The sequence below is a fragment of the Moritella sp. F3 genome, assembly GCF_015082335.1.
In the GTDB taxonomy this organism is placed as follows: Bacteria; Pseudomonadota; Gammaproteobacteria; order Enterobacterales; family Moritellaceae; genus Moritella.
This window is the reverse complement of the sequence record NZ_BLRL01000012.1, coordinates 57,672-115,342: the sequence shown is the minus strand read 5'-3', so window position 1 is coordinate 115,342 and position 57,671 is coordinate 57,672. Positions and strand designations below refer to the sequence as shown.

The 57,671-nt window shown below is 38.1% G+C and carries 48 protein-coding genes and 1 pseudogene (2 of these 49 cut by a window edge); 39 read left to right on the top strand and 10 right to left on the bottom strand.

Annotated elements, in window-relative coordinates:
* A protein-coding gene (locus JFU56_RS17575) for a GGDEF domain-containing protein (protein WP_198438571.1) crosses the window boundary here: on the bottom strand, window positions 1-168 show its 5' end (the start). It extends 864 nt beyond the left edge of the window; the window shows 168 of its 1,032 coding nt (coding positions 1-168); the start codon lies at window positions 166-168; the stop codon falls past the left edge of the window.
* 122 nt (window positions 169-290) lie between these two features.
* Between JFU56_RS17575 and JFU56_RS17570 the strand changes: the two genes are divergently transcribed.
* From JFU56_RS17570 to JFU56_RS17525, 10 genes are all read left to right on the top strand, one after another.
* On the top strand, window positions 291-1,058 hold the full coding sequence (locus tag JFU56_RS17570; protein WP_198438570.1) for a TatD family hydrolase: 768 nt from the start codon (window positions 291-293) through the stop codon (window positions 1,056-1,058).
* A 216-nt stretch (window positions 1,059-1,274) separates the two neighbouring features.
* Complete coding sequence (locus tag JFU56_RS17565) at window positions 1,275-2,498, top strand: NupC/NupG family nucleoside CNT transporter (protein WP_198438569.1); 1,224 nt, start codon at window positions 1,275-1,277, stop codon at window positions 2,496-2,498.
* A gap of 797 nt (window positions 2,499-3,295) precedes the next feature.
* A complete protein-coding gene (locus JFU56_RS17560) occupies window positions 3,296-4,519 on the top strand; it encodes a NupC/NupG family nucleoside CNT transporter (protein WP_198438568.1) in 1,224 nt (407 codons plus the stop codon).
* Window positions 4,520-5,208: 689 nt separating this feature from the next.
* Window positions 5,209-5,982 carry a deoxyribose-phosphate aldolase gene (deoC, locus tag JFU56_RS17555; RefSeq protein ID WP_198438567.1) on the top strand — a complete coding sequence of 258 codons (774 nt, stop codon included), beginning with the start codon at window positions 5,209-5,211 and terminating at the stop codon, window positions 5,980-5,982.
* A gap of 189 nt (window positions 5,983-6,171) precedes the next feature.
* Window positions 6,172-7,503, top strand: a complete 1,332-nt coding sequence (gene deoA / locus JFU56_RS17550) for a thymidine phosphorylase (RefSeq protein WP_198438566.1) — start codon at window positions 6,172-6,174, stop codon at window positions 7,501-7,503.
* A gap of 94 nt (window positions 7,504-7,597) precedes the next feature.
* Complete coding sequence (locus JFU56_RS17545) at window positions 7,598-8,812, top strand: phosphopentomutase (protein ID WP_198438565.1); 1,215 nt, start codon at window positions 7,598-7,600, stop codon at window positions 8,810-8,812.
* 86 nt (window positions 8,813-8,898) lie between these two features.
* Window positions 8,899-9,612 carry a purine-nucleoside phosphorylase gene (gene deoD / locus JFU56_RS17540; RefSeq protein ID WP_198438564.1) on the top strand — a complete coding sequence of 238 codons (714 nt, stop codon included), beginning with the start codon at window positions 8,899-8,901 and terminating at the stop codon, window positions 9,610-9,612.
* 170 nt (window positions 9,613-9,782) lie between these two features.
* Window positions 9,783-11,453, top strand: a complete 1,671-nt coding sequence (gene ettA / locus JFU56_RS17535; RefSeq protein WP_198438563.1) for an energy-dependent translational throttle protein EttA — start codon at window positions 9,783-9,785, stop codon at window positions 11,451-11,453.
* Window positions 11,454-11,744: 291 nt separating this feature from the next.
* Entirely contained in the window at window positions 11,745-13,400 is a 1,656-nt protein-coding gene (locus tag JFU56_RS17530; RefSeq protein WP_242066002.1) for a GGDEF domain-containing protein, read from the top strand.
* 139 nt (window positions 13,401-13,539) lie between these two features.
* Complete coding sequence (locus JFU56_RS17525; RefSeq protein ID WP_198438561.1) at window positions 13,540-15,900, top strand: PilZ domain-containing protein; 2,361 nt, start codon at window positions 13,540-13,542, stop codon at window positions 15,898-15,900.
* Window positions 15,901-16,153: 253 nt separating this feature from the next.
* Here JFU56_RS17525 and serB read toward each other — a convergent pair whose 3' ends face one another.
* The gene (gene serB, locus JFU56_RS17520; protein WP_198438560.1) at window positions 16,154-17,329 is read right to left on the bottom strand and encodes a phosphoserine phosphatase SerB; all 1,176 of its coding nucleotides are present in this window, start codon (window positions 17,327-17,329) and stop codon (window positions 16,154-16,156) included.
* A 111-nt stretch (window positions 17,330-17,440) separates the two neighbouring features.
* On the opposite strand from serB, the gene JFU56_RS17515 reads away from it, so the two are divergent.
* From JFU56_RS17515 to JFU56_RS17505, 3 genes are read left to right on the top strand one after another with little or no spacing between them, the layout of a single operon-like run.
* The gene (locus tag JFU56_RS17515) at window positions 17,441-18,184 is read left to right on the top strand and encodes a hypothetical protein (RefSeq protein ID WP_242066005.1); all 744 of its coding nucleotides are present in this window, start codon (window positions 17,441-17,443) and stop codon (window positions 18,182-18,184) included.
* Between the two features lie 4 nt (window positions 18,185-18,188).
* Window positions 18,189-19,604 (top strand): UDP-N-acetylmuramate:L-alanyl-gamma-D-glutamyl-meso-diaminopimelate ligase, encoded by a 1,416-nt coding sequence (mpl, locus tag JFU56_RS17510; RefSeq protein WP_198438558.1) that lies wholly within the window; start codon window positions 18,189-18,191, stop codon window positions 19,602-19,604.
* Window positions 19,605-19,657: 53 nt separating this feature from the next.
* Complete coding sequence (locus JFU56_RS17505; protein WP_198438557.1) at window positions 19,658-20,296, top strand: flavin prenyltransferase UbiX; 639 nt, start codon at window positions 19,658-19,660, stop codon at window positions 20,294-20,296.
* Between the two features lie 239 nt (window positions 20,297-20,535).
* Here JFU56_RS17505 and JFU56_RS17500 read toward each other — a convergent pair whose 3' ends face one another.
* The 7 genes from JFU56_RS17500 to JFU56_RS17470 are packed head-to-tail and all read right to left on the bottom strand — an operon-like array spanning window position 20,536 to window position 26,922.
* A complete protein-coding gene (locus JFU56_RS17500; protein WP_198438556.1) occupies window positions 20,536-22,065 on the bottom strand; it encodes a hypothetical protein in 1,530 nt (509 codons plus the stop codon).
* On the bottom strand, window positions 22,055-22,843 hold the full coding sequence (locus JFU56_RS17495; RefSeq protein ID WP_198438555.1) for a glycosyltransferase family 2 protein: 789 nt from the start codon (window positions 22,841-22,843) through the stop codon (window positions 22,055-22,057). Before JFU56_RS17495 ends, JFU56_RS17500 begins: the two co-directional genes overlap by 11 nt.
* Window positions 22,840-23,844, bottom strand: a complete 1,005-nt coding sequence (locus tag JFU56_RS17490; RefSeq protein ID WP_198438554.1) for a glycosyltransferase — start codon at window positions 23,842-23,844, stop codon at window positions 22,840-22,842. Before JFU56_RS17490 ends, JFU56_RS17495 begins: the two co-directional genes overlap by 4 nt.
* Window positions 23,844-24,968, bottom strand: a complete 1,125-nt coding sequence (locus tag JFU56_RS17485) for an FAD-dependent oxidoreductase (RefSeq protein WP_198438553.1) — start codon at window positions 24,966-24,968, stop codon at window positions 23,844-23,846. Before JFU56_RS17485 ends, JFU56_RS17490 begins: the two co-directional genes overlap by 1 nt.
* 3 nt (window positions 24,969-24,971) lie before the next feature.
* Entirely contained in the window at window positions 24,972-25,322 is a 351-nt protein-coding gene (locus JFU56_RS17480; RefSeq protein ID WP_198438552.1) for an SMR family transporter, read from the bottom strand.
* 1 nt (window position 25,323) lies between these two features.
* Window positions 25,324-26,139: a sugar phosphate isomerase/epimerase gene (locus JFU56_RS17475; RefSeq protein ID WP_198438551.1), complete on the bottom strand. Its 816-nt coding sequence runs from the start codon at window positions 26,137-26,139 to the stop codon at window positions 25,324-25,326.
* A gap of 3 nt (window positions 26,140-26,142) precedes the next feature.
* Window positions 26,143-26,922: an NAD(P)-dependent oxidoreductase gene (locus JFU56_RS17470; protein ID WP_198438550.1), complete on the bottom strand. Its 780-nt coding sequence runs from the start codon at window positions 26,920-26,922 to the stop codon at window positions 26,143-26,145.
* A gap of 178 nt (window positions 26,923-27,100) precedes the next feature.
* Here JFU56_RS17470 and JFU56_RS17465 point away from each other — a divergent pair.
* Window positions 27,101-27,898, top strand: a pseudogene (locus JFU56_RS17465) (IS5 family transposase).
* Window positions 27,899-28,034: 136 nt separating this feature from the next.
* On the opposite strand, the gene JFU56_RS17460 reads toward JFU56_RS17465, so the two are convergent.
* Window positions 28,035-28,739 carry a TetR/AcrR family transcriptional regulator gene (locus tag JFU56_RS17460; protein WP_198438549.1) on the bottom strand — a complete coding sequence of 235 codons (705 nt, stop codon included), beginning with the start codon at window positions 28,737-28,739 and terminating at the stop codon, window positions 28,035-28,037.
* A 462-nt stretch (window positions 28,740-29,201) separates the two neighbouring features.
* Here JFU56_RS17460 and hpt point away from each other — a divergent pair, with 462 nt between their 5' ends.
* The 25 genes from hpt to JFU56_RS17335 all read left to right on the top strand — a co-directional run.
* On the top strand, window positions 29,202-29,735 hold the full coding sequence (gene hpt / locus JFU56_RS17455; protein ID WP_198438548.1) for a hypoxanthine phosphoribosyltransferase: 534 nt from the start codon (window positions 29,202-29,204) through the stop codon (window positions 29,733-29,735).
* 238 nt (window positions 29,736-29,973) lie between these two features.
* Window positions 29,974-30,903, top strand: a complete 930-nt coding sequence (locus tag JFU56_RS17450; RefSeq protein ID WP_198438547.1) for an ABC transporter ATP-binding protein — start codon at window positions 29,974-29,976, stop codon at window positions 30,901-30,903.
* Between the two features lie 325 nt (window positions 30,904-31,228).
* Complete coding sequence (locus JFU56_RS17445; protein ID WP_198438546.1) at window positions 31,229-31,999, top strand: ABC transporter permease; 771 nt, start codon at window positions 31,229-31,231, stop codon at window positions 31,997-31,999.
* 125 nt (window positions 32,000-32,124) lie between these two features.
* Window positions 32,125-32,838, top strand: a complete 714-nt coding sequence (locus tag JFU56_RS17440) for a tRNA (guanosine(46)-N(7))-methyltransferase TrmB (protein ID WP_198438545.1) — start codon at window positions 32,125-32,127, stop codon at window positions 32,836-32,838.
* A gap of 454 nt (window positions 32,839-33,292) precedes the next feature.
* The gene (locus tag JFU56_RS17435) at window positions 33,293-34,474 is read left to right on the top strand and encodes a polysaccharide export protein (protein WP_198438544.1); all 1,182 of its coding nucleotides are present in this window, start codon (window positions 33,293-33,295) and stop codon (window positions 34,472-34,474) included.
* A gap of 53 nt (window positions 34,475-34,527) precedes the next feature.
* On the top strand, window positions 34,528-34,959 hold the full coding sequence (locus JFU56_RS17430) for a protein tyrosine phosphatase (protein ID WP_198438543.1): 432 nt from the start codon (window positions 34,528-34,530) through the stop codon (window positions 34,957-34,959).
* A 142-nt stretch (window positions 34,960-35,101) separates the two neighbouring features.
* Complete coding sequence (locus tag JFU56_RS17425) at window positions 35,102-37,291, top strand: polysaccharide biosynthesis tyrosine autokinase (RefSeq protein WP_198438542.1); 2,190 nt, start codon at window positions 35,102-35,104, stop codon at window positions 37,289-37,291.
* Window positions 37,292-37,728: 437 nt separating this feature from the next.
* On the top strand, window positions 37,729-39,054 hold the full coding sequence (locus JFU56_RS17420; RefSeq protein WP_198438541.1) for a flippase: 1,326 nt from the start codon (window positions 37,729-37,731) through the stop codon (window positions 39,052-39,054).
* Window positions 39,051-39,956 carry a glycosyltransferase gene (locus tag JFU56_RS17415; protein WP_198438540.1) on the top strand — a complete coding sequence of 302 codons (906 nt, stop codon included), beginning with the start codon at window positions 39,051-39,053 and terminating at the stop codon, window positions 39,954-39,956. The genes JFU56_RS17420 and JFU56_RS17415 overlap by 4 nt, the downstream gene beginning before the upstream one ends.
* Window positions 39,953-41,194, top strand: a complete 1,242-nt coding sequence (locus JFU56_RS17410; protein WP_198438539.1) for a glycosyltransferase — start codon at window positions 39,953-39,955, stop codon at window positions 41,192-41,194. Before JFU56_RS17415 ends, JFU56_RS17410 begins: the two co-directional genes overlap by 4 nt.
* Complete coding sequence (locus JFU56_RS17405) at window positions 41,181-42,338, top strand: hypothetical protein (RefSeq protein ID WP_198438538.1); 1,158 nt, start codon at window positions 41,181-41,183, stop codon at window positions 42,336-42,338. Before JFU56_RS17410 ends, JFU56_RS17405 begins: the two co-directional genes overlap by 14 nt.
* A gap of 245 nt (window positions 42,339-42,583) precedes the next feature.
* Complete coding sequence (locus tag JFU56_RS17400; RefSeq protein WP_198438537.1) at window positions 42,584-43,276, top strand: glycosyltransferase family 2 protein; 693 nt, start codon at window positions 42,584-42,586, stop codon at window positions 43,274-43,276.
* A 4-nt stretch (window positions 43,277-43,280) separates the two neighbouring features.
* A complete protein-coding gene (locus JFU56_RS17395; protein ID WP_198438536.1) occupies window positions 43,281-44,354 on the top strand; it encodes a glycosyltransferase family 4 protein in 1,074 nt (357 codons plus the stop codon).
* Window positions 44,355-44,411: 57 nt separating this feature from the next.
* On the top strand, window positions 44,412-45,671 hold the full coding sequence (locus JFU56_RS17390; RefSeq protein WP_198438535.1) for a glycosyltransferase: 1,260 nt from the start codon (window positions 44,412-44,414) through the stop codon (window positions 45,669-45,671).
* An 11-nt stretch (window positions 45,672-45,682) separates the two neighbouring features.
* Window positions 45,683-46,801 carry a GDP-mannose 4,6-dehydratase gene (gene gmd / locus JFU56_RS17385; protein WP_374221051.1) on the top strand — a complete coding sequence of 373 codons (1,119 nt, stop codon included), beginning with the start codon at window positions 45,683-45,685 and terminating at the stop codon, window positions 46,799-46,801.
* Between the two features lie 2 nt (window positions 46,802-46,803).
* Window positions 46,804-47,766: a GDP-L-fucose synthase gene (locus tag JFU56_RS17380; protein WP_305798253.1), complete on the top strand. Its 963-nt coding sequence runs from the start codon at window positions 46,804-46,806 to the stop codon at window positions 47,764-47,766.
* Window positions 47,767-47,846: 80 nt separating this feature from the next.
* Window positions 47,847-48,296, top strand: a complete 450-nt coding sequence (locus JFU56_RS17375; protein WP_198438533.1) for a GDP-mannose mannosyl hydrolase — start codon at window positions 47,847-47,849, stop codon at window positions 48,294-48,296.
* Window positions 48,297-48,365: 69 nt separating this feature from the next.
* Window positions 48,366-49,796, top strand: a complete 1,431-nt coding sequence (locus JFU56_RS17370; protein ID WP_198438532.1) for a mannose-1-phosphate guanylyltransferase/mannose-6-phosphate isomerase — start codon at window positions 48,366-48,368, stop codon at window positions 49,794-49,796.
* Between the two features lie 31 nt (window positions 49,797-49,827).
* On the top strand, window positions 49,828-50,574 hold the full coding sequence (locus JFU56_RS17365) for a glycosyltransferase family 2 protein (RefSeq protein WP_198438531.1): 747 nt from the start codon (window positions 49,828-49,830) through the stop codon (window positions 50,572-50,574).
* 5 nt (window positions 50,575-50,579) lie between these two features.
* Complete coding sequence (locus tag JFU56_RS17360) at window positions 50,580-52,010, top strand: phosphomannomutase (RefSeq protein WP_305798254.1); 1,431 nt, start codon at window positions 50,580-50,582, stop codon at window positions 52,008-52,010.
* Window positions 52,011-52,037: 27 nt separating this feature from the next.
* The gene (locus JFU56_RS17355; RefSeq protein ID WP_198438529.1) at window positions 52,038-53,204 is read left to right on the top strand and encodes a nucleotide sugar dehydrogenase; all 1,167 of its coding nucleotides are present in this window, start codon (window positions 52,038-52,040) and stop codon (window positions 53,202-53,204) included.
* 62 nt (window positions 53,205-53,266) lie between these two features.
* Window positions 53,267-54,139: a UTP--glucose-1-phosphate uridylyltransferase GalU gene (gene galU, locus JFU56_RS17350; RefSeq protein ID WP_198438528.1), complete on the top strand. Its 873-nt coding sequence runs from the start codon at window positions 53,267-53,269 to the stop codon at window positions 54,137-54,139.
* A 236-nt stretch (window positions 54,140-54,375) separates the two neighbouring features.
* The gene (wecA, locus tag JFU56_RS17345; protein WP_198438527.1) at window positions 54,376-55,422 is read left to right on the top strand and encodes a UDP-N-acetylglucosamine--undecaprenyl-phosphate N-acetylglucosaminephosphotransferase; all 1,047 of its coding nucleotides are present in this window, start codon (window positions 54,376-54,378) and stop codon (window positions 55,420-55,422) included.
* Window positions 55,423-55,552: 130 nt separating this feature from the next.
* Window positions 55,553-56,566 carry a UDP-glucose 4-epimerase GalE gene (gene galE, locus JFU56_RS17340; protein WP_198438526.1) on the top strand — a complete coding sequence of 338 codons (1,014 nt, stop codon included), beginning with the start codon at window positions 55,553-55,555 and terminating at the stop codon, window positions 56,564-56,566.
* Window positions 56,567-56,707: 141 nt separating this feature from the next.
* On the top strand, window positions 56,708-57,671 hold the 5' portion of the coding sequence (locus JFU56_RS17335) for an MBL fold metallo-hydrolase RNA specificity domain-containing protein (protein ID WP_198438525.1). 461 nt of this gene lie beyond the right edge of the window; only the first 964 of its 1,425 coding nucleotides appear in the window; the start codon lies at window positions 56,708-56,710; its stop codon lies beyond the right edge, outside the window.

The following is a 57,671-nucleotide window of genomic DNA, read 5'->3' as shown; positions in this document are numbered from 1 at the left end:
TTGCGCTATTTTATCATCCAGCTGTTTTTGTAATGCACTATTATTATCTGATACATAGTGATACCACAGCGCGTAATTGGTTGGCGTTGTCGGAATTTGATATTTGATCATCAGCGGCATGGCTTTTTTTAAATATTGAGCCGATAAAGCAAAGAGTTTTTTAGACATGCACCATTCCATAACGGTTATTCATTAATGATTAAGTCTGCTATTAAATCAAATTATGCCGCAACTTACACTATCTCTTTATTTCAGCCTCTTTATGAGATCATCAAAAAACGGAGTATTTCGTGATTGAACTTGTCGACAGCCATTGCCATTTAGATTTTGCAGATTTTGATTTCGACCGTATCGATGTACTCGCGAGGGCGAAAGCTAAAGGGGTACATTACTTCTTAGTACCTGGTATTGGTCCCCACAATTGGCAATCGGTATTGGCGTTAGCAAATAAGCACTCTGGCGTTTATGCGGCACTGGGTATCCACCCTTATTTTTTAGCCAACTTTGATAATAGCTATTTGCAGCTACTCGATGAATACTTAGCAACAGAAAAAGGTGTCGTTGCTGTCGGGGAGTTTGGGCTAGATAAAATGGTCGATTTCCCATTCGAGCAACAACTGCACATTTGTAAACAGCAACTCGTGTTAGCGAAGCAATATGATTTACCGGTTATTTTGCATTGCCGTAAAGCACACAATGAATTAATTCAGCTACTCCAGCAGGTGAAACTCCCCCGTGGTGGTGTGATCCATGGTTTTAGTGGTAGTACGCAGTTGGCTATGCAATATATTAAGCTAGGCTTTAAACTTGGCATTGGTGGGGTTATCACTTATCCAAGGGCGGGTAAAACGCGGCAAGCAGTTAGTGAATTACCTTTAGCGTCATTATTATTAGAAACAGACTCGCCAGATATGCCTATAAAGGGCTATCAAGGCGTTCGTAATGAACCTGTTAACATTACAGAAGTGTTACAGGAGCTCGTTAAATTAAGACCCGAGTCAGAAAAAGTAATTGCAAAAACCAATCTAAGCTCATTTTTTGAGCTGTTTCTGTCTTAATTGAATACATTTGCGAATAAAGTGAACTTTTTAGAAACTTTTTTGAGAGGTCTGATCTCAAGCACTTAACAAGTGGCTAATAACAGTTATAATCGCGCCAATTGTTATAATCAATGATTAAATCGTAAATTTACTATTTATTACACTTTAATGGACTATTTTGATTATGGCGCAACTAAAAAACACTTCTGAAGCGAAACTTGGAGATTATTCCTGATGAATTTTGTAATGGGTATTGTAGGCGTTTTCGTTCTACTTGGTTTAGCAGTACTGCTATCGGATAACAGAAAAGCGATTAACCTTCGCACTGTTGGTGGCGCTTTTGCTATCCAGGTTGCTGTTGGTGCGTTCATTTTATATTTCCCTCCGGGTAAAGAATTACTGCAAGGTCTTTCTACTGGTGTAGCAAACGTTATTGCTTATGGTAATGAAGGTATTCAATTCTTATTTGGTGACTTAGCGAAATTCAAAGTTGGTTTCATCTTTGCAATTAACGTATTGCCAGTAATCGTGTTCTTCTCATCATTAATCGCTGTTTTATACTACGTCGGTATCATGAGCGTAGTGATTAACTTTATTGGTGGTGGCTTACAGAAACTATTAGGCACAAGTCGTGCTGAATCACTTTCTGCAACTGCAAATATCTTTGTTGGTCAAACTGAAGCACCACTTGTTGTGCGTCCGTTTATTAAATCAATGACTAAATCAGAGCTATTTGCTGTGATGGTTGGTGGTCTTGCGTCTATCGCTGGTTCAGTTCTAGCTGGTTATGCTGGTCTTGGTATTAAAATTGAGTACTTGGTTGCTGCGTCATTCATGGCTGCACCGGGTGGTCTATTAATGGCTAAAATCATTAAACCTGAAACTGAAACGCCAAAAGTTACACTTGATGATCTTGACGACAGTGAAGACGAAAAACCAGCAAACGTATTAGATGCGGCTGCTGCAGGTGCTTCTTCAGGTATGATGCTAGCACTTAACGTTGGTGCAATGTTAATTGCATTCGTTGGTCTAATCGCATTAGCTAATGGTATCACTGGCGGTATCGGTGCTTGGTTCGATATGCCTGAACTAACTATCCAAATGATCTTAGGTTGGGTTTTCTCACCACTTGCATTCGTAATCGGTGTGCCATGGCACGAAGCGGTTGCTGCTGGTAGCTTCATTGGTCAAAAACTAGTTGTGAATGAATTTGTTGCTTTCTTAGACTTCGTTAGCTACATCAAAAACAACGAACTTTCTGAGCACACACAAATCATCATCTCATTTGCATTATGTGGTTTTGCTAACTTCTCATCTATTGCGATTCTATTAGGTGGTTTAGGTAGCTTAGCACCAACACGCCGTGCAGACATTGCAAGTATGGGTATGAAAGCGGTTCTTGCTGCTTCTTTAGCTAATTTAATGAGTGCTGCATTAGCGGGTCTATTCCTAGCTTAATATGCTGAGCTAAAATAGCGATAATGTTTTAATCGTTATCATGACGGTTATAAAATAGATAATGCCCGTAAATTGTATAAAACAGTTTGCGGGCATTTTTTTGGGTTGTATAAAACTGTATTGTTATTAGAGTCGTTATTAGTATTTTTATCTGCGTAACTCTCGGTGTAATTATTGGTATAGTTACTAGTATCGTCATCACCTAAAATACAAGAAATAGAATATTTACTCACCTCTTTATTTAATCTCGCTTTTTATGCTTATCTATTTTCTCGGAGTGCGATCTGGGTCGGTTCTGAGAGCATTTACAGCTTGATTTACTGGTCACTGAGCGTACCCTTAATGGGGTAATGAAGACCGATTGTACATGATGTATTTTTGGTGTTTTTCGTTAAATAGTACAGACTCTTTAAACCTCATATTTAGGGGGAAGATTCGTGCTATTAACGCGGTTATAAGGATGTTAATTGATAGTCATATCAAGTCTTCAAGGAACCAAGTCCGCATAGTTATTCTTAATGGATATTTATCTTAAAGATAGTTATGTTGATAGTGAGATTAATGCTTTTTTAATATAAGTATTCGTCATTTATATGTCATCTGTTTATCTTCGAACGTGGTCTATTTACCTTAGATAGCCAGAGTGCGTCGATATTTCTTTATTTGAATTTATCCAGAATAGCTACCGCAAGTAATTAACGATTAACTATGCGTAATCACGATAGTTATAGCGTGTTAATTACAGTGATTTAATTTTTGGTTTATAACAAATTCAATAAATTTGGAGATGATTCTTGATGAATTTTGTAATGGGTATTGTAGGCGTTTTCGCGCTACTCGGTTTAGCGCTGCTATTATCGGACAACAGAAAAGCAATTAACTTTCGCACTGTGGGTGGCGCATTCGCTATTCAGGTTATTATTGGCGCGTTCATTTTATATTTCCCTCCAGGTAAAGAGTTACTACAGAGTTTTTCTACTGGCGTAGCAAACGTCATTGCGTATGGTAATGAAGGTATTCAATTCTTATTTGGTGACTTAGCCAGATTCAAAGTAGGCTTCATTTTCGCGATCAACGTATTGCCTGTGATCGTATTTTTCTCATCATTAATCGCGGTTTTATACTATCTCGGTATCATGAGTATGGTGATTAACTTTATCGGTGGTGGTTTACAGAAGGTATTAGGCACGAGTCGTGCGGAATCACTTTCTGCAACAGCGAATATTTTTGTTGGTCAAACTGAAGCGCCACTTGTTGTGCGTCCATTCATTAAATCAATGACTAAATCAGAGTTATTTGCGGTGATGGTTGGTGGACTTGCCTCTATCGCTGGGTCAGTACTCGCTGGTTATGCTGGTCTTGGTATTAAAATTGAGTATCTCGTGGCTGCGTCATTCATGGCAGCGCCGGGCGGTCTATTAATGGCTAAGATTATTAAGCCAGAAACAGAAACGCCAAAGGTATCGTTGGATGATCTTGACGACGACAATGACGACAAACCAGTAAACGTACTTGATGCAGCGGCTGCGGGTGCGTCTTCAGGTATGATGTTAGCGCTTAACGTTGGTGCAATGTTAATTGCATTCGTTGGTCTAATTGCCCTCGCAAATGGTATCACAGGTGGTATTGGTGCTTGGTTTGATATGCCTGAATTGACCATTCAAATGATCTTAGGTTGGATGTTCTCGCCACTGGCATTTGTTATTGGTGTGCCGTGGCACGAAGCCGTCGCTGCGGGTAGTTTCATCGGTCAGAAATTGGTAGTGAATGAGTTTGTTGCTTTCCTTGATTTCGTTAGCTACATTAAAAATAACGAACTATCTGAGCATACTCAAATCATCATTTCTTTCGCACTGTGTGGTTTTGCTAACTTTTCATCGATTGCGATTTTGCTCGGTGGTTTAGGTAGCTTAGCGCCGTCACGTCGTGCTGACATTGCGAGTATGGGGATGAAAGCGGTATTAGCTGCTTCTTTAGCTAACTTAATGAGCGCAACGTTGGCTGGTTTATTCCTGGGCTAATGGCATAGCGCTGTAGTCGCAGAGTAAGGTATTGCTCTACACTGTTTGTCGACATGTTCTATCATAATGTTCGGTCGACAGTGTGGGGCGTTTTTGAGTTAAATAACTCGTTAATATAGACATATATTTAATATGTTGTTTTATTGTTGTTTATTTGCACATAGTGAGAAGTACGACCGTTATAGCGGCATTTATTGCTTGATTTCTTTGTCACTTAGCGTAACTTTAACACTGTAGTTTAAACCAATTGCACATGAAGTACTTTTGGTGTTTTTCGTTAAATACGACTGACCTTTGGCCTTTAAGCTTCAGCTTAATATATAGCCCTAGTTCGTTGTATTAGCGCGGTTATAGGGATATTAATTGATAGTCATATCAAGTCTTCACGGAACCAAGTCCGCATAGTTATTCTTCATGGATATTTGTCTTAAAGATAGTTATGTTGATAGTTAGAATAATGCCTATGTTAATAATAGTATTCATTCTATTATTAAATAAGCAGTTGTTATTTATACGTCATCTATTTTTACCTGAATGTTATTGTTTAAGGTAAGCATATCTTTATTTTTACTCATCCAGAATAGCTACCGGTAGTAATGTCGATTAATCATCATTAACGACTCATTACTACGTTTTCACTATTGGTTTTTTTACACTCTATATTTTTAAATATAATCCGGAGACTTAATATGAGTAACTTTAAAGTAGCAGCGCAACGTGCATTAAACATGATGGACCTGACAACACTTAACGATGATGATACAGATGCGAAAGTAATTGAACTGTGTCATAAAGCGAAAAGTGCTGCAGGTAATACTGCTGCTGTTTGTATTTACCCTCGCTTTGTTCCTATCGCGCGTAAAACATTGAATGCAATCGGTGCTGAAACGGTAAAAATCGCGACAGTAACGAATTTCCCGCACGGTAATGACGATGTTGCTATCGCTGTAGCTGAAACAAAAGCGGCTGTTGCCTACGGCGCAGATGAAGTTGACGTTGTATTCCCATACCGCGCACTGATGGCTGGTAATGCTGACGTTGGTTTCGAATTAGTGAAAGCATGTAAAGCAGCATGTCCTGCTAACGTTCAACTTAAAGTGATCGTTGAAACTGGCGAACTTAAAACAGAAGCATTAATCCGTCAAGCGAGCGAAATCTCAATTGATGCAGGTGCTGACTTCATTAAAACATCAACAGGTAAAGTGCCTGTTAATGCAACGTTAGAATTCGCTAAGATCATGCTTACTGTGATCAGCGAGAAAAACACTGATGTTGGTTTCAAACCCGCTGGTGGCGTTAAAAATGCTGAGCAAGCAGGTGAATACCTTGCATTAGCTGAGTCAATTCTAGGTAAAGACTGGGTTTCTCCAGCAAAATTCCGTTTCGGCGCATCAAGCCTACTTGCTAACTTATTAGCTGAGCTTGAATTAGCAGAAAAGCCTGCTGACAGCAGCGGTTACTAATTATCTAACTCTCTGGTTCGATAGAGCAATATCCACAAACAAAATATTTGGTATTGATTAGGTCGTATGTTGAGCATAACGACTGACTTAATCAATCCAATATGTGCTTATTCGATCCTGATTTTCTGTATTTAAACGAAACGCTCCCATTTTAAGGAGCCGCTTTTCTGATTCAAGGAGTAGATGATTATGTTTATACCGCAAGAAATTATTCGCCGTAAACGTAATGGTGAAGAACTAAGTCGTGCTGAAATAGAATATTTTGTTAAGGGTATTGCTGATAACAGCATTTCGGAAGGCCAAATTGCTGCATTTGCGATGGCAACGTATTTTAATGATATGACCATGCCTGAACGTATTGCGATCACAACAGCGATGCGTGATTCAGGTGATGTATTAAATTGGGATGCGATGCAACTCAATGGCCCTATTGTTGATAAACATTCAACGGGCGGCGTCGGTGATGTTATTTCATTGATGCTTGGTCCTATGGTTGCGGCATGTGGTGGTTTTGTACCGATGATATCTGGCCGCGGCTTGGGTCATACTGGTGGCACATTAGATAAACTTGATGCCATTCCAGGTTATCAAACGACAGTTGATAATACGCAATTCCGTCAAGTTGTTAAAAACAGCGGTGTGGCGATTGTAGGTCAATCTGCAAATCTAGCACCTGCTGATAAACGCTTTTATGGTGTTCGTGATATTACCGCGACAGTTGAATCTATTTCCCTGATCACAGCGTCTATCTTATCGAAAAAATTAGCGGCTGGTCTTGATGCACTCGTGATGGATGTTAAATCAGGCAGTGGTGCATTTATGCCAACCCATGAGCAATCTGTCGAATTGGCTAAAAGCATCGTGTCTGTGGCTAATGGCGCAGGTTGTAAAACATCGGCACTGATTACTGATATGAACCAAGTATTAGCAAGCAGTGCGGGTAATGCAGTTGAAGTGCGTGAAGCTGTACGCTTCTTAACGGGTGAATACCGTAATCCGCGTTTACTTGCAGTAACAATGGCGTTATGTGTGGAAATGTTAGTATCGGCAAACCTAGCGACAGATGTTGATGATGCCCGTCATAAATTACAAACCGTGCTTGATAACGGTAAAGCGGCGGAATTATTCGGCACGATGGTCACAGGTTTGGGCGGACCAGCAGATTTTGTTGATAACTATGACCTACACTTACCAAAAACCGATATCATTCGTCCGGTATTTGCTACTCAAAGCGGTTATCTCACTGCAATGGATACACGTGGCTTTGGTATGGCGGTTGTTGCGATGGGCGGTGGTCGCCGTGTTGCGACAGATCAAATAGACTATGCAGTTGGTTTATCTGATATTGCAGCCTTGGGTCAGCAGTTAGATGCTCAGACGCCAGTGGCAATGGTACATGCTCGCAGTGAAGCACTGTTTGATGCTGCACAAGCTGAAATTTTAAAATCAATTAATATTGGCGATACACAACCTGCAGCCAGTGCAGATGTTTATCAACAAATTCGACTTTCAGATGTCTAACGTTTAATAGACAGCTTATATGGCTAATTGCAGCTAAAGTCGATAACGAACAGTACTATTTATAAAGAATAGTGAATGGAAATAGGTCAGTGTGATGAAACGTACAATTATATTAATGTTGGATTCATTAGGTATTGGTGCTTCGGCCGATGCGGATAAATTTGGTGACGTAGGCAGTAATACATTTGGGCATATCGCCCAGTGGTGTGCTGAAGGTAAAGCAGATATAGGTCGTGAAGGCCCGCTGCATATTCCTAACTTAACCAAACTCGGTCTTGCGCATGCGTGTGCAGACAGCGTGGGGTCATTCCCAGCTGGCTTGGATGCAAATGCTGAAGTGATTGGTGCATACGGTTATGCTCAAGAGCTATCAACGGGTAAAGACACTCCGAGTGGCCATTGGGAAATTGCCGGCGTACCGGTACTGTTTGATTGGGGTTATTTCTCTGATACTGAAAACAGTTTTCCACCAGAGCTACTACAGCAATTAGTAGAACAAGCAGACTTACCAGGATATTTAGGTAACTGTCATTCTTCTGGTACTGAGATCTTAGATCTGATGGGCGAGGAGCATATGGCTTCTGGCAAACCTATTTTCTATACGTCAGCAGACAGTGTATTCCAAATTGCTTGTCACGAAGAAAGCTTTGGTTTAGATCGTTTACTGAAACTATGCGAATTAGCACGTGAATTATTAGAACCGTACAATATTGGTCGTGTTATTGCGCGTCCATTTATCGGTAATGATAAGAGTGATTTTGCCCGTACCGGTAATCGCCGTGATTATTCACTGCTACCACCGGCACCAACATTACTCGATCGCATGGCTGAATCGGGTGGTGAAGTGGTGAGTGTGGGTAAAATTGCAGATATCTACGCACAGCAAGGTATTACCAAGAAAGTCAAAGCGACAGGTCTTGAAGCATTATTTGATCTGACGTTAGAGCAAGTTAAACAAGCAGGTGATCAAACGATCGTCTTCACTAACTTTGTTGATTTTGATTCTTCATGGGGTCATCGTCGTGATGTTGCTGGTTATGCTAAAGGACTAGAGTATTTCGATACTCGCTTACCTGAGCTGCTAGCAATACTAGATGAAGGTGATGTTGTCGTGTTAACAGCCGATCATGGTTGTGACCCAACAGCACCGGGGACAGACCATACACGTGAACACATTCCAGTGATCTTCTATGGCCACAATGTGCCAAAAGGACCGTTAGGTTTACGTGATACGTTTGCCGATATCGGTCAGTCAATTGCGGCTTACCATGGTCTAGAAAAACTAGAATACGGTACGAGCTTTTTATAAATAGATAGTAATTCATAATAAATAGTAACATGCATGCTCAGCTACAGAATGCTGGGCACAACCAAAACAAAGAAGGTAAAAATATAATGGCTACTCCACATATTAATGCAGAACAAGGTGATTTCGCTGAAACGGTACTATTCCCAGGTGATCCGCTACGCGCTAAATACATCGCAGAAACATTTTTAGAAGACGTTAAGCAAGTGAACGACGTGCGTAACATGTTCGGTTTCACTGGTACTTACAAAGGTACACGTGTTTCTGTAATGGGTTCAGGTATGGGTATCCCATCTTGTTCTATCTATGCAAAAGAGCTAATCACTGAATACGGTGTTAAAAACCTTATCCGTGTTGGTAGCTGTGGCGCGATCAGTACTGACGTTAAAGTACGTGACGTTGTGATCGGCATGGGTGCATGTACTGACTCTGCTGTTAACCGCGCTCGTTTCGACGGTTATGATTTTGCTGCTATCGCATCATGGGAACTACTAAGCAAAGTAACACGCGCTGCAAAAGCATGTGGTATCGATGCAAAAGTAGGTAATATCTTCTCAGCAGATTTATTCTACACACCTAAACCAGAACTATTCGATACAATGGAAAAACTAGGTGTACTAGGCGTTGAAATGGAAGCGGCTGGTCTATATGGCGTTGCAGCTGAATTCGGTGCAAATGCTATCTGTATCTGTACTGTATCTGATCACATCCGTACGGGTGAAGTAACGACTGCTGAAGAACGTCAATTAACGTTCAATGACATGATCGTAATGGCATTAGAGTCTGTGTTAATTGAAGACTAATATACTGCTTTACTAAAAATACCCGCTAATTTAGATTAGCGGGTATTTTTTTGTCTGTAATATGCCTCATCGATCACCACTCATACGCGTGAACCCGATGAATACTTGTATCAACAGCATGCAAGGTTTACACTTATCCACATTCATATTCCTTGCTAAAAGAGAACATAATGGCTGGTCCTCAGTTTATCTATTCGATGCATCGTGTTGGCAAAATCGTGCCACCGAAACGTCAAATTCTTAAAGACATTTCACTTAGTTTTTATCCTGGCGCTAAGATCGGCGTACTGGGTTTAAACGGCTCTGGTAAATCAAGCTTATTACGCATCATGGCTGGTGTAGATAAAGACTTCGAAGGTGAAGCGCGTCCATTAGCGGGCACTAAAATTGGTTATTTACCGCAAGAACCAGTACTGGATCTAGAAAAAACAGTACGCGAAGTTGTTGAAGAAGCGATTTCAGAATTAAAAGATGCAATGGCTGGTCTTGATCAAGTTTATGCTGATTATGCAGAACCGGATGCTGATTTTGACAAGCTTGCGAAGAAACAAGAAAAGTTTGAATCTATCATTCAAGCGCACGATGGTCACAACATCGAAAACCAACTAGAGCGTGCTGCTGATGCATTACGTTTACCTGAATGGGACACTAAAATCAAAGTCCTATCTGGTGGTGAGCGTCGCCGTGTTGCTATCTGTCGTTTGTTATTAGAAAAACCAGACATGCTATTACTAGACGAACCAACTAACCACTTGGATGCTGAATCTGTTGCTTGGTTAGAACGTTTCCTACTTGATTATGAAGGTACTGTTGTTGCTATTACGCATGATAGATATTTCCTTGATAACGTCGCCGGTTGGATCTTAGAGCTTGACCGTGGTGAAGGTATTCCATGGGAAGGTAATTACTCTTCTTGGTTAGAGCAAAAAGATGCGCGTCTAGAACAAGAAGCGTCACAAGAAAGCGCACGTAAAAAATCAATCGAAAAAGAATTGGAATGGGTTCGCTCAAACCCAAAAGGTCGCCAAGCGAAAAGTAAAGCGCGTATGGCCCGTTTTGAAGAGCTTAATCAATCTGATTATCAACGCCGTAACGAAACCAACGAACTGTTCATCCCACCAGGTGAACGTTTAGGTGACAAAGTAATTGACGTTGAAAACCTAGGTAAAGCGTATGACGGTCGTGTATTAATTGACGATTTATCATTCTCGATGCCAAAAGGCGCTATCGTTGGTATTATCGGTCCCAATGGTGCAGGTAAATCAACACTATTCAAAATGCTAGATGGTAGCGAGTCTCCAGATGCTGGTACTGTTTCTGTTGGTGAATCAGTGAAGTTAGCAAGTGTTGATCAGTTCCGTGATCACATGAATGGCGAGAACACGGTTTGGCAAGAATTGTCAGATGGTTTAGATATCATCAAAGTCGGCAATACTGAAATGTCATCACGTGCTTACTGTAGCCGTTTTAACTTTAAAGGTACAGATCAACAAAAACGTGTTGGTCAATTGTCTGGTGGTGAGCGTGGTCGTTTACACCTTGCGAAACTACTACAGTCGGGCGGTAACGTGATCCTACTGGATGAGCCAACCAATGACTTGGATATCGAGACACTGCGTGCACTTGAAGAAGCAATTTTAGAGTTCCCTGGTTGTGCGATGGTTATTTCTCATGACCGTTGGTTCCTTGATCGTATTGCAACGCATATCCTTGATTACCGTGATGAAGGTAAAGTGAACTTCTACGAAGGTAACTATACGGATTACGAAGGATGGTTGAAGAAAACATTGGGCGCAGAAGCGACTCAGCCACATCGTATTAAGTACAAACGTATTAGCTAATACGTTGTCATTCTCGACGTCATTATCTTGACCTTAATGTGTAACTACAGAGAGGATGAGACAAATTAAGATTAAAAGCCTGTAATTATGATGTTACGGGCTTTTTTTTACTTGCTAGCTTATGAGATGTAATGGCTTTGTCTTTTAACCGCAACAAAATATCCTCATTACTCTGGCTATAAGTCGCGGAACCCTGCTTACTCGGGTATTGTTGTAAGCGAAATTTTGCTTTCGATTTAACTAATGGGCAAACTAGCCATACGATATAAACAATGGATTGTTATATTCTCTGTGACTTTAATTAAATATGCTATTTTTATCATCTTACCGCTGTATTTTGCCGGGAGCTTTTTTGCAGTACGTGCTGATCATAACATTGAGCATGTGCGTATCTTGTTACCGCCTGCTGCAGTGATTCAATCGGCTGGCTATTATATGGCTGAGCATAAAGGCTTTTTTAAACAGCAAGGTATCGATGTAAACTTACTTACTGCGCGAACTCAGCAATCTATCTCCAAATCTGTCGATGACGGCGAGGCTGAATATGGTGTGACTAATGCGGATATATTGATTGAAAAGGCTAACGGTCGAGCACTAGTTGCGATCGCAGTGTTATTTCAAAACTCTCCAGCTGCGCTATTAGCTTTGAAAGATACAGTCTTGAAAGGTAAGTCATTAAAAAATAAAGGCATCAATAAGTTGGCCGACTTACATAATAAGCGGGTTTTATTATTACCTGGAACCCAAGATATTGAAGTGATCAGTTTATTACGTAAGTACCATATCCAATCAATTAATATGTCATCGCCAACGGTTACACGAGATATTACCACCTTGGTAAACAATCAATTTGACGGCTTCAGTATTAATTTAACCAGCGGCCCTTATAATGCGTTTCGCCAAGGTGTTGAGCCCGTTATCTTTATGCCGAAAGAATATGGTATTGATTTTTATAGTGGTTTCTTATTTACCAGTCAACAAGAAGCAAACTCTAACCCCGAGCGTGTGGCTGCGGTTCGAACTGCGATATTACAGGGGTGGGAATACGCCTTAACACATACGGAAGAAACCCTCGATGTCTTGGTCAGTTTAAATCCGCGTGATGAAGTACGTGAAGCCAGCCGCAATAAATTAAAATATCAGTTAATTACTATACGTGACTTCATCTTGCCTGATTTCGTGCCTTTGGGTTATATCAATCAACAACACCTGCGGGATATGCAGCAGCAATTGATCGATTTTGATTTAATTGCTAAAGGCAGCGATTTTAGTGGATTTATCTATATTCCACCGCGCGCTAAAATAGATTGGCAAGTGTGGGGGATCTGGTTAAAGATAATCATTGCGGCGCTGTTATTTAATGGTTTGTGGCTATTCTATCTGCTCATTATTAATCAACGTTTAAAGCGTGAAGTATTGGTAAGAAAACGCGCGGAACAACATATTCGCTATGCGGCAATGCATGATAATTTAACTGGGTTAGCCAACCGAGCGCTGTTAATGGATACCCTAGATAATATTTTACCCTTGGCGAAAAAAGATAAGATAAGTCCGGTATTATTATTTATGGACCTCGATCGTTTTAAGCAGGTTAACGATCGTTATGGCCACGCGGCAGGAGATGAACTATTAATTGCCGTTACGCAGCGTATTTCTCGATTACTCGGTGGCCCGGGTGAACTGCTTACTCGTTTAGGCGGCGATGAGTTTGTGATATTACTCCCAAATTCTAATTTGCAGTATGCGGCAGTGCTAAGTGATAAAATAGAGCGCACTTTATTGCAATCATTTGCCTTATCTGTGTGTAATGTATCTATCGGTATCAGTATTGGTTATAGTGTTTATCACCCAAATATGAGCGCTGATGAGCTATTAACTGGGGCTGATAATGAGATGTACGCGATAAAAAGTGATCACCATTTAAAAATAAATAAAATATTTTGTTGAATGGCATTTATTTTGCTTAGCTAGGGTTATTAGCTATTATTTGACGGTGTTTGTTGGTATTTAGTTGTACTATAGTTAATTGTAATCGCGTCTAAGCTAATCGTTTATTCATTTTCAAATTTAAGCAGTGATCGCCAGCATGGAATTATCTAATTACACAGATGTAATTAAAAAATTAACGACCTTGTATCATGAGCCTGATTTCAGTCGCTTAGTCGAGCAGCTGACTGAGGGGGAAACTAACAGCACCCGCTTTTTAATTAAGATGGAAGTGAACCGTCTTTCTGCCCCAACACGCCGTATTCTTGATTTTCGTCAGCGTGGCGACAATGGCGTTATTGGCTATGAATATGACGGTATTTTACATCACATTACCCCGACCGAAATTAAATTATTAGAAGCACTATTAGTACAACAGCAAGGTACATATACCTTAGGTATTTACGAAGAAGTGTTAGCTTATCACTTAAGTGAGCGCATTAAGCCTGCGGCCCAGCGCGATGTCGTCGTCATGGACCCTGCTGCCCAATTTGCTGTTGAAGCAGTGCAATACGCGTCATATTTTATCCGTAACGAAGAGCGCATGCATTATAGCTCGGGCATTAAGTTACGTGTTGGCGATCGTGTTGTCGATGCAATGACCTCGGATATATCTACCAGTGGCATCAAAGTAAAAATCGATAAAGGCCATGATATTGCGGCTGGCAGCTTAGTAAATGTTAACTTTTCTCGTTTACGCCAAGAGTACGCTAATCATTTATTGCGTGACTTTTTTGCTTATAAGCTCATGGGTATTGATGAAGAAGAGAAGTTTGATTATCTACGTTTGATGCGGATTGATGACAATACTGAATTAGATACTTTTATCAGCACGTTGATCACGCAGAACAAGAGTAAATACAAAGTTAATGTGCGTTATCAAGAAGAGAATGTGGTTGTTAAGGGCTATGAGCAATTCTTCTTACCCCGTATGTCTGGCTTACCTTTGTATGTATCGAATGCGGATAAACCAGTATTGAGTCATTTATTATTGAATGAAAATAACCGTGGTGTTTATGATTACTGGGTTAATGAAGAATCGAAGAGTCAGCTAGAGGCCTGTTGGCAAAGCCCTTGGATGCAAGTTTTAATGCAGGGTAATGAACGCATTGAGACGACTATCTACAGTTTTTATCATACTCAGAATGGGCATATCTATTTCTATGCCGCCGATGCAACGAGTTTGGCGAAATCTGGTTCTAAAGCCCTGTTTTTAGCGTTTGCATCTCAGCGTCCTAATTTTCGCGTTTTTAAACTGTCATTGAACCCGACAGTATTTGATGAAAAGAAACACTTACTCGAGGTTGAAAGCCAGCATCAAGCGCTCGGCTCGCACACGCTGTCGGCGTTACAAGATATTCGTTGGGTGGGGTTACTGCAAGATATCACCAATGAAAATGTCTTAAATGATTATAAAGCGTATGCGCAGCAGGGCTGTGATTTTAATCAGCTACACCAATATCGCTTACCTATCGCCGAGCAAAGCGCGCAATTAAGTCAGTTTAAGTATGTGCAATTACGCAAAGAAAGCCGCTTTAGTTATAAAACTGCCGTTGTTGCCAGTAATACTGGGCTGAGTATTAAGGGGTGGAGTAATGACTTTTCAACTGAAGGTTTACAGATTGAATTAGAAACGCCAATTGATGTACAGATAGGGCATCGTATTTATCTTGAATTACCGATGTTACAAAAGTTATCTAAAAAAGTGGCGCTGACGGATTTACCTTACAGCGTTGTAGGCTGTAACAAGGCGAAAACGGTGTTACATCTGCAGATCGCAGGTGATAAAGACAGTCATATTGGTTGTAAGTTTTTTAATTTATTAATTAGCAGTAATAAAGACAAATTAAAGAGTATGCCTGAGCCAAGCCAGTCACCTGGTGTAACTGCGGTATTACGGAATATGTATTGCCATCACTTGTCGACGTTGCCCTTGTATATCCATAAGGTAAATACCAGCTACCAAATTGATCGGATCGGTATTAGCCAGAGCGAGAATAGCTTATTACCGTTATTTGAATTCTTTGGCCAAGCTGAAACACCTTATAACCTTTATCCTTTGTTAGGTGATAACAGCATTAAGCAGGTGTTTGATGAGGCATTAGAGGGGTTACAGTCTACTTACCGCCCTTGGCAGCAAGTGCTTTATATTACTATCGCGGCGAGTGATTCTACGGTGGATAGCAGATTTGAAAAAGATTTTAGTGACGATCATGAACGCCGCCAATTTATTAGCCATAGTTTACAAAAAGGGGCGTTTTTTGCTGTTCAAGTGATGCTCTCACGTACTGGCAGACCTGATATGGAGTTCATCGAAAAAGAGCTGAATTACGTGAGTCATTATGCCATGCACAGAGCGCAGAAACTGGAAGATGAATTGTGGCGTGTCCGCGGTGTAGTTGATTTGATAGATGTGTCCGAGGAACTCTTATATCGATTGGGCTTACGACGCACGAATTAATGCGCTGTAAACAACACCGACGCCTCGCTTAATGTTCTATCTAGGTGTCGATGTTGTTTATACCAATGCCGAAAATTAAGTGATCAAAATGATATTGCTCCTGCAAACCGCTCAAGACATCCTTGTTCGCTTAGACAAGGCCATCCATGGTCATGTATGTTTGCGATAGCAATAGCATTTTTCTGTACAGTTATTTATAGGAATTGGTATTATTATAGTTATCACAACCGTAGTAAAAACCTTACTACTACAGCTATTGTGACCAGCTCGTGTTCACACAACTTGCTGCTTGTAACAACCCGACCAAACCTTCCAAATCGTGATGATTTAATGCCACTTGCGCTTGCTGCTGAACAATCGGTTTAGCATGTATTGCCACGCCTAACGCCGCCGCTTTTAGCATGATCAAATCATTTGCGCCATCGCCAATTGCCACGGTTTGTTGTGGGGCTATTTGATATTGTAGTGCCAGAGCTTGCAAGGTATCAGCTTTGACTTGTGCATCGACAATACCGCCAATGACTTTGCCCGTTAAGGTACCATCGATTATTTCGAGTTCATTGGCATAAACTGCATCAAAACCAAGATCGGCTTGTAAGCGATCGGCAAAATAAGTAAAGCCGCCAGAAGCGATAGCCACTTTCCAGTTGGCTTGATGCAAGGTCGCAATCAATAACTCTAGCCCAGACATCAGAGGCATAGCATCCGCTACTTGGGTTAATACGGATTCAGGACAGTTCGTCAATGTCGCCACGCGTGAACGCAAGCTTTCAGAAAAATCTAATTCACCATTCATTGCTTGCGCGGTTACCGCTGCTACTTGCTCGCCAACACCGGCTAGTTTAGCTATTTCATCGATACATTCAATCTGGATCGTCGTTGAATCCATATCCATTAATACAACACCGGGCTGATTTAAGCTTGGCAGTGTTTGAGTTAAGGCATAGTCAATCTGGTAATCATTGCTCCAGCTCGCTAAAGTATCTTTAAACTGCTGTTGGAGTGTGTCTGTTAATGCAGTAAAACCTAACACCACAATATCGCCTTGCGCCGCGTTGCTATTATTTGCTACAGCGTTGCTATTGCTCGTTACGGCGTTGCTATCGACCGTCACCAATTGCAATGGATAGCTTGCTGGTGGATAAATGATAATACCATCAGCGGGTTGTAAGGCGCTCAGTGCGGATAATAGATTGAGTAAGGCATCACTGCTGATCGTACGGCCGATTAACGTCAGATAATGGCTGCTACTATTGCTATTTGCACTGTCACAATTAGGCTTGTCCATGACGAGCTGCTGTTGCGCAGAGATATTAAATTGGCCTTGGCTGTATGTGACTTGTTTTATTGTGGTGCTTTGCAAAGTTAACAATTGTGGCCATGCTATTGGCGCGGTATTACTAAATAAAGTCTCAGCGAGTTGAGTCATTTTGCTACTAATCCTTGTAAACGATAGGTTACTACTAGCAAAGATAACGCATTAGCCTTAAAATTGCGATTCGTAATTACGCTATTCAGAAAGGATCTTGCTGTGGCTAAAATGAAAAATAATGACAAGTCTGTAGACTCCGAGCTTGTGCCACATGAACCGCATTTAGCGACTCAGCAGGCAACCAAAGACAGTCAGGATAGTAAGGACACTCTTGAAACCAAGTCTAAGCACGGGAATAAATTTCTGAAAGGGCAAACCTCATTACTGATTGGATTAAGTTTGTGTACCTTGTTCATTTTTATTGCCATCTCGTTATATAACAATGTCACGGCTTCGCGTTATCAGCAGGTGGATATGTTGGTGCATTCATTACTGGATTATCCGACTAAAATGGCGGCTAATTTGATTGTTGAACGTGATTCCGAAGATAAGAGCACTCGGATCAAGAGTAGAAAACAGTTACAGCAGCTGGTGGATGAGGTAAGCGAAAATCAGTATGTGACTGGTCTACATATTTTTGCTGAAAATGGTAAGTTATTAAGTTCTTCAGATGAAGACTATGTCGGGCAACTCATCGCCAATAAAAAGTATGAGTCACCAACCGGTGTGCGGGTATATTTAAAACCGATATTGGCAGGTGATTCATTAGTAGAGGGTTCGTTAGGGAAGCAAAAGCCCGTCGGCTTTTTACAGCTGCATTTTAGCTATAAAGAAATGCTGAAAACCTTCACTATTTTCCAGTTTGACGCCACTAAATCTATTTTATTATTGTTCCTGTTGTTATTGCTGTTTGGTGTCATTATCGGTGTGACTGTCAATCGCGTTCATCATAAATTTCGTTCAAAAGGATAATCTGATGTCTAAACATATACATATTCTCGGTATTTGCGGCACTTTCATGGGGGGCATCGCCGTATTGGCTAAACAGCTCGGTTATAAAGTGACGGGATCGGATGCCAACGTCTATCCGCCTATGAGTACTCAACTAGAAGAACAAGGTATCGAGCTGATTGAAGGTTATGATCCAAGCCAACTTGATCCTGCGCCAGATATGGTGATTGTCGGAAATGCCATGTCACGTGGTAATCCGTGTGTCGAGTACATGCTTAATCGCAAGCTGGCTTATACTTCTGGTCCACAGTGGCTATCAGAACATTTATTACAGCACCGCTATGTGATTGCCGCGTCGGGTACTCATGGTAAGACGACGACGGCTGCGATGGTCGCGTGGATATTAGAATACGCTGGGCTCGAGCCTGGTTTTCTAATTGGCGGTGTACCACAGAACTTTACTGAGTCAGCGCGCTTGGGTGGCGGTTATTTCTTTGTTATTGAAGCGGATGAATACGATACTGCCTTTTTCGATAAGCGCTCTAAGTTTGTGCATTACCAACCTAATACCCTGATCATGAATAACCTAGAATACGACCACGCTGATATCTTCCCTGACTTAGCTGCTATCCAACGTCAATTTCATCATGTCGTCAGAACTGTACCGGGTAATGGCCTGATCTTAATGCCAGATAACGAGCCTGCATTAGATGAAGTTAAAGCCCAAGGTTGCTGGACACCGGTGCAACGTTTGTCTTTAGAAAGTGGAGAGATGGGAGATAAGGATAGCCACTGGCAAGCGAAGAAGTTGCGTGCAGACGCGAGTGAATTTGAAGTTTACTGCAAGGGCGAGTTAGCTGGTACTGTGAAGTGGAATTTGATTGGCGAGCATAATTTACAAAATGGCATGATGGCGATAGCCGCTGCACATTATGCGGGGGTTGAATTAAGCCAAGCGATTGCAGGATTAGGTGAGTTTAAAACACCAAAACGTCGTATGGAAGTCAAAGGTGAAGTACAAGGTATTCGAGTTTACGATGACTTTGCGCATCATCCTACTGCTATTACCACTACATTAGCAGGCTTACGTGCTGCTGTGGGTGATGAACGTATCATTGCAGTATTAGAGCCGCGTTCTAACACTATGCGTATGGGCACTCATCAACAAGCGTTAGCACAATCACTAACCGTAGCTGATGATGTATTGTTATATCAACCTGAAGGTTTAGATTGGAATTTACAGCCTGTTGCTGATGAGCTGTGTGTTAGCGATAGTTCTAGCACTAAGAATGACGATAAAGCGGTTATTCACCAGCAGATAGATAGCTTGATCGGGGAAATAAGCAAACGAGCTCATACTCAGGATGGCCCTTGTCATGTACTAATTATGAGTAATGGTGGTTTTGCTGGTATTCATGATAAGTTACTCGCTAAGCTATAGTCGTGATTAATAAATCATAGTAATAATTAATATGAACAAGGGTTATAAATAAGATGCAAACTAATGCGGCGGCAAGCACTAAAGCAGAATTCAGTAAACGTATTACTCTAGGTATTAGCGGGGCGTCAGGCTCACAATACGCGGTGCGTTTATTAGAGCTATTATTAGCGGCGAATGTACAAGTGCATTTGTTAATGTCGGATGCTGCAAAAGTAGTGATGGCGACAGAGACTGATGAAAAATGGCCTGCGGATAATAAATCACTGCAATTGTTTTTAACCGATAAGTACCAAGCGAAAGCTGGGCAGTTGTTGGTACCGAGCAGTAAAGATTGGTTCTCACCTGTCGCATCGGGTTCTGGCGCACCAAAACAGATGGTGATCTGTCCGTGTAGTATGGGGACTGTAGCCGCTGTTGCTCAAGGTATGTCGACTAACTTATTACAACGCGCTGCGGATGTGGTATTAAAAGAGCGCGGCCAGTTAGTGCTGATCCCACGTGAAACACCACTATCGCCAATCCATTTAGAGAATATGCTGAAGTTATCGCGCTTAGGGGTAACTATCATGCCAGCTGCTCCGGGTTTCTATCGTAAGCCAGAAACACTAGATGATTTAATTGATTTGATGGTGGCACGTATTCTGGACCATTTAGATGTAGAACAGTCTATTTATGCTGGGTGGGGACGTTAAGGGGGGAGGTTCATACACCAAGGAAAGAGGCATCTTAATTATATTTACGATTCCCCCGAACCTCAATGTCTGCTTAAGCTGGCAGAGGTTCGGAGGGAATCAGAAGTAATTATAAGTATATTTCCCACTAATTAGCTGTTTAATATTGAGTTCACGAAAGTATAATTTAAATAAAAAGGTTTTATTCGTACGGGGAATGGTAAATGAAACCCACTCTCGGTACTGCTTAATTTGATTAATTAATCATTGTTAATTTTGTATATATAAAATTTATCATTAACTTTAATTGATTTATCTGAAAAATTTGAATTTTCAGTTATGATGTAATCTGCTTTGGGTTTTAACATATTCAAAGAGCCCTTATCTAATTTATCATAAAATTCTTGAGCTTTCATTCTCCCATTAGAAGATGTGGTTTTACCATATACATTGACGTATCGAGTATAGTTATCTTCTATACAAGTGGAATCAAAAGGTACTCCATTTCCATAATAAGTTCCTCTTCCTGTCAATAAGGGGATTGTTGTTTTCAAAAATTTGTTTGGAGGTGATATTATTATGCTACCTTCTTCCGTATTGTTTTTAATCCAATTTACAACATCTAGTTCATCATTGCTAATAAGGTCTATTGGGCGAGGGTGGTTTACGCTATAAAAAATAAATATTAATACACTCACAACAATAAGAAATTTATTTGAGATGTTATGAATTAAATTCCTGTTGGGTAGAAAATTATAAGTATAATTCCCCATCCACCTTTGTGATTTTAATATTAATAAAATGGCTGATATAAAATAACCAAAACTAGTGTATCTTATTGGCGCCGCAGCAAGTATTAATTTGATAGTCGGGTATAGTTCTACAAAAAGATACTGGAATAATAAAGAGCCAGCATAAGAGAATAGAAACATAACACCTATTTTTTCGTAGCCATCCTTTCTAAATAAAGAATCGACCGTACAAGCTATAATTATAAATATATTAATAATAAAGGGGATATACCAATACCCATTCCAACCTACAAATCGACTCGGAATATAATGTTCTGGGAAGTGCCAAACAAAGTAATTGTAATATTCACGAAGGCTAAGATCGACAGCATTAGTTATAGATATGAAGATTAGGCAATTTAGAATGACAGTTAAAATTATGAATATGCCTGTCTGATAATCTTTTTTTGTCCATAGAATAAATAAAAAACAAGCACCGTAGAAAGAAAAAAGAGGGTGTATGAATGTAGATATTGAAACGAATATAAACCCTAAAATCTTTAAGCTTCTTTTTTTAGAAAATAGGTATGAACCAATAAACAAACAAGATACAGAAAATACTGAAGGGTGGAAATCATATGAAAATGAACTCCACCAACCAATTGTAGTTAAAATAAATAGTTTTGGTTTTAAAGAAATAATTGCAATCGCTATAAATAAAAGTTTTTCTCCACTCTTTTTAACAAAACATTTTAAACCTAAAAAAAACGCTACCGGTAACAATGCTACATTTAAAAGGTTTGCTATATAAATACTATCATACCAATTCATTCCCATCAGTTTAAAAGGAGTTAAAACCTGCATGAAAAAATAACGGGCATTCATATCTGTAAAGCAATCTGTATATAGATCATTAATGATGTAGTTAGGATTATACCAATTCATTATACCTGATGCCATATCTAAACTTGGCCAAGACCACACATGCATAGAATTTAGTCCATATGTGAGCATTGAGATTATAGGCAATAAATATACGAGCTGAAGTCTACTTCTCATTATAGCTTCCTAAGCAAACTTTAAACAATGTTTTCAGCACTCCTAAATTTCCTTTTATAGGAGATATTTTTGTAGGAACTTTCCCTTTAGGATATGTTCTACTTACCGGTATTTCGATACACTTATATCCTTTTTTCACGGCTTTAATGGCTAAATAGTAATGAAATTCATAACTAGTGAATACATTTCTAAATATAGCCATATCATCAGCTAGAAGTAAATTTTTACTATATGCCCGAAAACCATTGGTTGTATCTGTGTACTTAAAACCAGATGCTAACCTCATCATTGGAACATGCAAGAGTTTTAGGCCTAATAATCTTGATACTGGGGTATTGATTGCTTTACCTCCTGGGATAAACCTAGAACCTTGAATATGGTCATAACCAAGTTTTAGCTTATTAACAAAATCATTAATATTTTCAACGCTATCTTTATTATTACCATCAATGACAACAATGCCCTTATAGCCATTCTCGATAGCCCATGAAAAGGCAATCCGCATTTGGCTTCCTAGTTTACCTATTTCTTTTTTGACCAATAAAGTGTTCACACCTAAACTTTTTAACGTTTGAGAGTCTGTTGAACCATCGGTACTTCCACCGTCTGATATAATGACATCTACATTTAAAACCGAGTCTTTCATTCGTTGCAATTGTTTGTGTAGCTTCTTGCCCTCATTAATGACAAAAATTGCAACGCAATAATCATGCTCTTTGGGAGAGGTAAATGATTGCTCATATTTTGGAACTTGATAATGTGTAGGTTTGTTATTCATCTATTTCGGCCTGTTTGACTATTATTTGATTTTTCCACTATAGAAGAAAATAATACGTTACTTCTATTTTCATTCAACATGACAGAACTATTACGCTCATAAACAACATTATATTCTTTATGCTCACTTCGATCATTTAACAGTCTCGCCAAGTATTCACCAAAGAATGAAAGCATGATGAATAATATTGTAAATAACATTGACATAAATAAGATTGTGGTCGTCCACCCTGATGCTACTTGGTCATTTAGGAAGTGTACAACAAGGCTATAGAATGAAAAGAACATAGCCATTAAGCTACCAATTACACCAAGAGAGCTCATCCAGCGTAGTGGTTTAGTTGAATTGAAAATCATATGATGTAATGTTTCTTTTATTCCATTAACTATATCCTTTGTCTGAGGTTTCGTAATATACTCATCACACTCAAAAGAATATGGGGGATAGCCAATATTAGCCATTCTCATGTGTAATTTACAATAAAATCGACCTGACTCAGTAATGGCATTAACCGCTCTACGGCTGAAACAGAATGTGCCAGTTGAATTACTAGGTAAACTATAACCTATAGATTGCAACAGCCATGTTGATAAACACCTTAATTTTTTATATATAAAAGATGTGACCTTTTTAGATACACAGATAACAATATCATTACCTGTAAGTCCTTTCTCAACTAAAGAGTCGATTAATTCAAGACTATCGCTTTCAATATTTAAATTAACAACAAAATCTCCAATTGCATTTTCTATTCCTGCAGCTAAGGCGATATCACTACTTACTTCTTGTGATAAACGTATATGGCGAATAGATTGGTGTATTGAGAGGGTGTTCAATAATTCAGTTTCTATATTATCGCTAGACCTTTGATCTATAATGACAATTTCATAATCACTGTATTTCTTATCCAAATGTGGTGATAATACATTTAGATAATTTATTAGTTTCTCTGTTTGGTTTTTTACAACCAAAATCACTGAAACAAAAGTTTCACTTTTCATTATGTATCCAGTCCTAAATCATTAATTGTTTGTATTACATCGTAGATATTATCTATTTTACCACCCATTACACAATGCAAACCGGGTAAACCATAATTGGCTTTGAATAAAATGGGTCTTGAGTCATCTGTATCGCTACTTGGTAATATTGTTTTTACTTCCCACAAGGATTCTTTATATTTAACATCGCTCAAAATTGGCATATACCGCTGTGCGTCTAACTTCATTTTTTTAAATGCACTGCGTTTATTATTTTCACGATAAAGGTTATGGGCATTTACATAGGCTGACTGGTTATTATCATCCCACTCATAGTGAGGGGTATAGCGTACATGGCTGAATGAATGTGCTTGTTTAGATGGAAATGGCATGATGGAAAAAAATGGACCACACATTACAGTGAAGCCCACTTTTTTTAATTCATCAGGAACATCAACAATACACATTTCGGTCATTTCATGCCTAAGCGGTATCAGTTCAATTTTAGAGTCTGCTAACACAGAATTTAATAATGAATAAGTACAGTTGTAAACTTGCTTACTTGTTACATTAAGAGTTTCTGAATCCGAATTTATAGATAATTCAAGTAAAGAGGATGACTGGTTCTGCTTTATCGTAGTAACACAATGATTTAATAATATTTCTACGCCATTATTTTGAATTCGATCAAGCATCGTTTCTTTTAACAAAACGGAGTCAAATGCAAACTCTTTAACTTTAAATATACCATCAATCATATTAGGCTGAACCAATCTATGTATGCTTGAGGGGGCTGGTTCGTGAGAAGCACCTATACGGTCACAAAATTTTTCAAATTGATTTGGAGTCACTTTTCCTAGTCGATTTGAAATCATATAATACTTATCAAAATCACTATCAATACATGATTTAAATTCATCAACAAAGCGAGGAAATGAAATTCGAGATCGCAATGCAGTAAGCACGCTTCTCGGGTAATGATAACCATTATGAACACGAGCTTGATTTGTATATGACGCTCTTTGCATCGCATCACTTTCTTTTTCTACGATCAACACTTTCTTATTCAATCGTGAGAAATACTCAGCAAGATAGAGTCCAAAAAATCCCCCGCCAATAATTGTTATATCTACGTTCTTATCCATAAGTTAACTCACTGTTAAAGCTGTAACACCGAGTATTATTAAAATAATACCTGCTATATTAATCATTGATAAACTCTCACCAAAAAACAAAACTGAGGCTATACCGACTAATGCGATAGAGCCGCTAGTTAAAATTGGGTGCGCAATATTTAGAGGTAAATAGGTGAGTGCTAGGGCATAAAGCACAAAAGCTATACCATAAAGTCCAACACCAGCAACTAAAGGAATATTACTTATAATTGACAGAGGATTACTAAGCTGTATGGGAGTATCCTTTGTAGTCATGGCTACTTTTATTAATACACTCGCAGAAGCATTTGATAATATACCTAAAATTAATATTAGCCACTTCATCTTAATTACCTTGATATATTTTTTGGACTACTTGAATTGAGTTCTCAATTTCTTGTAATGTCGTTGATGTATTAGTTGTGAGCATTTCAATTGTCATAGGCATATTAGGCAAATAGGATTGTATCGCTTTAGCAGCCAGCTTATGGTATGAATTATTCATATTAAGAGGGGCAAGTTGTGGCTCACTAATATGAATGTGATGAATGAGATGCGCTACATTTTTAATAATATCGTTTGGACATTCATCATTGATATTCATAGCTCCAATATCTAGTTGCATACGGATATTATCGTGATCAATTGCTTCAACGATTTTTGCCGTATCAAAACTATTAGTCATAAAATTAGCTTGATAACAGACTGGGTTAGGTTCTAGGCATATCACGACATTTTCATTTTTAGCTATATCACCCAAACGACTAAAAAAACTAATGGCAGTTTTAAGGGTATCTTTATCATTAAGATTCGATCTATCACGATTTTTAGGTGATCCGAAAACGAGTTTTTTAGCCCCTAAAACACTACCAATATGGCAGATATTAGAAAGATGAGCTAATAGCTTATCTTGTATATCAATTGAGCCAAAGACATTTAGCCCCTGCGTACCAAAAAGCAATGCCTGCATGCCAATAGATTCAATGCCTCTTTCAAGCCAATAATCTTTTACTTTTATTATATCTGGAGTTTCTACATCACTTGGATTTTCAAAATATTTAGGGGGGGCGATATCAATATAAGAAACTCCATACTCATTTAATATTTTAGAAACGTCCTGATCAAGAGGGGTATCCCAAGCTATATTTGATATAGAAATCATTACTTATAATCCTTTCTTATTTTCAGATTGTGCATAACTACGAATAGCTAATAAGGTTTCTTTTTTGGAGTACTGGTATGCATTGTTACTATTATATAAATGAGCAAATTCAGTTCTGAAATCATATTTAGCAGGTTCATTCGCTAACTCGTTACCAAAATCAATATTGAAACATTGCTGTGCTATTTCTCGTACAGAAATAGGTTCTGAAGTTAAGTGCATTAATGAGATGTTATTGTCGAGTGCAACTTGAATATCAGCCCATAAGTTGACCATAGGGTAGAACTGAAAAATCCCTCGATTGTCAATCGAATCCAAATGATTATTGTTGAGGAAATCATAAATAATATTTTTCTTTAAGCCTGGGCCAACTAAGGCTGGGAGTCTAATAATTAAATGATTAGGGAAATGACCTTTAACAAATTCTTCGAGCTGATATCTATGCAATCCATAAGGATGTAAATCAGAAATATCTATAGGTGTTGACTCTACCGCCTCTGATGAATCGTTGAAAACATCGACAGTACTAATTAAAATAAAGTTATTACATTTGATTGTAGATAAATGAGATATTAAAGATTTTATTGATAGGTTGTCTGCTTCAGGGTTCTGATTTGCAAGCCACTTTACAGCTGGAGCTCCCGCACAGATTACAGTATCAAAGGTTTTATTTTCTATCTCTGATATATTCGTTGAGCGATAAACACTCTTAAAATGACATTGTTTTAAGAGTGTGCTCCCCACAAAACCTGAATATCCAATTAATGCGTTGTTATTATTCATTATTTTATACCAAATACATTATAAATTGGAAATTCTAACATATAATTTCTGAGCATACTGAACTATTTTAGGGATTTAAATCGCGTTGTTGACTAAATCAGGGAACCTTTCGTAAATTTTGTGAGCTGATTATTATTATGTATTTAAAAAGGTCATTTGATAGGTAAATCGAAGAAAAATCCTAAATTGATCAGAGTATAATAATGCATTAACTCAACGTGGCTCGATTACATTTTTGGTCGACGAATCTGCCATAGAAGAATGTTTTTGCACTAAACATCACGGAAAGCGTGGTCGAGAATTTCAATTCCTGACGTGGCGATTGAAACTGCAATTAATGGTGAAAGGCATATTTCATCTGTCATTGCGCTCATTACAAGGCTTTATCGATTCCATTTTTCTCTGATGAATGTGCGACTGCGCAGTCCCAATTATTCGAGTATTAGTAAATGAGCCCAAATGGTTGAAATAAAATATCGTAACCCATCGAAAGGTGGTATCTGGCATATCGCTATCGATTCGACAGGCTTAAAAGTGTTTGGCGAAGGGAATAGAAAGTTAAGAAGCACGGTAATGAAAAGCGTCGAACGTGGCGTAAACTCGATCCAGTGGTTGATGTTGATACGCATGAGATCGTTCTGCTTAAATGACCCATTGTAAATGTCGCTGATAGTGAAATGCTACCCACGTAGTTAAATTCTCTGCGTCGGTGTGTTTAGACGTTTTAGGTGATGGCGCGTACGACACGAAAGCGTATCACAAAGCGCCACTTATCCCACAACGAAAAGTGGAAGCTGATACTGGCTACCATGATAGATCGTTATCGAAACCGCCATGTATCGGTATAAAACGCTCATAAGCGGAACACTATGAGTTCATTGTTACAACGCTCAAGTTGGTGACGTCTATGCAAATTTCAAAGCGATCAATAAAGACATTAGATTTAGGTATGCCCAAAAGAAAGGCAAATATTTAGATTTTCAGAAAATGGTGATGATCAAACATCAACCCCAAAATTGATGTGATCAACAATGCCGGTTTAAATTAATGGTATTAGGGTCGGATTCGACAATAGTACTAAAATGATTAGTTTGGTTAATTGGGCTATTATTTTAGCTTTCTTTAACTCTTCTTTGATTAGAAGCCAACGTCGACGTCACGTACTTCTCTAAAAATGCAATAATATTTTCCCTACTCATCGCTTGTGGTTGATTAACCAACTGTAAGATCATATAACCTTGGTTTGAGAGGCTACGGGCAAATTCAGTGGTGGTTAAATAAGTATTTATTTCGCCTGATGCGATAGCGGGCTCAATTTTGTTACTGATAATTTCAATATTGCTATCGAGTAAAGTCAGATAGCGTGGCCAGGTATCCTCACGAATAGATGAACTCCATTCTAGCCAGATATAAGTGAATTGTGGATTGTTGATCGCAGCATCGACAAAATCGGCTAAATAATCATGAATGGCTTGATGGACTGTTTTATTTGGCCGGGGGCTTTGACTTGACTGGCTACTTTTATCTGACTGGCGATCGTTGTTTGATGGTTCGTTAACATCAATAAAGTTCTTGCGCACCATGTGGCTGAAAAAATCTTCAATCTGTATTAAGACATTATCAACCAGTTGTTCCCTGCTACTGAAGTAGTTAAAGACTGTCGCGACAGATACTTGCGCTAACTCCGCTATTTCAGCATGACCTGCTCGGCCAAGACCACGTTTAGAGAACACTTCGATGGCACACTGCATTAATTGTTCACGACGTGCTTCGGGAGAGAGACGGGTGCGCCGTCTGATTACTGCAGGCATTTCCATATGGTTGCATCCAAGAGTTAGTGTTAATTGTATTGATTAAAGAGGCTTACCATAAACCCATCCATGGGGGCTTGGGGCTGGCATCCTGCCAGCAATAGCCGACTTACTTTATTCAATACTCTTATGAGAGTTCATTTGTTACAATGCCCACTTGTTAAATTATTGTTAATACTATCACTAGGCTTATATTGAATTCAACCGTCATGTGAAACTAATCACGTTTTTAAGTGGGGGAGTCATTAGTGAACATTATTATAAATGGCCATTACAAATGTAGTGGTTTTTAATTAAACCATTTCGACTATCGCGCTTAGGCTGTTAAACTGCGGGTCATATATCGCATTAGGATTACAGTTTTTAGATATCGACTTTAAATAGCGTTATTTTAAGACATACATTTTTAGAGCTTTGTGCTTCGTCGGTTATTTGCTGGTGGGGCTGAGTTCGTTTGGAGAAGTTAATATGAAACACACTGTTGAAGTGATGATCACTGAAGCTGACGTGCAAGCAAAAGTAAAAGAATTAGCTGCACAAATTGAAACACATTATAAAGGTACTGATACGCTAATCATTGTTTGTTTATTACGTGGTTCGGTTATTTATATGTCGGATCTGTGTCGTCACATTAATTTACCGATTGAATTAGATTTCATGACAGCATCAAGCTACGGTAACTCAATGGAAAGTAACCGTGATGTGCGTATCTTAAAAGATCTAGACAGCGACATTAAAGGTAAAGACGTACTTATCGTTGAAGACATCATTGATACTGGCTTTACGCTAAGCAAGATCAAAACGATGTTAGAACTGCGTGATCCTAAATCAATCACTATTACGACATTACTTGATAAGCCTTCTCGTCGTGAAGTTGCAGTGCCTGTTGATTGGGTTGGTTTTGAGATCCCTGATGAATTCGTGGTTGGTTATGGTATCGATTACGGTCAAAAATATCGTAACTTACCTTACGTAGGTAAAGTTGTACCGTTAGAAGGTTAATTTCTGATGCTAAGACCGGTATACGTACTGGTCGAGTCGTTTAAAGACGTTCAGCCCGGCGTAAATACATCCATGCCAGCAACAGCTGATCTTACTTTAAGCGACTCTCTTTTATTATCATCATTCTGGACTTTAAGTTTTAAAGTCGGATTATATGGTGAGTCTCTACTTCCTCCTCGCATTTCTACGCTATTCACGTATAATTCATCTCCCATTCTTTACCGGATTTGTCCATCACATGACGTTAGCACTTGAAATAAAAGGGCTCCAGAAGACCTATTCTGGCGGAGTTCAAGCGGTTAAAGATATAAATTTGACCGTAGCTAAAGGCGATTTTTATGCGTTACTCGGCCCTAACGGTGCGGGTAAGTCGACCACGATCGGGGTGATGAGCTCACTGGTAAATAAAACCGCTGGGCAAGTTAAGATCTTCGGTTTTGATATTGATACTGACCTGGAATCGGCAAAGAGCCACATAGGTTTAGTACCACAAGAATTTAATTTTAATCCGTTTGAGAAAATTGAAAACATAATTGTTAATCAAGCGGGCTATTACGGCGTGCCACGTAAAGAAGCGTTAGTACGTTGTGAAGCGTTATTAAAACAGCTGGAATTATGGGATAAACGCCATGAAGCGGCGCGTAATTTATCGGGAGGTATGAAACGCCGATTAATGATCGCACGTGCGTTAGTACACAATCCACAATTGCTTATTTTAGATGAACCGACTGCGGGCGTTGATATTGAACTGCGCCGTACTATGTGGGAGTTCTTGCAGCGTAAGAATGAGCAGGGTATTACCATTATTCTGACTACGCATTATTTAGAAGAAGCGGAAATGCTGTGCCGTAATATTGGTATTATTGATAAAGGCTTGTTAATTGAGAATACCTCGATGAAGTCGCTGTTATCGAAACTTAATAGCGAATCCTACCTTCTTGATATTAACAGCCAATTAATTAAACCTGAATTAGAAGGTTACAGCTGTCGATTGTTGGATGATCATACTTTAGAAGTGGATGTGGCTAAGAGTCGTGGTTTGAATTCGTTATTCGCGCAATTAGCGGCTATGGATATTCAAGTTCAAGGTATCCGTAATAAAGAAAATCGTTTAGAAGCGCTGTTTATGGATATAGTGGAGCAGGGTCGACAGGTGCAAGCTGGTTAATAGCTGTGTTGTCCACTAATTGATTAAAGACTAGTTAGGTCACACGAATGGAGTTACAAGTTAACTAAAGACGACAAGACGCCGTAAACCCATCTTATTTGGGCTGGCGCGAGCTTGAGGTTGGCATCCATGCCAGCAACAGTTGTCTTTCTTTATTAACTTTCCACGGATTATCATGCCGTTTGCACAATGGTTGAATTAGTTACGAGTTAAGCAAAGACAGCGTAAGGTTTTGTCCTTGGTCTGCTCCTCCCCTTTTACTTTTTATAAATAAAGAGTAGGTGGAGGTGGGAGAGGCCGTTTGATAAATTTATAGGTTAGTTAAATGAAACAGAATTATTTGATCGCGTTTAAAAGTATTTTAAATAAAGAGATCACCCGTTTTACCCGTATCTGGGTGCAAACGTTAGTGCCGCCAGCTATTACAATGTCGCTATACTTTGTCATCTTCGGTAATCTGATTGGTTCTCGTGTTGGTCAGATGGACGGTTTTAGTTATATGGCGTTTATCGTACCTGGCTTGATTATGATGTCAGTGATCACTAATTCGTATTCGAATGTGGCATCGTCGTTTTACAGTGCCAAGTTTCAAGGAAATATTGAAGAGTTATTAGTATCGCCAGTACCTACGTATATCATTATTGCGGGTTATGTTGGAGGCGGTGTGGCTCGTGGTTTACTGGTAGGCTTAATTGTTACCTGTGTATCGCTGTTTTTTGTACCATTGCAAATTCACAGTGTATTGGTGATCGTAACGACGCTATTACTGACGTCGATCTTGTTTTCGTTAGCTGGTTTATTAAATGCTATCTTTGCTAAAAGCTTTGATGATATCTCAATTATTCCAACGTTTATATTAACGCCGTTAACCTATTTAGGTGGGGTGTTTTACTCAACTTCATTACTACCACCTGTATGGGAAACCATCTCACACGCTAATCCTATTATCTATATGGTCAGTGCGTTCCGTAATGGTTTTCTAGGTATTGAAAATATTCCATTATTCTATTCATTTACTGTCATCATTGGTTTTATCGCTGTGCTATATGCATTGGTATACCGTTTGATCAGTAAAGGTGTGGGTTTAAGAAGCTAAAGTCACGACTGTGGCTAAATTAACAAAGAGTACTTGCTCCTAGCCTCCCCCAATTATTTTTTTAATAAATAGTAGGGGGAGGCCGGGAGGGGGTCATCACTAAATATTTAAAACCGGTAAGAACAATGAACGTATCGAAACAAGAAGAAAAACAAACAGAACAAGACGACGCGATGGGTAACTCTCGCGAGATCACAACCAACCAAACAGGCTTGAACGAGCATTTAGACGAAGTGGTGTTAAAGCATCTGGCGCATAAATTCCGTAAGCCGTACCGTCAGCATACGGTTGAAGCATTTGAGCAGATGCAAGCGATTGTCGCGGCGGATCCGCGTCCGATTATATTTGACTCTTGCTGTGGTGTCGGTGAAAGTACCGCGAAGATCGCACAGCTGCATCCAGACTGTTTAGTGTTTGGTATGGATAAGTCTGCAGACCGTTTAGATCGTAATGAACAGCACCGTCATGCACATAAAGTTGATGGTCAGGTTTACCATTTGTTCCAAGTGGATTTAAACGATCTTTGGCGTTTAGCGGTTGATGCGGGTTGGCAGTTACACAAGCATTATATCTTGTATCCAAACCCGTGGCCTAAAGCGAAACACTTACAACGTCGCTGGCATGGCGCTGCAGTTTTCCCATCTATTATTGCTTTGGGGGGGGAATTGGAGTTACGTAGTAACTGGCCTCTGTATTTACAGGAGTTTCAACGTGCGTTGGAGCTGGCGAAGGTTGGCAGTGAATTGCAGACTTATACCGCAGCTGAAGCAACTACACCATTTGAACGTAAATATTGGGCGAGTGGTCAGACTTCGTGGCAGTTACTCGCTACGTTATAATCGCAGTAAGTGGTAAGTGTAAATAACGGGCTCAGGTTTGATTACATTAGCTTACATTTTATAATTTTTTTTGGTAAATAAATCCGTTGATTTTTATAGGAAGTTGACTGATTTGATTGTTTTTTCTATTTTATGAAATTATATTTCATAGCGGAGACGTAATCACTAATGAGTATATTAATTAGTTGATTAACCTTACTTATTATGCGACCATTGGCGAAAATATAGACTGTAACACAAAAGAGTATTATCTAGTGACAACACTAGCTAATACTCTTTTTGTATGTGCTGGAAATTAAAAATTGTGAATGATATCGGTCTTGGGGTACTGCAACCCTAGGGCGGTAGCGTGTTTTTTATAGTATGATCTAAATCGAACAATCCTGTTCGCCTTGGTTATTCTCCCATCATAGCGGTATAATCCCGCTAATTTCAAAAATTAATATTGGATCATATGAAGCATTATAAAAAATTGCTGGTCGCTATTGCTTTGCCTGTTGTTTTAGCTGGCTGTACTGTACCAGGCGCCTACTTAAATATAGACGATAAGCAAACTACTGCAAATAGTGATGACGGTAATAGCTCAGCAAGCGTTGATATTCTAGACCGTGTTAATCTATACCCATTAACAGCTGATAAAATGGCGACGTATAAAGCACCACGTTTAAGCGCGCAAATTAATCCTGAATTAGACACTCAGTTAGCGGCATATGAATACCATGTTGGCGCCGGTGATATTTTAAATGTCACTATTTGGGACCACCCAGAATTAACTATTCCTGCAGGTTCTTACCGTAGTGCCAGTGAGTCGGGTAACTGGGTACACGCAGACGGCACGATTTTCTATCCTTATATCGGTTTTGTGCCTGTAGCGGGTAAAACAGTGGTTGAAATTCGCGCCATGTTGACCAAAAAATTAGCTAAGTTTATTGAAACCCCACAAGTAGATGTCAACGTGGCGGCTTTCCGTTCTAAAAAAACCTATATTACTGGCGAAGTAGATAAACCTGGTCAACAGTTTATTACTAACGTGCCATTAACACTACTTGATGCGATTAACCATGCAGGTGGATTAGCTGAAGATGCTGATTGGCGAAATGTAACTCTAACACGCCAAGGTGTTGAGCAAAAACTGTCTTTGCATGCCTTGATGCAACGCGGTGATTTAACTCAAAATCGATTATTAATGCCGGGTGATATTGTTCATGTACCACGTAACGATGGCCAAAAAGTATTTGTAATGGGCGAAGTTAATGAACCTAAATTATTAAAAATTGACCGTGCAGGCATGAGCTTGACGGAAGCATTAAGTAACGTTGGTGGTATCAACCAATTAGCGGCTGATGCGACGGGGATCTTTGTGGTGCGTGCTAACCGCACTGTTGATACAGACAATGCTGAAACTGCGCCTGATTCAGAAACAGACGCGAATATAATTGCCGACATTTATCAATTAGATATCAGTAATGCTGCGGCATTGGTTATCGGGACTGAATTTGAATTACAGCCTTATGATATTGTTTACGTAACAGCTGCCCCTATTACCCGCTGGAATCGTGTTATAGGTCAGATATTACCAACAGTAACAGGCTTTAATGAGCTGACTGAAGGTGTTAACCGAGTTCGAGCTTGGTAATTTATTTACCGTGAAGCATTAATTGAAAGGTTATGAATTAAAAGGTTATTGTTATGTTTAATAATATTTTAGTCGTGTGCGTCGGTAATATTTGCCGCTCACCATCGGGCGAGTATTTACTTAAAGCGTTATTACCAAATAAAAATGTTGAATCAGCTGGCGTTTGTGCACTGGTCGGCAAACCTGCTGATAAACTAGCTTGTCAGGTGGCTGAAGAGCATGGCGTTAGTTTGGATGGTCATCAAGGCCGTCAGTTAACATCAGCATTGTGTCGTGAGTTTGATTTGATCTTAGTAATGGAACAAGGTCATATCAATGCCGTAACTAACATTGCCCCTGAAGCGCGTGGTAAAACTATGTTGTTTAGTCAATGGTTACAAAAGCAAGATATTCCCGACCCGTACCGTCAAGGTAAAGAAGCGTTTGAGCATGCCTATAAATTAATTGAAGCCTCAGCAAATGCTTGGGCATTGAAGATCGGTTAGGGCTTTTAGCTTAAGTAGTTGGATTCAAAGCAGCTAAGTAAATAGAAACTTGGCAGTACAAGATATGTGAGTAAAAAGCGAGGTTAGTTAATAATCTCGCTTTTTAGCGCTTAAATTTAAACATTGGAATTAGATTATTATTATGAGCAGCAATTCACTTAATCAAAACAATAAACCGCAATCGTCATCAGGCGGGGATGCGGACGAGATCGATCTAGGTAAGTTATTCGGTATATTATTGGATGCACGTTGGAGTATTATTGCCGTCACGTTTATCTTTGCGGTAATTGGGGTTAGTTACGCGTTATTAGCGACACCGGTTTATAAGGCTGATGCCTTGATTCAAGTCGAGCAAAAAAGCAGTGGTATGTCAGCACTGGTTGGTGACATGGGGGATATGTTTTCAAGTGAGTCCTCGTCAACTACTGAAGTTGAGATCATTAAATCACGTATGATCTTAAGTAAAACTGTTGAAAAGTTAAATTTAACTACACTTGCTGCTCCTAAATATTTACCAGTTATTGGTAAAGGTTTTGCACGCATGAGCGGCCAACAAAATGACATTGCTATTAGTCGTTTTGAAATCCCTAACTACGCATCACCAGCATTGAATTTAATCATTGATGATGCCAGTAAAGGCGCTTATTCATTATATGACGCTGAAGAGCGTAAAGTATTATCCGGTGTTGTAGGTGAATTAGCGCAGAGCAATGATTACAGTTTATTCGTACAAGTCTTAGTGGGTAACAATACTGATAAATTTTCTGTAGTGAAACAATCTTCATTCGATGCTATCCAATGGTTACAAGCAGGTTTATCCGTAAGTGAGCGCGGTAAGCAAACAGGTATTCTTGAGTTATCGTTTAGTGGTGAAAATAAAGTCTTAATTCAAGCTATTTTGAATGACGTAAGTCAAAACTATTTCTTACAAAATGTAGAGCGTAACTCGGCTGAAGCTGAAAAAAGCTTAGAATTTTTACAAGGTCATCTACCTAATATTAAAGTTGGATTAACCGCTGCAGAGGATACTCTTAATCGTTTCCGTCAAGATAATGAATCAATAGACTTAGGTTTAGAGGCGCAATCGACATTAAAAGTTATGGTTGCTCTAGAGGCCCAGCTTAACGAATTAACCTTTAAAGAAAGTGAAATTAGCCAACGCTTTACTAAAGACCATCCAGCTTACAAATCATTGTTAGATAAACGTGAAGTGTTATTAGCGAAACAAGATGAGCTAAATGCTCAAGTGCAAAAGTTACCAAAGACTCAGCGTGACGTATTACGAATGAAGCGTGATGTTGAAGTTAATCAGCAGATTTATATTCAGCTTTTAAATAAAGTACAAGAGCTAAATATTTTAAAAGCGGGCACTGTAGGCAATGTACGCATTTTGGATACAGCACAAGCCTATAATCAAGCTGTTAAACCGAAAAAATCGCTGGTTGTAGTATTAGCTACCTTATTAGGTGGCATGCTTGCGGTTGCCGTTGTACTTGTTAGAGCTGCGTTACATAAAGGCGTTGAAAACCCAGATGAGATTGAAGCATTAGGTTTACCCGTTTACGCAAGTATTCCAATGTCAGATTGGCAGGCCGAAATGGATGCGAAACTTAAACAAAATAAGCGTAAGAAAAAGCTCGAATTACATGAAACATTATTAGCTGAATCTAACCCTGCGGATCTATCTATTGAAGCATTACGTGGCCTACGTACCAGCATGCACTTTGCCATGATGGAAGCTAAGAACAATGTAGTTATGATTTCAGGTCCTGCGCCAGGCATTGGTAAATCATTTGTATCAGTTAATTTTGCTGCTGTTATTGCTAAGACTGGTCAAAAAGTACTGATTGTTGACGGTGATATGCGTAAAGGTTATTTACAACGTCATTTCAACCTCGACTGGGATCGCGGCTTATCAGAAATGTTATCAGGTAAATTAGAAACTAAAGATGTAATCAAAGCATCGGGTATTGAAAACCTAAATGTTATTACGCGGGGGCAAATACCACCAAACCCTTCTGAGTTATTAATGCATCCGCGCTTTGCTGATTTTGTTGAATGGGCATCAAGCCAATATGACTTAGTGATTATAGATACGCCACCGGTACTCGCAGTAACAGATCCTAGTATTGTGGGTGCATTAGCGGGTACAACCTTAATGGTTGGTCGTTTTGGTCAAAACACCGTGAAAGAGATCGAAGTAGCTCGTCATCGCTTTGAAATGGCGGGGATTGAAGTTAAAGGCTTTATTCTGAATGCGGTTGAGAAGAAGGCGAGTGCGTCTTATGGATATGGTTATTATAACTATAGCTACGAGAGTGATAAGTCTTAGTTGTAAATAAGAACAAGACCAATTGAACCCTTTAATATAGCTAAGTCAAATGAAACAATGACCACTGGTTAGTTCTAACCCGTGGTCTCATTATGAATTTAAAGTGTCTTAGGGTTCTTTCTTACTGAGGTTTGAAGCTTAATTAATTCAATAATAAACGTAGTGACTGAAATGTATTATCACAAACAGAAAAAGTGCATAGATGAGAAGAAACTAGTCATCATATGGTTACCTCGGGTCAGAGTTAAAAAATTTAGCTTACATAGTGTCATTTCAAATAGTAAAAGGAAAGTACGACAAATGCACTCTTCTATTTTATACCCGTTAAAGTATAAAATGTGCAATAGAGGTATTTAAGTAAACGACTCAGAGCCTTTGCTAGCTCGAATATTAATGTGTTTTCTGTGATGTTCGCCAGTATTCATAATGGAGTATAAGTGAAGATAATTAAAAAAATAACTGATTTAAAAAAAAAATCAGGAGTAATGAAGTATTTTGCAAACACATCATGGCTTTTTGCTGAGAGACTATTAAGAATGAGTCTTGGGCTTTTGGTTGGAGTTTGGGTTGCTAGATATTTAGGACCTGAGCGATTTGGTTTGTTTAGTTATGCTCAAAGTATTGCGGCACTATTTACAACAGTAGCAACCTTAGGACTTGACAGTATCGTAGTAAAAAAATTAGTCGATGACCAAAGTGACAGAGATAAAATTCTAGGGACTTCATTTACACTTAAATTTATTTCCGCTATATTTATACTTATATTACTTTGGATTACGTTATCTTTATCATCGGAAGATTATCAAACTAACATACTTATTTTTATAATCGCATCCTCTACAATATTTCAGAGTTTCAACGTTATAGATTTATATTTTCAAAGTAAGATATTAAGTAAATATATTGTTTATGCTAATACGTTTTCGCTTTTATTATCATCTTTCTTAAAGATCATATTAATTTTGAATAATGCACCTTTGGTCACATTTGCTTATCTAGCGCTCTTTGATAGCGCTGTTTTAGCCGTCGGCTTTTTACTTTCTTATAAATTCAACTTTCTATCTATCCTAAAATGGAAATTTGATAACGAATTTGCTAAAAATTTATTAAAAGAAAGTTGGCCGTTAATTTTAAGTGCAATAGTCGTTACATTGTACATGCGAATAGATCAAATAATGATTAAGAACATGCTTGGAAGCGTAGAGGTTGGTCAATATACTGCAGCAATCAGGTTAAGTGAAGTGTGGTACTTTATTCCAGTCGTTATTTCGACATCATTATTTCCAGCTATTATTAACTCAAGAAAAATATCGCAAGAACTATACTATTCTCGAATGCAAAAACTATATGATTTGATGTTTGTTTTATCAGTAATCATAGGTGTTATAATTATGTTTTTGGGGCGTTGGATAGTTTATTTTCTCTATGGTTCTGAATTTAGTGATGCATATAGTGTTCTAATTATTCATATTTGGTCTGCAGTTTTTGTATTTCTTGGTGTCGCGAGTAGTAAATGGTTTATTGCTGAAGGATTACAAAAATATTCATTATATAGAACAATTTTTGGAGCTGTATTAAATATTTTATTGAATTTGTATCTGATTCCACATTATGGAATTAATGGTGCTGCCGTCGCAACGTTATTTTCTCAAATCACAGCATCATATCTATTTAATATAGTAAATAGAAAAACAAGGATTACCTTTTTTTTACATACAAAGGCTTTATTGTTACCTTTTAGAGTAATAGGATTTAGATTTTGAAAGACTTAGCTCCCATCGTATTATTTGTTTACAATCGCCCTGATCATACGTTAAAAACATTACATGCTTTACAGAAAAATAATCTTGCAATAGATAGTGATTTATTTATTTATTCTGACGGAGCTAAAGATAGTTATCAAAAAGAAAAAGTAGAAGAAGTCAGAGAGTTAATTTGTAACCTTTCAGGGTTTAAAAATGTAACAGTTATTAAGCAGAAAGAAAATTTAGGTTTAGCTGAATCTATTATTAAAGGTGTATCTAAGATCGTAGATATATATGGTAAAGTAATAGTACTTGAAGACGATATTGTAACGAATCCTTATTTCTTATCTTTTATGAATAAGTCACTTTCTTTATATGAAGAAGACTTAAACGTATGGCATATTAGTGGTTGGAATTATCCCATTAAGAACAATGACACATCGGATTCATTTTTTTGGAGAGGGATGAATTGTTGGGGGTGGGCTACTTGGCATAATCGTTGGACTCATTTTGAAAAAAAACCTAGCGAAATATTAAATAGCTGGGACAAATCTAAGATATCTCGATTTAATATCGAAGGAACAAATAACTTTTTCTCTCAAATAGAATCTAATCATAATGGTAGGTTAAATACTTGGGCTGTCTTTTGGTATAGTACGATTTTTAACCACAATGGGCTGTGCTTAAATCCTTATAAATCGTTAGTGGAAAATGTAGGGAATGATGGTTCGGGTGAAAATTGTGGTAGTGTCGATATATATAGGAATAAAAATTCTGATTTTTGTCCCGAAAAATACCCTGATATTATAATTGAGTCCAAGCTTGCTGTAAGTGCAATAAAAAAATTTTTTAAATGGAATAATTCAAGAAATATATTTGTAAGGATTTTTAGAAAGTGTAGGAGAGTGTTTGGATTATGAAAATATTAATAGTTTCTGCTTTTGAAAAACAAGGTGGTGCTGCAATGGCGTCAAATCGTTTATTTGAATCTTTCAAAAATCAAGATGATATGACTACACAATTGATGGTTAGAAGTAAAAAAAGTATATCCTCTCAAATAATAGAATCCCATAATATAAAAAATAAAGTTTTTAATATTATATTCTATAACATAACAAGTAAATTTTATTCAAAAGTTTTGAAAATGCCAAGTTTTTCATCTGGAAATTGGTTTCCTAGTGTGGTACTGAATAAAATTAATGAGTCTAATGTTGATATTGTGAACTTACATTGGATTAATTCAGAATTTATTTCTATTAACCAAATTTCTAAAATAAAAAAACCTATCGTAATGACGTTACATGATATGTGGGCATTTTGTGGCGGAGAACATTATTCTGGTCCTCAAGATTATTATATCTCTGGTTATCCTAACTTAAATGATTCTGATTTAAGATATAAGTTCAATCAATCTGTATGGAGAAGGAAATATAATAATTGGAAAGTACCTTTTTATATAGTTACACCTAGCTCATGGTTGACTGATTGTGCGAAAAAAAGTGCTTTATTTAAAGGTTGGCCTATTTACACAATACCTAATGTGTTGAATACTGATATTTTTTCACCTAAAAAAATAGTTACATCTCATATTGTTGAAAAGAATGAATGTTTTATTATAGGTTTTGGAGCTATTGGTGGAACGTTAGATTCTCGTAAAGGTTTTGATCTTTTATTAAAATCTTTAGAATTAATGAAAAAAAAATACTCTAGAAAAATAAAATGTTTGATATTCGGGCAAGATAAGCCTGCCAACTTTCCTGATGTAGGATTTGAAACAATATTTACTGGTCATATATCTAACGAATCTGAACTTTCGATTATATATAACGCTATGGATTTAATGGTCGTTCCATCAAGGTTAGAAGCTTTTGGGCAAACGGCTAGTGAGGCACAATCCTGTGGTATTCCAGTCGTTGCGTTTGCGACTACTGGATTGATCGATGTTGTTGAGCATAAAAAAACAGGTTATCTAGCTAAACCTTTCGATTGCGAAGATTTGATGAATGGAATTGAATTTTTTTATAATATACATAATACAAGTCGTTATCGAATGATAAAGGAATCAGCTCGGAAAAGAGCTGTAAGTCTATGGAGTGAACAAATTATAAACCAGCATTATAAAAAATTATTTAATATGGTTTTAAATGAAAGAAATTAAATTACGTAGTTTTTCATTAGTTCTAATTGTTCAAGCTTTTATTTTATTAATGGCCTGGCAGTTAAGTCATTTACTTCCATTTTATGAGCGCATATCGCCTAGGATTATAATAATATATTTTTTTGACTTTACTTTTCTTTTATTTTTGTTGTATGTGTTTTTTTATTTTAATAAATTTTACTATAAAGGAATAAATGTTTTTTTTGAAAATACTCTTCGGCGTTTAGTAGAAGATAATATCCTGTTGATTTTCATTGTTTTTTTATTTATTTTATTAGAAAGTATCCCTCGGATACCACTGGTTTTATCTGGCGTGTCTAGGGAGGATTTGGTTTTTGAATTTGGCCGAAGCCGTTTTATAATGTTTATTACTATGCCTATTTTAATTTTAACTGGTATTTCAATTGTATTTTCTTATTCATATAAAATTAGATTTTTGTTAATAGCGTCATTTTTTCTATTGGTTATTTATTCCCTTTCTCGAAGTGAAATCCTAAAGTTAATATATATAATTATGGTCATAATTCCATTTGGAAGTGATAAAAAAATATATTTAAAAATGTTCTTTTTAATGCTGCTGCTTGCTTTGTTAGGGGCTGTTTCAACTATTTATCAAGGTAGAAGTGTAACCATTATTAGTGCTGCTGTGAATATGTCAGAGTCATTATTTAAATATACTACATTTTCAATGTATTTGGGTGATTTAGTTATTGACAAGTTTGAACATGATTATGAAAAAATATTGTTTCCTTTTTTTGGCTTTTTTAGTGAACGATTTCTTTCTTTATTTAGCTCATTAGATAATCCAGTGGGCGTAAATAATTCAAGGTTTGTTTCAGAGTTCATTCTATTAGGTTACTCAAATGCTTTATCAGCTAATGTTGTTTACCCTTGGAACACATGGTTTTATGCAATGTATGGTTCGATAGGTATAATTATTAAAGCAATTTACACTTATTTATTATTACATTTTACTTTTAGATGTAAGTTATTTATTACCCATGTATTTTTTCTTTTTTCTTTTCTTGTCACTCAATTTTCAAAACATCCATTTATTAATAATGATGCTGCTTATTTGGTTGTGTCATGTTTATTTTTAGATGTATTTATTAAGTACTTTAAAAATAAAAAACTGCGTTATTGACAAGGCAGTTTCTGAATACTTAATTTTTAAGTGAAATGTAAATACAATGAATAGTGTAGCTATATTTACATCTTTCAAAGTGTAATGAGAAGTTTCGGAGTTGGTATACGTAATTTAGCCCTGTGTCTGGACTTAGATGTTACTATTAAACCCAACGTAAGGCTGGTAAATACCTTGCAGTTTAAATTAAAGTTTCTTATTGATGTTTAATATGGGACATATGATGAGTGTGGAATATAATAAATATGAAAGTTTCAATAATAACTATAAATTATAATAACTCTGATGGGTTAGAAAGAACTATCATTAGTGTGCTTTCTCAAAAATATAAAAATATGGAGTTAATAATTGTTGATGGTGGTTCTACAGACTCATCATTATCAATACTTGAAAAATATAAAGATAGAATCGATGTGATTATAAGTGAGAAAGACGACGGGGTTTACGACGCCATGAATAAAGGTATTGATGTATCGTCTGGGAAATGGATTAATTTTATGAATAGTGGCGATGTTTTCCATCGAAATGAAACTGTTGAAAATATATTTAAATATCCTATAAAATCGGATGTTAAATTAATTTATGGTACTCAGTATAAAAATGGCTTAATAAGTTCTGTATTACCTAGTCAATTTTTAGAACTAGGTATTATCCATGCTTGTCATCAAGCGATGTTTTTTGATTCAAATATTCGCTACAACTTGGAATATTCAGTCTACTCTGATTATGATCTAGTTGCTCGTATTTACAAAACAAACCCATCTTCATTGTTATATATAAACGAAGTTATTTGTGAATTTGAAGGCGGGGGTATTTCATCTGTTGTATCTAAAGAGAAAAGGTTAGATAAATACAAATCTATCTATAAAAACTTTGGGTTTAAAAATGTATTAGCATCTATTGTTTATATGATTTCTAATAAATTAATTAAAAAGTGACGCAATGAAAATTCATATTATTCAGCCTGCCGTACCTAAATATCGGATCCCTTTTTTTGAAAAGATCATGTCGTTGTACCGAGTGAAAATTTATGCAACTGAATCTGACTTTTTAGGTGTGAATACAGTTTTCAAATCAAAGGATTTGTCTTTATCTTCGGGTTTTATTCATTTTTTAGAACGCCTTTATTGGCATAAGAATTTACCTCTTTTTTCTCCTTATAAAAAGAATGATATTGTTATTATTAATGGTAATCCGAGAATATTGAACTACATGTTACTTTTCGTTATTTTACGTATGCGAGGTATCAAGACTGTTTGGTGGGGACATGGTTGGTCCGCTGGTAGTTTTGGTTTGATGGCGAAGATACGTATCAAGTTAATGAAATTGGCGAGTGCTATATTAGTTTATACTGATAAAGAAAAAGAACAGCTTTCTAAACCTAACTGTTACGCGTTAAACAATGGCTTAGACTCATCTGAAATAAAAGAATGTATTAAGACTATTTCTATAACAAGGGAGATAAATACCCCTCAATTTAATTTAGTATTTGTTGGTAGAATTACTGATAAAGCTAACTTTAATCTGTTATTAAAGTCTATTAGTATGGTTAATAAAAATGTACATTTAAATGTTATCGGTTCAGGAGAACGAATTGATTACTACAAAACGATGGCTGATGAGATTGGAATAACAGATCGGGTGCATTGGTATGGTGCGATATTTGATGAGATGGGCATTGCTAGAATCATGCTTTCATCACATGCGTTTATTTATACTGGTTCTGTGGGTTTAAGCCTAATACATGCATTTAATTATGGTTTGCCGGCAATAATTCACTCTAGTGAAAGCTACCATATGCCAGAGTTTTCCGCTTTTAAAAAGGATATTAATGGTATCAGTTTTAAAAAAAATAATGTGGATGATTTAAGAGCGAAAATAAATCAACTTTCGTCATTTGATGCTTTGGCATATACAGTAATGTCAAACAATGCTTTTAAAACAGTTACAGACTCTTATAATGTTGAAAATATGGTGTTCAGATTTAAAAACATGATTGAGGAACTTAATAAATAATATTTTTTGATTCACCACTTAAGTATGCCTGTTTTAATTGTTTATTTGGAGTTTATTATGAGAATAAATTTAATATCTTTTTCCGATAAAAGAGGGGGCGCAGCAATAGCTGCTGACAAACAATACCAACTAATTAAAAATAAATACGATGTTAAATTCATTGTTGCAGAAAAAAAATCGTCTGAGTTGAATATTTCTGGGCCCAATAAATTCAGTTATTATGTTCATTTATTTTTAAGGTGTATCAGTTTTTTATTATGTAAATTACAAAAGTCTAACAATAAAACTAAGCACTCCCTTAACATATTTAGTTCAATGCATGTCGCTAATGCTATTGACCATGATGCTGACATAATTCATCTACATTGGTTTAATAATGAAACCTGTTCTTTGCGGCGATTAAATACATGGTTTGGCCGATATAAAAGTCGATTTTTCATTACATTGCACGATGACTGGTTTTTTAGTGGTTCTGAGCATTATAGCTTAGACCCTACTCGATATATCAATGGTTATTTATCAACAAACAATAATGTTAGAGGTTTAGATTTAGATAAGTGGGTATTTAATCGTAAATTACGTCTGAAAAGTTCTTTGACAAAAAACCATGTGATTTTTACAGCTCCTTCGGTGTGGATGGTTGAGAGAGCAAAATCAAGCTTCCTTTTGAATGACCTCACCGTTAAGTATTTACCTAATATTATCGATGTAGATATTTTTAAACCAAAGCCTATCAAAGTAGCACGAGATTTTTTGTTCGTGCCTATGGACAAGATGGTTATTTGTTTTGGTGCAATTGGAGGTACATCTAATTATCTTAAAGGTTATGATCTACTGACTGATGCACTTAATCAACTGAAAGGGTTCAAAACGGATTTAAATATTCATTTACTTATTTTTGGAGGTGAAAAAAAATTGGAAACTAGTTTTTTAGGTTTTGATGTTACTTATACAGGGCATGTATCAGATCCTTCTCAACTTGCAAGTATATATTCAGCTTCAGACGTGGTTATTGTGCCCTCTCGCATCGAATCATTTGGGCAAGTTGCAGCTGAAAGTTTAGCATGTGAGACACCTGTTGTTTGTTTTAATAACTCTGCGGTTGCAGAAATCGTAGACGATGGATTATCTGGCTTTACAGTAGAGGCTTTTAACACTTCTGATTTAGCCCTTAAAATCGCTAAAATATTGTCTTTACCTCAAAAGAAAAGAAGTTTGTTTGGTAAGTTTGGCAGAAAAAAAATACTTGAAAATTATTCATCAAAAGTTGTTTTACCTATTCTAGATGAAATTTATAATACTAATACAATTGATTAAGGTTGTTCAAAATGAAAAAAGCATTAATTACCGGTGTAACAGGCCAAGATGGCTCATACTTGGCTGAATTACTATTAGAAAAAGGCTATGAAGTACACGGTATTAAACGCCGTGCATCATCGTTAAATACCGAACGTCTTGACCATATTTATCAAGATAACCATGAAAAAAATCAAAAATTTTTCTTACATTATGGTGATTTAACCGATTCGTCAAACCTGACGCGTATTATTAAAGATGTGCAACCTGACGAAGTCTATAACTTAGGCGCTCAGTCTCACGTTGCCGTTTCTTTTGAATGCCCAGAATACACTGCCGATGTTGATGCAATGGGGACGTTACGCTTATTAGAGGCGATTCGTTTCTTAGGCTTAGAGAAAAAGACTAAATTCTATCAGGCATCAACGTCTGAGCTTTACGGTGAAGTACAAGAAATTCCACAACGTGAAACCACCCCATTTCATCCGCGTTCACCGTACGCAGTTGCAAAAATGTACGCGTACTGGATTGTTGTGAACTACCGTGAATCTTATGGTATGTATGCGTGTAACGGTATTCTATTCAACCATGAATCTCCACGCCGTGGTGAAACATTCGTAACACGTAAAATTACTCGTGCAATTGCTAACATCTCTCAAGGCTTAGAGCCATGTTTATATCTTGGTAACATGGACGCACTACGCGATTGGGGTCATGCAAAAGACTACGTTCGCATGCAGTGGATGATGTTACAACAAGGTGTGGCTGACGATTTCGTTATTGCAACGGGTAAGCAAATCTCAGTTCGTGAATTTGTTCGTATCTCAGCACAAAACGTGGGTATCGAACTTGAGTTCACTGGTGAAGGTGTTGATGAAATCGCAACAGTTGTAAGCATTACGGGTGATAACGCCAAAGGTGTATCAGTCGGTGATGTTATTGTGAAAGTTGATACGCGTTATTTCCGCCCTGCGGAAGTTGAAACATTGCTTGGCGACCCATCGAAAGCCAAAGAGATATTAGGCTGGGAGCCACAAATCACCGTTGAAGAAATGTGTGCTGAAATGGTTGAAAACGACTTGGCTAAAGCAAAGCAACACGCATTACTTAAAGCGCACGGTTATTCTATTTCTGTAACAAAAGAAAGTTAATCATGAAAAAACGTATTTATGTAGCAGGTCATCGCGGTATGGTTGGTTCGGCTATCGTGCGTCAACTACAGGCGCAAGGTGATGTTGAGCTTGTATTGAGAACCCGCAGTGAGCTTGATTTAACCAATCAAGCAGCTGTGAATGCATTTTTTTCAGCGGAGTCTATTGACCAAGTGTATCTCGCTGCAGCGAAAGTTGGTGGTATAGCGGGTAACAATACTTATCCTGCAGACTTCATTTATGAAAATTTGATGATTCAAAGTAACATCATTAATGCTGCGCATAACGCCAACGTACAAGACTTATTGTTTTTAGGATCATCGTGTATCTACCCACGACTTGCACCGCAACCAATGGCTGAATCAACCTTGTTAACCGGTACGCTCGAACCAACCAATGAACCTTATGCAGTTGCCAAAATTGCCGGTATTAAATTGTGTGAGTCTTACAATCGTCAACACGGTCGTAACTACCGCAGTGTAATGCCGACTAACTTGTATGGTCCAAATGATAACTTCCATCCGGAAAACTCGCATGTTATTCCTGCCTTGTTACGTCGTTTCCACGAAGCCGCGTTAAACAATGACAGTGAGGTTATTGCATGGGGCAGTGGTAAGCCAATGCGTGAATTCTTATATGTGGATGACATGGCATCAGCGTCTATCTATGTGATGAACCTAACGCAAGATACGTATGCTGAAAATACCGACACGATGTTAAGTCATATTAACGTCGGCACGGGTGTTGATTGCACGATTCGTGAACTTGTTGAAACGGTTGCGAAGGTAACAGGCTTTAACGGCGAAATCGTCTTTGATAGCAGTAAACCAGATGGTGCACCACGTAAATTAATGAACGTAGACCGTTTAGCTAATTTGGGTTGGTGTTATCAGGTAGATTTAGAATCCGGCTTACAAAGTGCTTATCAGTGGTTCCTTGATAATCAAGATTCGTTTAGGAAATAGAAGCAGGGAGAAAGTTTGAAAGGTGCAAGGTCAAAGTCATAGGCCCTGCTGTATCCTTTCTCTTTTCTCCTCGGAGATTTATGTTTTTAGATAACAATACATTTGCAACTGTTATCGATTCAACACCGCTTATCTCGATTGACCTTGTGGTTAAAAACCCACAGGGTCAAGCGTTACTCGGGTTTAGAACCAATCGACCAGCGCAAGGTTATTGGTTTGTACCTGGCGGCCGTATTCAAAAAGATGAATCGATGCAAACTGCATTCACACGACTTTGTCAGCATGAACTCGGACTAACTTGTTCTATTGAGCAAGCTACATTACTTGGCCCTTTTGAACATTTTTATGATGACAGTGTATTCGGCGAACAGCTCTCAACGCATTATGTGGTATTAGGTTACGAAATAACAGTTGATGAGTCTCAGTTGTCACTGCCTACAGAGCAGCACAGTCAATACCAATGGTTGGATGTTACAACGTTACTAACACAAGCTGACGTACATCAACACAGTAAGTGGTATTTTACTTAGCGTCAAAAATTGATGTTAAGAATCAATTTCCATATTCAATTATTTAAAAATAAAAAGTTAAGGTTTATTATGATTTTACCGGTAATCATGTCAGGCGGTAGCGGTTCACGCTTATGGCCTTTATCTCGCGCTCTGCACCCAAAGCAATTTTTAGCATTATTAAACGAAAATACCTTATTACAAGAAACGATTAATCGTCTTGATAATAGTAAATGCTTAAACCCGTTGATTATTTGTAATAACGAACACCGTTTTATTGTTGCAGAGCAGTTGCGTACTAATAATACCGTGGCAGGTGACATTATCCTTGAACCTATGGGCAAGAACACTGCACCAGCAATTACACTGGCTGCATTGGCTGCAGTCGCTAAAGGTGATGACCCTTTATTATTGGTATTAGCCGCTGACCACGTGATTAAAGATGTTGCCGCATTTCAACAAGCTGTGCTGGATGCCAAAGTCTTTGCCGCGCAAGGTAAGCTCGTTACCTTTGGTATCGTGCCGACGCATGCTGAAACAGGTTATGGGTACATTAAGCAAGGAGCTAAACATGCAGGCAATGAAGCGATTGGCTTTGATGTTGATAGCTTTGTAGAAAAACCAAATCTAACAACAGCACAAACCTACCTAGATTCAGGTGAGTATCTGTGGAATAGCGGCATGTTCATGTTTAAAGCCTCACGCTATCTTGAAGAGCTGGCTAAATTCTCACCGGATATGTTCGCGATATGCACACAATCTTATGAGCATAAAACACAAGACTTAGACTTCACCCGCATTAGCGCTGATATCTTTGCCCAATGTCCTGAAGACTCTGTTGATTACGCAGTGATGGAACCTCTTTGTAAAGCTGAAGGCTCTGATGCTATCGTCGTGCCAATGAATGCAGGTTGGAGTGATGTCGGTTCATTCTCATCATTATGGGAAGTGAGTGAGAAAGATGAGAATAGTAATGTTAATCACGGTGATGTCATCTCGCACAATACCACTAATTCATACATTAATGCCGGTCATAAACTTGTAACGACGGTTGGTATTGATAACTTAGTGATAGTTGAAACTAAAGATGCGTTATTAGTCGCTTGTAAAGACCAGGTTCAAGATGTGAAAACCATCGTTGAAAAGTTAAAAGCACAAGATCGCTACGAGTTCAAACATCAACGAGAAGTGTTCCGTCCTTGGGGGAAATATGATTCCCTTGATTTTGGTGAGCGTGACCAAGTCAAGCGTATTACGGTTAATCCGGGTGCTAAATTATCGATTCAAATGCACCATCACAGAGCTGAGCATTGGATTGTTGTATCAGGCACGGCAAGTGTTACTAACGGTGATAAAACGTTCTTAGTGACAGAGAATGAATCGACGTATATTCCATTAGGCCAAATTCACGCATTAGAAAATCCGGGTGTATTACCACTTGAATTGATTGAAGTGCAAACAGGCTCGTACCTTGGTGAGGATGATATTGTTCGTTTTGATGATAAATATGGTCGCGTTTAAGCTAAGGTAAACTTAGTTCTGGGAAATAGTAATGAAAGTTTCGATTATCACTGCAACTTATAATAGTGCAGCAACCATTAACGATACGTTAGAGTCATTGAATAAGCAAAGTTATAAAAATATAGAGTACATTATTATTGACGGTGCTTCAAGCGATAATACGCTGGAAGTCATCAAGCAACAATGTCCACGTGTGACAACCATAATCAGTGAACCTGATAAGGGTATTTATGATGCCTTGAATAAAGGTATTAAAGCGGCTACTGGTGATATTATCGGATACCTTCATTCTGATGATTTATTTGCTTATCCTGACGCAGTTAAAGATATTGTTGCAACCTTTAATGAGCAGCATACTGATGCTGTTTATGCTGATCTACAATACGTCAATAAAGATAATATCAATACTATTGTACGTTTATGGCAATCCGGTACATACAATAGAAAGAAACTAACCAAAGGTTGGATGCCACCTCATCCAACCTTTTATATGAAACGTACTTGTTATGAGCAATTTGGAATGTTTGACTTATCTTTTAAAATTGCGGCTGATTACGACTCTATTTTACGTTATTTATGGCAGAACAAGGTGTCAATAAGTTATTTGCCTAAAGTGACCATAAAAATGCGAGTGGGTGGGGCAAGTAATCGAGATTTAAAAAATATAATCTTAAAAACGAAAGAAGATATTCGAGCATTAAAAAATAGTCGTATTTCTTGGGTTCAAGCTGTTGTTATTAAAAACGTATCTAAAATTCCACAATTTTTTAAGAGATAATTATGATGTTAATCAGTTCTAATGAAATACAACAATCAGGCATACAATTTGGCACTAGTGGTGCTCGTGGTTTAGTTACTGAATTTACTGTGAATACTTGCGCAGCATTTACCCATGCTTTTATTAGCTGTATGAAAAAGCAATTTACATTTAAGCAAGTCGCTATCGCGATTGATAATAGACCTAGCAGTCCCGCGATGGCACAAGCATGCATTAAAGCATTAGATCAACTTGGTATTGAAGCTATTTATTATGGTGTTGTTCCAACACCCGCGTTAGCTTATGTATCAATGCAAAATAACATACCGAGCATAATGGTCACTGGTAGTCATATTCCTTTTGATCGTAACGGCCTTAAATTTTATCGTCCCGACGGTGAGATAAGTAAATCTGATGAAGGAGATATCTTAAATGCCGAGGCTGAATTTGACGCTATTTCTGAACTGCCTGAATTAGTAACAAATACGAAAGCTGCTGTCGACTATATTGAGCGATATACCTCTTTATTTGATAGCACATTACTTGCGGGTAAACGCGTTGGTATTTATGAGCATTCTAGCGCAGGTCGTGATCTGTATGCCGATATGTTTGTTGCGCTTGGAGCAGATGTGGTTGCACTTGAGCGTAGTGATGAATTTGTACCTATTGATACTGAAGCCGTATCAGAAGGGGACAAACTAAAAGCGAAAAATTGGTCAGCACAATACAATCTCGATTTTATCTTCTCTACTGATGGTGATGGAGACCGCCCGTTAGTTGCGGATGAAAATGGTGATTGGCTGCGTGGTGATGTACTAGGTTTATTATGTGCTAATGCGATGAATATAGAAGCATTAGCTGTACCCGTGAGCTGTAATACCGCAATTGAAAATTGTGAGTTATTTAATCATGTCACGCGTACTAAAATCGGCTCACCATATGTCATCGCTGAATTTGAAGCATTAGCTAAAGATTATGATTCGATTGCTGGTTTTGAGGCTAATGGTGGTTTCTTATTAGGTTCTGATGTTGTTGTTAATAACAAACTAGTTAAAGCATTACCAACGCGCGATGCTGTATTACCTGCATTAATGTTGTTAGCTGCAGCAAGTGAAATGAATATCTCAGCGTTAGTTAACGCATTACCACAACGAATAACTCACAGTGATCGTATTCAAAATTTTGTAACAGAAAAAAGCTTAGCTATTTTAAAAGTTGCGAAAGAACAACCGGATCATTTCTTAGCTAAATTAGGTTTTTCTGAGTTAGTTGTAGCTGAAGTCAATATTACCGATGGTTTGCGGTTGACATTAATGACGGGTGATATTATCCATTTCCGTCCGTCGGGTAATGCACCTGAACTACGTTGTTATGCGGAATCAAATTCAATAGAACAAGCGCAATATTTAGTGAACCATGCATTGCAGCAGATCCAATTAATTAGTATCACAGCCTAAGAATAGCGCTGTATAGAGGGAATTAGAATGAAAATAGCCATTGCCGGAACTGGTTATGTAGGCTTATCAAATGCGATGTTACTTGCGCAGTATAATGAAGTGATTGCCGTTGATCTTATTGAAGAAAAAATAAATCTATTAAATCAGAAAAAATCACCGATTTCTGATGTTGAAATTGAAGATTTTTTGAAGAATAAAGATCTTGATTTCACTGCGACACTGGATAAGCAACTTGCTTACCAAAATGCTGATTATGTGATAATCGCTACACCAACAGATTATGACGTGGAAAATAATTATTTCAATACATCATCAGTTGAGTCTGTGATTAAAGACGTGATGGCTATCAACCCTAAGGCGGTTATGGTAATAAAATCCACTGTGCCAGTGGGTTACACGCAGCGTATTAAGCAAGAGCTAGGTTGTGACTATTTGATATTCTCACCTGAGTTTTTACGTGAAGGTCGAGCGTTATACGACAACTTGCATCCGTCTCGCATTATTGTCGGTGAATGCAGTGAGCGTGCAGAAACTTTTGCTGGTTTACTCGTCCAAGGCGCAGTAAAAGAAGACATTCAGGTATTGTTTACTGGCTCAACAGAAGCTGAAGCGGTTAAGCTATTTTCTAATACTTACCTTGCAATGCGCGTGGCTTATTTCAATGAACTAGATTCTTATGCTGAATCACATGATTTGAATACACGTCAAATTATTGAAGGGGTAGGCTTAGACCCTCGTATTGGTGATCATTATAACAACCCCTCATTCGGTTATGGTGGTTATTGTTTACCTAAAGATACTAAACAATTACGAGCCAATTATTCGGACGTACCAAATAGTATTATTGGCGCAATTGTTGATGCAAATACTATGCGTAAAGATTTTGTTGCGAGTGCCATCTTAAAGCGCAATCCAAAGCGTGTAGGGATCTATCGTTTAATCATGAAATCCGGTTCTGATAATTTCCGTGCTTCAAGTATCCAAGGCATTATGAAGCGTCTGAAAGCCAAAGGTGTTGAAGTGGTCATTTATGAACCGGTACTCAATGAGTCTGAGTTCTTCCACTCTGTGGTAATAAAGGACTTAAATGAATTCAAAGCAACATCAGATGTCATCGTATCTAATCGTATGGCTGAAGAGCTTCTTGATGTTGCAGATAAAGTTTATACCCGTGATCTTTTTGGTTCTGATTAACTTAAAACTTAAAACTTAAAACTTAAAACTTAAAACTTAAAACTTAAAACTCGGAAGTTATAATGATTAAAAAATGTCTATTTCCTGCAGCAGGTTACGGAACTCGATTCCTGCCTGCAACTAAATCAATGCCAAAAGAAATGATGCCAGTGGTTAACAAACCATTAATTGAATACGGCGTTGAAGAAGCGATCAGTGCAGGTATGACCGGTATGTGTATTGTTACTGGTCGTGGTAAGCACTCGCTAATGGATCATTTTGATAAAAACTACGAACTTGAAGATCAAATTCAAGGTACTAACAAAGAAGACTTGTTAGACGATATTCGTAGTATTATCGATGCAGCGCAGTTCACTTATATTCGCCAACGTGAAATGAAGGGCTTAGGTCATGCAATTCTAACGGGTCGCGAATTGGTGGGAGATGAACCATTCGCGGTGGTACTTGCTGACGACTTATGTGTGAATGAAGAGAAAGGTGTACTCGAGCAAATGGTTGCTTTGTACAACCAGTTCCGTTGTTCGATTGTTGCTGTAGAAGAAGTACCTGCAGGTGAAACCCATAAATATGGTGTGATCGCTGGCGATGAGATCCGTGAAGATCTATTTCGTGTGACGAACATGGTAGAAAAACCGGCATCAGGTACCGAACCAAGTAATCTAGCCATTATTGGGCGTTATATCTTAACCCCAGATATTTTTGAATTCATCGAAAACACAGAACCAGGTAAAGGCGGTGAGATCCAAATTACAGATGCATTGTTAAAACAAGCACAACAAGGTTGTGTGATTGCCTATAAGTTTAAAGGTAAACGTTTTGACTGTGGTTCAGTAGATGGTTATATCGATGCGATAAACTACTGTTACGATAATGTTTATTTAAAAGACGACAAAGCGGAATTAGATAAAGCGAAAACTGAAAGAAAATCAGCTTAATCTCTTCTTTTATTCACACTCAGAGCTGAATGTGTAGCGGTATAGTACCATATTCAGTTCTGATTATTATTTTATGGCTACCGTCCATTAATCACTGCACATTTTTAATTTCATATTGTTTACTTTCAATTTATTCACTATTATTTAACCATTAAAACCCATGCCTACTTTCTTTTAGGTATACTAGCTATCAATTATACTCATCTTATTTTAAATTTATCAAGGTTATAAAAAGCATGTTAATCGAACTCGGTTTTGTTTTCTTTTTCTCTTTAGTGACGCTATTTACCATGCGTAAAGTAGCAAAAGGAATAGGTTTGGTTGATAAGCCAAATGCACGTAAACATCACAGCGGTGCTATTCCCTTGGTTGGTGGTATTACGATTTGTATTTCGTTTATGTATTTCTTATTTAATAATCCGGAGCTATTACCGAACTACCGTTTGTTCATGCTATCTATTTTTATCCTAACCCTTGTCGGTGCCTTGGATGATAAATATGACCTGAGTTTCAAAATACGTTTTGTTGTACAAGCAGGATTATCTGTTGCTATGATGTCAGTAGCGGATATTCAGTTACATACGTTGGGTGATATGCTTGGTTTTGGGAATATTGACTTAGGTATGATTGGCTACGTTGTGACAGTGATCGCTGTGGTCGGCGCAATTAACGCCTTTAACATGGTTGATGGTATTGATGGCTTGCTAGGTGGATTATCTATGGTTACGCTTGGTGGTTTAGGCTTTATACTTAGCTTTGATGGACAAGCTAATCTAGCTTATTTATGTTTAGTACTTATTGTTATCATCTTACCTTACGTTCTTTTCAACCTCGGTTTTTTAGGGCGTGAACGTAAAGTGTTTATGGGGGATGCGGGAAGTATGTTAATAGGATTTACGGTTATTTGGTTTTTATTATTATCAACACAACAAGGTGAAGCACCATTACGCCCAGTTACCGCGTTATGGCTAATTGCTGTACCATTAATGGATATGGCTGCTATTATGATCCGTCGTATTCGCCGTGGCGACTCCCCGTTCAAACCCGATCGAGAACACCTACACCACATCTTCCAACGGTTAGGATTAGACAATACCCAAAACTTATGCGTTATCTGCGCGATTGCCATCGCTTATGCTTCGTTTGGTATTTATGCTGAAATCGTCGGTATACCGGAATACATCATGCTGATATTGTTTTTGGTTTGCTTTTTTATCTACCAATTATTATTATCTAAGATTTGGGTTATTACTGCAAAGATTCGTACTTGGCGTAATAGCTAAGCTTGTAACTATTTGTTATAAAGCGATACAGATAGATGTATCGCGATTGCGTTTAATACTTGGGGTCAAGACTCGAATATCAATGTAGCTCTATTCATAAATAGATAGCTAAATAGAACCGGAGCAGTTTATGGCAATATTAGTCACTGGTGGCGCTGGCTATATCGGTAGCCACACCGTATTGGAATTATTAAACAGCAATCAAGATGTCGTTGTGATTGATAATCTGTGTAATTCAAGTGATGAATCATTAATTCGTGTTAAATCTATCACAGGTAAGTCGGTGACCTTCTATCAAGGTGATGTAGTCGATAGTGAGTTACTTACGCAGATATTTACCACGTACACTATTGATGCTGTGATCCACTTTGCTGGTTTAAAAGCGGTAGGGGAATCTAATCAGATTCCGTTAACGTATTATCGTAATAACATTGCTGCGACAATAAACATCCTAGAAGTGATGGCAACGAACAATGTGAAGAACTTTGTGTTTAGTTCTTCTGCCACAGTGTATGGTGAACCGGCGTCTGTACCGATTGATGAAAGCTTTCCAACGTCGGCAACAAACCCGTATGGCCGCTCGAAATTAATGGTCGAAGAAATTCTTGCCGATCTATATAAATCAGACAACAGCTGGAACATTGCCCGTTTACGTTATTTTAACCCTGTCGGCTCACATGATAGTGGTCTGATTGGTGAAGATCCAAATGATATCCCGAACAACCTAATACCTTACATCTCACAAGTCGCAGTGGGTAAACTAAAGCAGTTAAATGTATTTGGGGATGACTATGCCACCGTTGATGGTACCGGTGTGCGTGATTACATCCACGTGGTTGACTTAGCCTTAGGTCATTTAAAAGCCTTAGACAAGCTAATGACCAACCCTGGATTAGTGACGTATAACTTAGGCACTGGCCAAGGTCATAGCGTATTAGAGATGGTGAAAGCTTTTGAACTCGCTTCAGGTAAAATTGTTGCTTATCAAATCTCACCACGCCGTGAAGGCGATATAGCCCAGTGTTATGCCGCTACCGATCTGGCTGAACGTGAATTAGGTTGGAAAGCCGAGCGTAGTATTAGCGATATGATGGCTGATACTTGGCGCTGGCAATCAAATAATCCTGATGGTTACAAAGCTTAACCGTATTTTTCGTTTAACCGTACTTAAATAAGCGTATTGACCTATTACCTTCCTTGGAACCAAGCTTTAAACTAATTCGATGATTTACTTTAAAATCGATAGCCCTATTTATCGTTTAGTTAGCTTTCCAAGGATGGAACAATGCGTATATTACATCACGGGGCCGTTAATGGCGTGACTGGCTCTTGCCATCAATTGTATATGAATGACTATAATTCAGTATTGATTGATTGCGGTCTATTTCAAGGCTCTGAAGCTGTAGGTAACAATAATAAAGACCAACTATCTATCGACTTTAATGTCCGCACCATTAAAGCGCTCATCATCACCCACTGCCATATTGACCACGTTGGTCGCATCCCCTATCTATTAGCCGCAGGCTACACTGGTCCAATATACGCGACCCAAGCCACCGCAGCATTACTCCCCCTGGTTATTGGAGATGCCCTTAAAGTTGGTGTTACCCGCGATCACAAACTCATCCAAGCTTGCCTGTCATTATTAAACAACCAACTAATACCTGTGCCTTATCATAAATGGTGCTTTATTGATGTGCTGCAAATACCGCCGGAAGATATAGGCGAAGGCGAGATCTGCTATCAACGCCAAAAGATCCGTTTTTGTCCCGCAGGGCATATCCTTGGTTCTGCTTATGTCGAAATTGAACTGGCCACGGATAAACCGATTCATCGCCATAGACTAGTGTTCTCTGGTGACTTAGGCGCATCTTACAGCCCGTTATTATCTGCGCCTCGGGCACCGTATCGTGCTGACTCCCTCATTATTGAAAGTACCTATGGTGATAAGCGCCACGAACACCGCAACCAACGTAGTCAAAAGTTACAAGCCGTGATTGAACATGCGGTCAGTGATAATGGCGTAGTGTTAATCCCGGCATTCAGCATTGGCCGTACTCAAGAGTTACTCTACGAAATAGAACAGTTTATTCATGCTGCACCAGAAGGCTGTTTATGGAAAAATATCGAAATCATCGTTGACTCGCCCATGGCCGCTAATTTCACCACTAAGTACCGCGACTTTAAAGAACTCTGGGACAAAGAGGCACAAGGCATATTAAAACAAGGCCGTCATCCGCTTAACTTCG

Excerpts from the sequence above, each read along its gene's own strand:
- JFU56_RS17565 (WP_198438569.1), top strand. The coding sequence starts at position 1,275 with ATGAATTTTGTAATGGGTATTGTAGGCGTTTTCGTTCTACTTGGTTTA.
- JFU56_RS17560 (WP_198438568.1), top strand. The coding sequence starts at position 3,296 with ATGAATTTTGTAATGGGTATTGTAGGCGTTTTCGCGCTACTCGGTTTA.
- deoC (WP_198438567.1), top strand. The coding sequence starts at position 5,209 with ATGAGTAACTTTAAAGTAGCAGCGCAACGTGCATTAAACATGATGGAC.
- deoA (WP_198438566.1), top strand. The coding sequence starts at position 6,172 with ATGTTTATACCGCAAGAAATTATTCGCCGTAAACGTAATGGTGAAGAA.
- JFU56_RS17545 (WP_198438565.1), top strand. The coding sequence starts at position 7,598 with ATGAAACGTACAATTATATTAATGTTGGATTCATTAGGTATTGGTGCT.
- deoD (WP_198438564.1), top strand. The coding sequence starts at position 8,899 with ATGGCTACTCCACATATTAATGCAGAACAAGGTGATTTCGCTGAAACG.
- ettA (WP_198438563.1), top strand. The coding sequence starts at position 9,783 with ATGGCTGGTCCTCAGTTTATCTATTCGATGCATCGTGTTGGCAAAATC.
- JFU56_RS17525 (WP_198438561.1), top strand. The coding sequence starts at position 13,540 with ATGGAATTATCTAATTACACAGATGTAATTAAAAAATTAACGACCTTG.
- serB (WP_198438560.1), bottom strand. The coding sequence starts at position 17,329 with ATGACTCAACTCGCTGAGACTTTATTTAGTAATACCGCGCCAATAGCA.
- JFU56_RS17515 (WP_242066005.1), top strand. The coding sequence starts at position 17,441 with ATGAAAAATAATGACAAGTCTGTAGACTCCGAGCTTGTGCCACATGAA.
- mpl (WP_198438558.1), top strand. The coding sequence starts at position 18,189 with ATGTCTAAACATATACATATTCTCGGTATTTGCGGCACTTTCATGGGG.
- JFU56_RS17505 (WP_198438557.1), top strand. The coding sequence starts at position 19,658 with ATGCAAACTAATGCGGCGGCAAGCACTAAAGCAGAATTCAGTAAACGT.
- JFU56_RS17500 (WP_198438556.1), bottom strand. The coding sequence starts at position 22,065 with ATGAGAAGTAGACTTCAGCTCGTATATTTATTGCCTATAATCTCAATG.
- JFU56_RS17495 (WP_198438555.1), bottom strand. The coding sequence starts at position 22,843 with ATGAATAACAAACCTACACATTATCAAGTTCCAAAATATGAGCAATCA.
- JFU56_RS17490 (WP_198438554.1), bottom strand. The coding sequence starts at position 23,844 with ATGAAAAGTGAAACTTTTGTTTCAGTGATTTTGGTTGTAAAAAACCAA.
- JFU56_RS17485 (WP_198438553.1), bottom strand. The coding sequence starts at position 24,968 with ATGGATAAGAACGTAGATATAACAATTATTGGCGGGGGATTTTTTGGA.
- JFU56_RS17480 (WP_198438552.1), bottom strand. The coding sequence starts at position 25,322 with ATGAAGTGGCTAATATTAATTTTAGGTATATTATCAAATGCTTCTGCG.
- JFU56_RS17475 (WP_198438551.1), bottom strand. The coding sequence starts at position 26,139 with ATGATTTCTATATCAAATATAGCTTGGGATACCCCTCTTGATCAGGAC.
- JFU56_RS17470 (WP_198438550.1), bottom strand. The coding sequence starts at position 26,922 with ATGAATAATAACAACGCATTAATTGGATATTCAGGTTTTGTGGGGAGC.
- JFU56_RS17460 (WP_198438549.1), bottom strand. The coding sequence starts at position 28,739 with ATGGAAATGCCTGCAGTAATCAGACGGCGCACCCGTCTCTCTCCCGAA.
- hpt (WP_198438548.1), top strand. The coding sequence starts at position 29,202 with ATGAAACACACTGTTGAAGTGATGATCACTGAAGCTGACGTGCAAGCA.
- JFU56_RS17450 (WP_198438547.1), top strand. The coding sequence starts at position 29,974 with ATGACGTTAGCACTTGAAATAAAAGGGCTCCAGAAGACCTATTCTGGC.
- JFU56_RS17445 (WP_198438546.1), top strand. The coding sequence starts at position 31,229 with ATGAAACAGAATTATTTGATCGCGTTTAAAAGTATTTTAAATAAAGAG.
- JFU56_RS17440 (WP_198438545.1), top strand. The coding sequence starts at position 32,125 with ATGAACGTATCGAAACAAGAAGAAAAACAAACAGAACAAGACGACGCG.
- JFU56_RS17435 (WP_198438544.1), top strand. The coding sequence starts at position 33,293 with ATGAAGCATTATAAAAAATTGCTGGTCGCTATTGCTTTGCCTGTTGTT.
- JFU56_RS17430 (WP_198438543.1), top strand. The coding sequence starts at position 34,528 with ATGTTTAATAATATTTTAGTCGTGTGCGTCGGTAATATTTGCCGCTCA.
- JFU56_RS17425 (WP_198438542.1), top strand. The coding sequence starts at position 35,102 with ATGAGCAGCAATTCACTTAATCAAAACAATAAACCGCAATCGTCATCA.
- JFU56_RS17410 (WP_198438539.1), top strand. The coding sequence starts at position 39,953 with ATGAAAATATTAATAGTTTCTGCTTTTGAAAAACAAGGTGGTGCTGCA.
- JFU56_RS17405 (WP_198438538.1), top strand. The coding sequence starts at position 41,181 with ATGAAAGAAATTAAATTACGTAGTTTTTCATTAGTTCTAATTGTTCAA.
- JFU56_RS17400 (WP_198438537.1), top strand. The coding sequence starts at position 42,584 with ATGAAAGTTTCAATAATAACTATAAATTATAATAACTCTGATGGGTTA.
- JFU56_RS17395 (WP_198438536.1), top strand. The coding sequence starts at position 43,281 with ATGAAAATTCATATTATTCAGCCTGCCGTACCTAAATATCGGATCCCT.
- JFU56_RS17390 (WP_198438535.1), top strand. The coding sequence starts at position 44,412 with ATGAGAATAAATTTAATATCTTTTTCCGATAAAAGAGGGGGCGCAGCA.
- gmd (WP_374221051.1), top strand. The coding sequence starts at position 45,683 with ATGAAAAAAGCATTAATTACCGGTGTAACAGGCCAAGATGGCTCATAC.
- JFU56_RS17380 (WP_305798253.1), top strand. The coding sequence starts at position 46,804 with ATGAAAAAACGTATTTATGTAGCAGGTCATCGCGGTATGGTTGGTTCG.
- JFU56_RS17375 (WP_198438533.1), top strand. The coding sequence starts at position 47,847 with ATGTTTTTAGATAACAATACATTTGCAACTGTTATCGATTCAACACCG.
- JFU56_RS17370 (WP_198438532.1), top strand. The coding sequence starts at position 48,366 with ATGATTTTACCGGTAATCATGTCAGGCGGTAGCGGTTCACGCTTATGG.
- JFU56_RS17365 (WP_198438531.1), top strand. The coding sequence starts at position 49,828 with ATGAAAGTTTCGATTATCACTGCAACTTATAATAGTGCAGCAACCATT.
- JFU56_RS17360 (WP_305798254.1), top strand. The coding sequence starts at position 50,580 with ATGTTAATCAGTTCTAATGAAATACAACAATCAGGCATACAATTTGGC.
- JFU56_RS17355 (WP_198438529.1), top strand. The coding sequence starts at position 52,038 with ATGAAAATAGCCATTGCCGGAACTGGTTATGTAGGCTTATCAAATGCG.
- galU (WP_198438528.1), top strand. The coding sequence starts at position 53,267 with ATGATTAAAAAATGTCTATTTCCTGCAGCAGGTTACGGAACTCGATTC.
- wecA (WP_198438527.1), top strand. The coding sequence starts at position 54,376 with ATGTTAATCGAACTCGGTTTTGTTTTCTTTTTCTCTTTAGTGACGCTA.
- galE (WP_198438526.1), top strand. The coding sequence starts at position 55,553 with ATGGCAATATTAGTCACTGGTGGCGCTGGCTATATCGGTAGCCACACC.